We start from the raw sequence: 54,542 nt of genomic DNA, 5'->3' as shown, positions 1-54,542 counted from the left end.
CCAGCAGCCCGTCGACCAGCGCCGCCACCTCCGCGGCCGACACCTGCGGGCCGGGCTCGTTGACCACGGTGGAGGCACCGGTGGAGCTGTCCACGATCACGGTGCTGATCCGGGTCTCCCCGTCGACCCCGACGTGCCGGTCCTCGATGCCGAGCTCCCGGCAGCCCGCCGAGATCTGCGTCCCGACCGGGCCGCCGACGAAGCCGTGCAGCGCCGCCCGGCCGCCGAGCCGGGTCACGCCGCGGGCCACGATCATCCCCTTGCCGCCCGGCCGGCTGACCACCTCGGTGGCCCGGTTGACCTCACCGACCGCCAGCCGCGGGACCACCTGTAGCCGGTCCTGCGCGGGGTTGGGGCCGACGACGTGGACCGTCGGGCCTGCAGCTGCTCGCACCCGTCCTCCTCCTGTACCGAGCGGTCCTCCCGGTCGGTCCCCGGAGGCTAGAGGGGGTGACTGCTACTTTCGCCGCCGGGCCGGGGCCTCCCGGCTCCGGGGGAGACCGGAACCGAGGAGCACACCGTGGCCCGCGCAGCACTGACCGACGTCCTGTCCCCGGCGCAGCGGGCGCGCACCGGGGTCGGCGCCTTCAACGTCATCCAGATCGAGCACGCCGAGGCGATCGTGGCCGGCGCCGAGGCCGCCGGCCGGCCCACGGTGCTCCAGCTCAGCGAGAACGCCGTCCGGTACCACGGCGCGCTGGCCCCGGTCGGCCGCGCAATGCTGGAGATCGCCGACGCCGCCGCGGTGCCCGTGGTGGTGCACCTGGACCACGCCACCGACGTGGCGCTGGTCGACTCGGCGCTGGCGCTCGGCTTCACCTCGGTGATGTTCGACGGCTCGACCCTGCCGGTCGAGGAGAACCTCGCCGCCACCCGCGGCGTCGTGGAGCGGGCGCACGCCCTCGGCGTCTCCGTCGAGGCCGAGATCGGCGAGATCGGCGGCAAGGACGGCGTGCACGCACCAGGGGTTCGCACCCGGCCGGAGGACGCCGCCGAGTTCGTGGCGGCCACCGGGATCGACGCGGTCGCGGTGGCGGTCGGGAGCTCGCACGCGATGACGACGCGGACCGCCCGGCTGGACCTGGACCTGATCACGGCGATCCGCGACGCCGTCCCGGTGCCGCTGGTGCTGCACGGCTCCTCCGGCGTCCCGGACGACCACCTGCGCGAGGCGGTCGGCTCCGGGATGACGAAGATCAACATCTCCACCCACCTGAACGGCACGTTCACCGGCCAGGTCCGGGAGGTGCTCGCCGCGGACCCCGCCCTGGTCGACCCCCGGAAGTACCTGGGCGCGGCCCGGGCGGCGACCGCGCGGGAGGTCGAGCGGCTGGTCCGGCTGCTCGCCGCCTGACCCGCCCGCCCGGTCGCCCGGCCTCAGCCGGCGAGCGTCCGCCGCAGCGCCGCGGCCAGCACCGGGGCCAGCGGCAGCTGCGGGAGCAGGGTGGCCTGGTAGGCGTGGTAGACGTCCGGCTTGCCCGACCACACCGGCGGGGTGTCCCCGACCGGCAGCTCGTGCACCCAGCTGCCCTGCTCCCGGTCGATGAACCGGGCGGCCGCCTCGTCCCAGAAGGTCCGGTACCAGCGCTCGTACTCCGGCTCCCCGGTGCGCCGGACGAGCACCGCGGCCGCGCCGATGGCCTCGGTGAGCACCCAGTGCAGCCGGGAGGCGACGACCGGCCGGTCCTCCCAGTCCAGGGTGTAGACGAAGCCGGGCTGCCCGTCCGGCGCCCAGCCCACCTGCACCGCGGCGTCGAACAGGCTGCGGGCGTCGGGCAGCAGCCAGTCGGGGGCGTCGCCGCCGAGGGCCGCCTCCAGGTGCAGCAGCAGGCGTGACCACTCCAGCCAGTGGCCCGGGGTGGACCCGTAGGGCCGGAACTTGTCGTTCTTGCGGTCGGCGTTGTAGTCGGGGAGTGCCCGCCACTCCGGGTCGAAGTGCTCGGGGAGCCGCCAGCCGTTGTCCCGGGTGGCCCGGTGGACGAGGTGCTCGGCGATGCTCAGCGCCCGGGTGAGCCAGCGGTCGTCGCCGGTGACCGCGGCCGCGGTGAGGAACGCCTCGACCGTGTGCATGTTGCTGTTGGCGCCGCGGTAGGCCTCCAGCTCGGTCCAGGTCCGGTCCCAGCTCTCCACCGAGCGGCCCTCGTCCTCGGACCAGAAGTGCCGCTCGACGACGTCGAGCGCCTCCCGCAGCAGCTCCGCGGCGCCCGGCCGCCCGGCGGCGGTGGCGCTGGCGGCGGCGAGGACGACGAAGGCGTGGTCGTAGGCGGACTTGTCCGTGGCGGCCGGCGCCCCCTCGGCGGTCAGCGACGAGAACCAGCCGCCGTGCTCGGCGTCCCGGAAGGGGCCGGTCAGCGCGGCCAGCCCGGAGTCGACGAGCAACCCGGCGCCCGGGTGGCCGCGGAGGTGGGCCAGGGCGAAGACGTGCGTCATCCGGGCGGTGATCCAGAGCTGAGGCGGCTGTCCGGGGTCGGGGCGGCCGTCGTCGTCCAGCCAGGCGAAGCCGGTGAGGGAGCCGGAGCCCGTGCCGGAGCCCGCGCCGGAGCCCGCGCCGGAGCCAGCGGCGAAGGCGAGCAGCCGCTCGCCCTCGGCGTCCAGCCAGGCCCGGTGCGCGGGCAGTGCGGTCCAGGATCCCGACTCCGTGGAGTCACCGGTCGACGTCATGGAGTCCTCCTCAGGGTGGCCGTACGCGCCGGCCGGAGCGGTCAGGGGACGGACACTAGCCGCCGCTCCAGAGCTGTGTCTCAGCTGTGTCACGGACTCTTGACATCGTTGACACGCGGCTGTTGCATGACGCACGTCACCCGATGGCCGGTCCAGGAAGCGCGGAGGTGTGTCCCGTGCCCCATCCCCGCAGCGACCTCCCGCCGCTCGCCGCCGGCCTCGTGGCGCCGTCCGGCAGGTCCCGCGGTGCCTGAGCGCGTGACGCTGCGTGACGTCGCCCGCGTGGCCGCCGTCAGCCCGAAGACCGTCTCCCGGGTCGTCAACGGCGACGCCCACGTCACGCCGGGCACCCGCGCCCGGGTCCAGCAGGCCGTCCAGGACCTCGGCTTCCAGCCCAACCTGGTGGCCCGGTCGCTGCGGGTGGGCCGGGCTGACGTGTTCGGGCTGGTCGTGGAGAGCCTCGCCGACCCGTTCTTCGCCCGGCTCACCAGCGCCGTCGAGCACGCGGCCCACGAGCGGGGGATGGCGGTGATGGTCTCCAGCGTCGGCAACCGCTCACCGGAGCGGGAGTCGGTGATCGTGGAGAGCCTCCTGGTGCGGCAGGTCGCCGGTCTCATCGTGTCGCCGATGGCGCAGAGCCACGCCTACCTGGCGTCGGCCCTGCGGCGGACCCCGATCGTCTTCGTCGACCGGCTCCCCGAGGGCCTGCGCAGCGACGCCGTCCTGGTCGACGACCTGGCCGCCGGCGAGGCGGCCACCCGCCACCTGCTCGACCACGGCCACAGCCGGGTGGCGTTCCTCGGCTCCGAGCTCCGCAACCCGACCACCCGGCTGCGGCTGGCCGGCTACCGCCGGGCGCTGGCCGAGCGCGGACTGACCGTCGACGAGTCGCTGGTGGCGGTGGGCGCCGGGTCGGCGACCCAGGCGCGGGAGGCCGCGCAGCGGCTCCTCGCCGCCCCGGGCCCGCCCACCGCGATCTTCTCGTCCAACATGCGCTGCTCGCTGGGGCTGGTGCCGCTGCTGCACGCCACCGGCCGGACCGACGTGGCCGTCGTCAGCTTCGACGACTTCCCGATGGCCGACTCGCTGGTGCCCGCGGTCACCGTCCTCGACCACGACCCCGAGGTCATCGGCCGCGCCGCCGCCGAGCGGCTGTTCGCCCGGCTGGAGGACCTCGACGCCCCGGCGGAGACGGTCGTGGTGCCGGTCGGGCTGGTGCCCCGCGGCTCCGGCGAGCTGCGCCCGCCCGGCGGCGTCCCGGCGGAGGAGACCGACCAGCACACCCGGCAGCACCCGGACCAGCATTCGGACCACCACCCGGACCAGCAGCAGCGACGGGACACCGACGACCACGGCACGCAGCGAGACAGGGAGCGCGGCATGGACCGGCACGGAGCCAGGCGGAACGGGGCGTCCACCAGGACGCCCGCACAGGGACCAGGGAGCCGGCGGTGACGGCCGCCCTGGAGGCCCGCGGACTGCGGCGGGAGTTCGGGCACGTGCGTGCCCTGGACGGCGCGGACTTCGACGTCAACCCCGGCGAGGTGGTGGCGCTGATCGGCGACAACGGCGCCGGGAAGAGCACGCTGGTCAAGGCGCTGTCGGGGTCGCTCGCCGTCGACTCGGGGGAGCTGCTCAGCGACGGGAAGCCGGTCACCATCGACAACCCCTCGACCGCGCGGGCGCTGGGCATCGAGACCGTCTACCAGGACCTCGCGCTCGCCCCGCACCTCGACCCGGTGCAGAACATGTACCTCGGCCGCGAGGTGATGCGGTCCGGTCTGATGGGCCGGCTGGGCTTCATGGACCACGCCGAGATGAAGGCGCACACCCGCTCGGCGTTCGCCGACCTCGGGGCGACCGTCCGGGACTTCTCCGCACCGGTCGGGTCGATGTCCGGCGGCCAGCGGCAGCAGATCGCGGTCGCGCGCGCCGCCGCGTGGGCCAGCCGGGTGATCTTCCTGGACGAGCCCACCGCGGCCCTCGGCGTCGTGCAGACCCGCAACGTGCTGGACCTGATCCGGCGGGTGCGGGACCGCGGCATCGCGGTGGTGTTCATCAGCCACTCGATGCCGCACGTGATCGAGGTGGCCGACCGCATCCAGGTGCTGCGGCTGGGCCGGCGGGTGGCGACCTACGAGGCCGAGAAGACGTCGATGGAGGAACTGGTGGGAGCCATGACCGGCGCGATCAGCCAGAGCGCGGCATGAGCACCGCGACCGGGCAGCAGCAGGCGGCCGGACCCGCGCCGGCCGACGAGGAGCAGCCGAAGACCCCGCTGCAGCGGCTGCTGGGCGCCCAGGCGTTCCAGATCCTCGGCGTGCTGCTGATCCTCATCGTGCTGTTCAGCATCGCGGAGACCGACGCGTTCCTGACGGTGAACAACTTCCGCAACATCGTCGTCAACGTCTCGATCCTGGCCATCATCGGCGTGGCGATGACCTTCGTGATCATCACCGGCGGCATCGACCTGTCCGTGGGCAGCGTGCTGGTGTTCAGCGGGGTGGTGGCGGCCAAGACCATGGAGGCGCTCGGTGGCGAGGGCGTCGGCGTGGCGCTCGTCGGTGCCCTCGTCGCCTGCGTCGCCGGCGTCCTCTGGGGGCTGTTCAACGGCGTCCTCATCGCCAAGGCCAAGGTGCCGCCGCTGATCGTCACCCTCGGGACGCTGGGCATGGCCCTGGGCGGGGCGCAGATCATCACCGGCGGGATCGACGTCCGCGGCGCCCCCACGGTGCTGACCGACACCATCGGCTTCGGGCGGCTGTTCGGGCAGATCCCGTACCTGTCCCTGATCTCGCTGGTGGTCGTGGTGGTCGGTGCGGTGCTGCTGCACCGCACCCGGTTTGGCCGCTACACCTACGCCGTCGGCTCCAACGACGAGGCGGCCCGGCGGACCGGCGTCAAGGTCGACCGCCAGCTCATCCTCATCTACACGCTGGCCGGCTTCTGTGCCGGGCTGGCCGGGATCCTGAACCTGGCGTTCTTCGCCTCGACCACGATCGCCGGCCAGTCGAACACCGCGCTCAACGTCATCGCCGGCGTCGTCATCGGCGGCACCAGCCTCTTCGGCGGCATCGGCACCATCGCCGGCACCGTCGTCGGCCTGTTCATCCCGGCCGTGCTGCAGAACGGATTCGTGATCATGGGTGTCCAGCCGTTCTGGCAGCAGGTCGTCGTCGGCGCCTTCCTCATCGCCGCCGTGTACGTCGACCAGGTCCGCCGCGCCGCGGCGGCCCGGGGAGCGAGCAGTCGCCGTTCCCTCACCTCACGCCTCACCCGCCCAGCAGGGGCCCGTCGAAAGGAAGCACAGTGAACAGAAGGACCACAGCGAAGATCTCCGCCGTCTCGGCGTTGGTGCTCGGCCTCGCCGCATGCGGCGGGGACGACGCCGGCGGCGGGAGCGGCGGGGGCGGCGGCGGGGGCGGGGGCGACGAGGCCTACGAGGTCGCGTTCATCCAGGGCGTGGCCGGCGACGAGTTCTACATCACCATGGAGTGCGGGATCCAGGAGGCGGCCGAGGAGCTCGGCGTCACGGTCACCACCCAGGGCGCCCAGCAGTTCGACCCCGCGCTGCAGACCCCCATCGTCGACAGCGTCGTGGCCAGCGCCCCCGACGGCCTGCTCATCGCGCCGACCGACGTGAGCGCCATGGTGCGCCCGCTCAAGGCCGCCGCGGACGCGGGCATCACCATCGGCCTGGTGGACACCACCCTGGAGGACCCGTCCATGGCGGTCACCCAGGTCGCCTCGGACAACGAGGGCGGCGGCGCCGCGGCCTTCGAGGCCATCAAGGAGGCCAACCCCGAGGGCGGCACCGTGCTCGTCGTCGGCCACGAGCCGGGCATCAGCACCAACGAGGCGCGGATCAAGGGCTTCCTCGACGCCCTCGGCGAGGACCCGGCCTTCACCGCCCTGCCGACGCAGTACGCGCAGAACGACCCCGCCGAGGGCGCCCGGATCGTCACCTCGACCCTCCAGGCCACCCCGGACCTGATCGGCATCTTCGGCACCAACCTCTTCGCCGCCGAGGGTGCCGCCACCGGGCTGCGCCAGGCCGGTGCCGAGGCCAACGTGACCGTCGTCGGCTTCGACGCGGGCCCGGCCCAGGTCGAGGCGCTGGAGGCCGGCACCGTCCAGGCGCTCGTCGCCCAGCAGCCGGCCGAGATCGGCCGTCAGGGGCTCGAGCAGGTCGTCGCGTCGCTGAACGGCGAGGAGCCCGAGGCGGAGATCCAGACCGGGTTCACGATCATCACCAAGGAGAACCTCGCCGACAACCAGGACGCGGTCTACCGCTCCAGCTGCTGATCGAGGCTGTCCACGGCGCCCCGTCCCTCTCCCGAGGGGCGGGGCGTCGTGCGTCCGGGCGGAGGGCGGTCAGCCGGCCGGGGGCGTCTCCGGCTCGTCCAGGTGCACGACCAGGTCGGCGCGGGACCGGGACGTCTCGACCGTCCGGCCGTTGCGGCCGTCGACGGTGCGCACCCAGTCCTCGGCGGCCCGCGGCTCGTGGCCGAAGGACAGCCGGCGCCGCAGCAGGCGCTGCTCGCGCACCTCGGGCGGGACGTCGAGGTACCAGACCTCGTCCAGGCAGCCGCGCACGTCGCCCCAGCCGTGCTCGGTCAGCAGCAGGTAGTTCCCCTCGGTGAGCACGAGGGGGGTCTCCGGGTGCACCGGGACGGCGCTGCCGATCGGCTCCTCCAGCGCGCGGTCGAACACCGGGCCGTAGACCGGCCCGGCGGACGGCGTCCGCAGCCGGGTGAGCAGCGCGACGTAGCCGTCGACGTCGAAGGTGTCCGGCGCGCCCTTGCGGTGCCGGCGGTCCAGCCTGGCCAGCTCCCGGTCGGCGAAGTGGAAGCCGTCCATCCCCACCAGGGCCACCCGGTCGCCGAGGGCGTCGGCCAGGGCCGCGCAGACGGTCGACTTGCCGGCCCCGGGCGCCCCGGTGACGCCGAGCAGGCGGCGGGTGCCGCGCTCCGCCAGCGCCGCGGCGCGGTCGACCAGCTGCTGCAGCGTCTCCCGGACGACGGGGGGCGAGCCGGTGCCGGGCGGGGCGGGCTGGTGCACGGGGGCGTCCTCTCGGGCCGGCGCGTCGGCACGCGCACGCGCCGACCGTAGCCTCCCATGTCACCGATGACATGGACGGCCTGGTGTGGTTGCATCGCCGGAGGACCCGCCACTCGCGGCAGGGGCCGGACCCCGAGGAGACGCGCTGACCATGACGGACTTCAACGGCCGCACCGTGCTGGTCACCGGCGCCACTGGGGGCATCGGCGGGGCCACCGTCCGCCACCTGGTGGCGGCCGGCGCCGACGTGGTCGCCAGCGGCCGGAAGGCCGAGGCCCTCGAGGTGCTCGCCGGGGCGACCGGCTGCCGCACGCTGGCGTTCGACCTGACGTCGGAGGACAGCGTCCGCGGTGCGCTGGAGGGCCTGGACCTCTACGGCGTGGTCAACTGCGGCGGGTTCGGCGGGGAGATCGCCACCCCGATGGAGACCGACATCGAGGTCTTCGACAAGGTCATCAGCATCAACGCCCGGGGCGCGCTGCTGGTGACCAAGTACGCCTCGGCCACGATGGTCCGGCTGGGCCGGGGCGGGGCGATCGTCAACGTGTCCAGCCAGGCGAGCCTGGTGGCGCTGTCCGGCCACATCTCCTACGGCTCGTCGAAGGCGGCGCTGGACAACATCACCCGCGTCTCGGCCCTCGAGCTCGGCAAGTACGGGATCCGGGTCAACAGCGTCAACCCGACTGTCGTGATGACGCCGATGTCGGCCTGGTACTGGGGTCGCCCGGACATCGAGGGCCCCTTCCTCGACCAGATGCCGCTGGGCCGCTGGGCCACCGAGGACGAGATCGCCGCGCCGATCGTGTTCCTGCTCAGCGACGCCGCGTCGATGATCTCCGGGGTGTCGCTGCCCATCGACGGCGGCTACACCGCCCGCTGAGCCCGGTCCGCCGGCGGCAGCCGTGAGCACGATGCGGGACGTCGCCGCCCGCGCCCGGGTGAGCGCCAAGACGGTCTCCCGGGTGTTCAACGACGACCCGCACGTGCTGCCCGAGACCAGGGCGCGCGTGGCGGAGGCGCTGCGGGAGCTGGACTACGTGCCCAACCCGCTGGCGCGCACCTTCCGCGCCGGCCGGGCGCCGGTCCTCGGGGTGGCGGTGCCCGACCTCGCCGACCCGTTCTTCGCCGTCCTCGCCACGGCGGTGGAGCAGGTCGCGGCGCGTGCCGACATGGCCGTGGTGGTGACCAGCCTCGGGTACGACGCCCAGCGGGAGACCGGTGCGCTGGAGTCGCTGCTGCGCCGCTCGCTGAGCGGGCTGGTCCTCGCCCCGACCGGGCAGGACCACCGGCACCTGCGGTCCTGGGCGGCGCGGCTCCCGGTGGTGTTCGTGGACCGACCCCCGCAGGGGCTGGCGGCGGACGCCTTCACCGGCGACGACCGCGAGGGCGCCCGGGCGGCCGTCTCCCACCTGGTCTCGCGCGGCCACCGCCGGATCGCCTTCGTCGGCGACAGCCCGCGGATGTCCACGACCGCCGAGCGGCTGGCCGGCTACCGGTCGGCGCTGGCGGACGCCGGCCTGGAGCAGGACGACGACCTGGTCGCCTTCGGTGCCGCGGACGCCGCCGGCGCGGAGCGGGTGACCGGCCGGCTCGCCGCGGCCGGCCCGCCGCCGACGGCGTTGTTCAGCGCCGACGCGCGCACGACCATAACGCTCGTCCCGGCGCTGGCCGGGCGCCGCTGGGCGGTCGTCGGCTTCGGTGACTTCCCGATGGCCCACATGCTCTCGCCCGCCCTGACCGTCGTCGACCAGGACCCCGCCGCCCTGGGGCGGCTGGCCGCCGAGCGGGTGCTCGAGCGGCTGGCGGCACCCGGGCGCCGCTTCCGGCGACGGACCGTCGTCCCCGTCCGGCTGGTGGAGCGGCGGTCGTGCTGGCCGCCGGACCGGTCCTCGACGCTGTTCCCGTGCTCCGCCCCGGACCGCCGCCCGCCCCCGCTCGACGAGGAGCCCACCCCGTGACCGCCATCCCGCTGCACGCCGGCACCCTGGCCACCCTGCCCGAGGCGATGCGGCGCCCGCCCTACGACCGCGCCGCGGTCAGCAGCGGCGTCGTCCACCTGGGTGTCGGCGGTTTCCACCGCTCGCACCAGGCGGTCTACTTCGACCGGCTGCTCGCCCGCGGGCACACCTCCTGGGGCATCACCGGTGTCGGGGTCCTGCCGGTCGACCGCGCCCTCAACGAGGCGCTGCGCGCGCAGGACGGGCTGTACACCCTGGTGCTCAAGCACCCGGACGGGTCGCTGGAGCCCGGCGTCGTCGGGTCGCTGCTGGAGCACCTGATGCTGGTCGACGACCCCGAGGCGGTGGTGGCGGCCATGGCGGCGCCGGCCACCCGGCTGGTCACCCTGACCATCACCGAGGGGGGCTACAGCACCGACAAGGCCACCGGCCGCTTCCGGCTGGACGAGGCGCTGCGCGCCGACCTGGTCAGCCCCGAGGTCCGCACCGCGTTCGGCCTGCTCACCGCCTCGCTGCGCAGGCGACGCGACGCCGGGACACCCCCGTTCACCGTCGTCTCCTGCGACAACGTGGAGAACAACGGCGCGCTCACCCGGCAGACCCTGCTGGAGTTCGCCCGGCTCCAGGACGAGCACACCGGCGGCGACCTGGCCGGCTGGATCGAGGCGACCGTGGCCTTCCCCAGCTCCATGGTCGACCGGATCACCCCGGCCACCACCGACGAGGACCGGCGACGGCTGGCGGCGCAGACCGGCGTCCAGGACCGGTGGCCGGTTGTGGCCGAGCCGTACCTGCAGTGGGTGCTGGAGGACCACTTCAGCGACGCCCGCCCGCCGCTGGAGGAGGTGGGCGTCCAGCTGGTGGACGACGTCCGCCCGTACGAGCTGATGAAGCTGCGGCTGCTCAACGCCAGCCACCAGGTGATGTCCTACCTGGGGTACCTCGCCGGGTACCGCCGGGTCGACGAGGTGATGGCCGACGGCCTGTTCACCGAGCTGGTCGAGCGGTACATGCGCACCGAGGCCACGCCCACGCTGCCGCCGGTGCCGGGCACGGACCTCGACGCCTACCGGCGCGTCCTGCTGGAACGCTTCGCCAACCCGGCGGTCAGCGACACGCTGGCCCGCAACTGCGCCGAGGGCTCCGAACGCATCGCCACCTTCGTGCTGCCCGTGGTCCGCGAGCAGCTGCGCCGCGGCGGCCCGTGCGACCTCGCTGTCCTCGCGGTGGCCGCCTGGGCCCGCTACGCCGCCGGGACGGACGAGGACGGCGCCCCGATCGAGGTCGTCGACGCCCGGCTGGACCGGCTCGCGCCGCTGCTGCGCCACCGGGACGAGGACCCGCTCGCCGTCCTGTCGGTCCCCGAGGTCTTCGGCGACCTCGCCGGGGACGAGCGGTTCCGGGCCTCCTTCCTGCGGGCCACCGGGCTGCTCGAGGAGCTCGGGGCCCGCGGGGCGGTGGCCCGGCTGCTCGGGTCCTGACGGGCACGGCCCGGCTGCCCGGGTCCCGACTCGCACGGCCCGGCGGGCGGTCGCCGGAGGCCGTGGCCGGGATCTCGGTTGGGCAGCCCCGCGCACGGGCAGGGTCGGCACGCCGGTGAGCAGAGCCGGCCGTACCGCACCAGGAGTCGCGCCCCGTGGGGGGCGCGGCCCGGCAGCGGGGGCCGAGGAGACCGATGTCGATCACCGAGCAGTTCACCGAGGCCGTCGAGGCCGCCGCCGACGAGCTGCCCGGCCTGGAGCTGCTGCCCGAGCGCCTGGCCCGGGCCTGCACGCAGGTCCTGCCCGTCGACGGCGCGGGCATCAGCCTGTTCTTCGCCCCCGACCGCCGGCTCCCGCTCGGGGCCAGCGACCCGACGTCGGCCGTGGCCGAGCGGCTCCAGTTCACGGTGGGGGAGGGGCCGTGCCTGTCCTCGCACGCCGAGGGGCAGGTGGTCGTGGCCGACGAGCACGACATCCGGACCCGGTGGCCGGTCTTCCACGACGACCTGGTGAGCCGGACCCCCATCCGGAGCGTGGTCTCGCTGCCGCTGGCCGACGAGTTCAGCGACCTGGGCGTGCTGGACCTCTACCTGGTGCCACCCCACGACCCCGGCCGGCTGGACCTAGCGCTCGGACGGGCCGTGGCCGGTCAGGTGACCGCGGCCCTCCGCGCGACGAACGGCCGGACCTCCGCGGACGCGGACGGCCCGGCCTGGCTGGACGCGCCGGCCGCCGGGCGGCGGTCCCTGGTCTGGCAGGCCATCGGCTTCGTCAACACCGGCCTGGGGGTCACCAGCCCCGACGCCCTGGCGATGCTGCGGGCGCACGCCTACGGCGAGGGCCTGACCCTCGACGACCTCGCCGCCCGGGTGGTGGACCGCGACGTGCCGGTGGAGCGGTTGTCCGTCGTCGCCGACACGGCCAGCTGAGGGCGGGGTCGCTCAGCCGCCCCCGGGCCCGGTGCGCGCACCGTCCCCAGGCGGCGCGTCGACGATGTCGAGGACGGTGTCCAGCCCGGTGATCTGCAGCGGGCGGACGACGGCCCGGGCGGTGCCGGGGACGACGTGCACCAGGCGCCCGGCCCGGCGCGCCGCCTGGTGGGTGGCGACGAGCGCGGTCAGGCCGGCGGAGTCGAGGAACGTGACCTCCCGCAGGTCCAGCACGACGTCGGCGGTGCCGGGGCGGGAGAGCACGTCGAGCAGCAGGTCCCCGAGCCGGGGAGCGGTGCCGGCGTCGACGTCGCCGCGGACGGTGACGACCCAGCCCGCCGGTGCGGCCGTGGCCTGGACGTCGAAGGTCGTGGGGTCGTCGAGCTGACGGGCTTCCGTCATCGGGCCTCCGCACTGGTCGGCGGGAGTCAGCCGCTGCCTCGACCGTCCAGCAGATGAGTTTACGTCGTAAAGCGCCTGAGGTGACGGTCGAGCCTCCCGCCTCCTTCCCGTGACCTGCCGCGCTGCGGGGTGGCCCGCGGACGTGAGCCGGCGATGGGGACCGGTGCGGTGGACCGGACGGCGGGGGAGCGCCAGACTGGCCCCGGCTCGTCGTCCGGGCTCGGACGGAGGTCGCGATGTCCCGGTCGGCGCAGGCCGAGGGGCCGCCCGCCGGCGGCCTGGTGATGGGCACGCCGCAGGCGCGGTGGGTGCTGCTCACCACCGTCCTGGGCTCCGGGATGGCGATGCTGGACGCCACCGTGGTCAACGTGGCGCTGGAGCGGATCGGCGCCGACCTCGGCGCCGGGTTCTCCGGGCTGCAGTGGACCGTCAACGCCTACACGCTCACCCTGGCGTCGCTGATCCTGGTGGGCGGCTCGCTCAGCGACCGGTTCGGCCGGCGCCGGGTGTTCGTCGTCGGGGTGTGCTGGTTCGCCTCGGCGTCGCTGCTCTGCGGGCTGGCGCCCGACGTCGGGACGCTCATCGTGGCCCGGGCCCTGCAGGGCGTCGGGGGAGCGCTGCTGACCCCGGGCAGCCTGGCCATCATCTCGGCGTCCTTCTCCGGTGCCGACCGGGCCGCGGCCGTCGGCGCCTGGTCGGGGCTGGGCGGGGTGGCCGGGGCGGCCGGGCCGTTCCTGGGCGGCTGGCTGGTCGAGTGGAACTGGCGCGCGGTGTTCCTGGTCAACCTGCCGCTGGCCGCGCTGGTCATCGCGGTGGCTGCCCGGCACGTGCCCGAGTCGCGCGACCCGGACGCCGCGCCGGGTCTGGACTGGGCCGGGACGGTGCTCGTCGCGCTCGGCCTGGGGACGCTGACCTACGCGCTGACCGCGGCCGGAGACCCCGCGGGCGGAGCCGGCGCGTGGGCCTGGGCGGGCGTCGGTGCGGTCGCCCTGGTGGCGTTCGCCGGAGTGCAGCGCCGGTCCCGGCACCCGCTGGTCCCGCCCGTCCTCTTCCGGTCGGCCCAGTTCACCGCGGCGAACGCGGTGACCTTCCTGGTGTACGCCGCGCTCGGCGTGCTGTTCGTGCTGCTCGTGCTGCAGCTGCAGGTGGTCGCCGGGTTCAGCCCGCTGCTCGCCGGCACCGCGCTGCTGCCGGTCACCGGGTTCATGCTGCTGTTCTCCGCCCGGGCCGGGGCGCTGGCCCAGCGGTTCGGGCCCCGGCCGTTCCTGGTCGGCGGACCGACCCTGGCGGCCGGCGGCGTGCTGGTCATGACCGGGATCGGGCCCGGCGCGTCCTACCTGACCGACGTCCTCCCGGCCGTGGCCCTGTTCGGCGCCGGCCTGACGCTGCTGGTGGCGCCGCTGACGGCCGCCGTGCTGGACGCCGCGCCCGGCGGGTCCGCCGGCGTCGCCTCCGGGGTGAACAACGCGGTCGCACGGGCCGCCGGGCTGCTCGCGCTGGCCGTCGTCCCGGTGGTGGCCGGGATCGGCGGCGACGACTACACCGACCCACCCGCGTTCGCGGCCGGCTTCCGGACGGCGATGGTCATCTGCGCGGCGCTGCTCGTCACCGGTGCGGTGGTGGCCGCCGTCCTGGTCCGCCGCCCGCTCGGCGAGGAGGTGGAGCCGGCTCCCGACCTCGACGCCGTCCCCGCCGGGGCCGCGCACCCAGGGGGGCGGCTGCGGGTGGAGGAGTGCCCGTACTGCGGGGTGGCCGACCCGCCGGTGCACCCGCGCAGCTGACGGTCGCGGGGCCGGGTCAGGACGTCGGGCCGGCCGGCGGGGGACCGCCGGGGCCACCGGCCGGGGCACCGTCGCCGGAGAGCTGCCCGCCGGTCCGGGGAGTCGCGGTGTCGACGCCGACGGCGAGCGTGACGGTGTAGCCGCCGCGCACGTCACCGGTCACGGTGGCGAGCTGGCTCGCGCCGCTGTCGTCGCCGAAGACGTCGTCGCTGTCCAGGCTCAGTCGCGCCAGGTTGCCGACCGACGTCTCGTAGCCGGGCTCGGCGTACACCGTGTCGCACACCGCCTGCGGCAGGGCGACCTGCGACGTGGCGATGGCGGTGGAGGCGTCGGCGATGCCGGCCTGGTCCGGGTAGACCTCGAAGTGGACGTGCGGCCAGCGGCCGGGATAGCAGGCCGGGACGACGCTGGTGAAGGCCACCCGACCCGACGCGTCGGCGACCTGCACCCCGCGCAGGTAGTTCTCCTCCTCGACACCCTCGGAGTAGAGCGAGTACCTGCCCTCCCGGTCGCAGTGCCAGACGTAGACGGCCACGCCCTCGAAGGGGCCCCCGCCGCCGGCGATGTCGCTGACCAGCAGCTCCAGCGTCATCGGCACGCCCTCGGCGGTGCCGGTGGCGCCGCCGAAGCTGGACCGGATGTCGCTGCGGACGATGCCGCTCAGCGCGAGCACGTCCGGTCCGTTGGAGCCGTCGCCGGGATAGGGACCGGCGGTCTCGTCGGGGATCTCCCCGGACGTGGTCGTCGTGGAGCCGGCTGCCGACGAGCCGGCCGCCGTCCCGCTGCCCGATCCGCTGCCGCAGGCCGCCAGTCCCACGCCGGCCACGCCCAGGCCGAGGAGGCGGAGCACCTGCCGGCGGTCCACCAGGGTGGCGAGGTCGAACCCGAGGCCCTGGTCGACGACCTCCTCTGCGGGCCGCACGAGGGGCCGGCCCAGGTAGGTCGGTCGGGTGTCAGGCTGCGGCTGGTGCGTCATGGGGTCCCCCGGTGCGTGCGACTGCGGTCAGCCGTCAGTCTCCGGGGACGATCCAGGCGCAGCCCGTGGTGTCGCTGAGCCCCCGCTGTGCGCGCCGGCGGCAGAGGGTTCCTTCCTCAGTCCTCGACGGTCCACACGGCGCTGTCCGCCGGCAGCGCGATGCTGCCCCCGGCGTGCCGGACCCGGGTGGTGGAGGCGAGGAGGACGGAGCCGGCGCCGCCGACGAGCACGGTCCCGGATCCCATGTTGACCACGCAGCGCACCGCCCCGGTCGCGGTCACGCAGCGCACGGTCAGCACGTCGCCGTCCGTGGTGACCGTCGCCGTGCCGGCCCCGAAGGCCGGGTGCGCGGCGCGGAGGGCCAGCGCCCGCCGGTAGAGGGTCAGCATCGAGCCGCCGTCCCGGGCCTGGCGGGACACCGCGTACTCCGACCAGTCGGCCGGGACCGGCAGCCAGGACGGGGCCGAGCCGTCGGGGGAGAAGCCGACCCCCGCCGAGTCGTTCCACGGCATCGGGACCCGGCAGCCGTCCCGGCCGGCCCGGGCGCCGCCGCTGCGGAAGAAGATCGGGTCGCGCTTGGCCTCGTCCGGGACGGCGGCCTGGGGCAGCCCCAGCTCGTCGCCGGCGTAGAGGTAGGCCGACCCCGGCAGGGCGAGCACGAGCAGCGCGGCCGCGCGGGCCCGGTCGGTGCCCACCGCACCGCCGCCGAACCGGGTGACCTGCCGCTCCTTGTCGTGGTTGCCCAGCACCCAGGACACCGGGGCGCCGACGCCGGTGAAGGCCTGCAGCGCGGACTGCACCGCGTCGGCGAAGGACGCCGTGTCCCACGGCGACTTGAGCAGCCGGAACGACAGCGACTGGTGCATCTCGTCGGGGCGGGAGTACAGCGCGACCTGCTCGAGGTCGGCCAGGCACACCTCGCCGACCAGCATGGTGTCCGGGTACTCGTCGCAGATCGCCCGCCAGCTGCGCCAGACGTCGTGCACCTCGGGCTGGTTCCAGGTCATCGCCTGCTCGGGGCCGTGCCCGAACAGGGTCGGGGAGTAGCTGCCCGGGTTGTCCCGCAGCCCGGCGTCCTTGTAGAGGCCGTACGCCACGTCGACGCGGAAGCCGCTCACGCCGCGGTCCAGCCAAAAGCGCAGCGTCCGCTCGAAGTCCGCGGCCACTGCGGGGTCCCGCCAGTTGAGGTCGGGCTGCTCGGGGGCGAACAGGTGCAGGTACCAGCGGCCGTCCGGGGTGCGCGACCAGGCCGGTCCGCCGAACAGGGACTGCCAGTTGTTCGGCGGCTCCTCCGACGGCGGGGCGAAGTGGTAGCGGGCGGCCTCGGGGCAGTCGGGGTCGGCGAGCGCGGCCTGGAACCAGCGGTGGCGGTCGGAGGTGTGGTTGGGGACGACGTCCAGGACGACGCGCAGGCCGAGCCGGCGGGCGTCGGCCACCAGCGCCTCGAGGTCGGCCACGTCGCCGTAGTCGGGGTCGACGGCGCGGTAGTCGACGACGTCGTAGCCGCCGTCGGCCCCGCCGGAGGGGTAGTGCGGGTTGATCCACAGCGCGTCGACGCCGAGCCAGGCGAGGTAGGGCAGCCGCGAGCGGAGCCCGGCCAGGTCACCGATGCCGTCGCCGTTGCTGTCGGCGAAGGAGCGCAGGTACACCTGGTAGACCACCGCCGACTGCCACCAGGGCGCCGGCCGTCCCCGGGCGCCGACCTGCTGGTCGGGAGCTGTCCGCGCAGTGGCGAGCCGACGTGCCATGGAACAAGGATCGGCACTCCGCCCGCGGCTGCGTGTGCTCCAGGTCACTGAACTCGCGGGCGTTTCCTGGCGGAAGGTGACAAGCCGACCGGCGCGCGGCCGTGCCGTCAGGCGCCGAGCACGATGCCGCGCGCCGCCAGGGCGACGCCCACCACGAGCACCAGCGCCGCGGTGAGCACCGGGGCGGCCAGCGCGACCCGGCCGAGCAATCGGCCGCTGGAGAGGCCGGCGGCCCGGCGGGCCAGCCGGCCGCGGAGCCGGACCAGCAGCAGGCCGACCGCGGTCAGCGTGCCGGCCATGCCCAGGCCGTAGGCGAGCACCAGGACGACGCCGAACGCGGTCCGCCCGAGGCCGATCGAGGCGAGCAGGACGATGAGCGCGGAGGGGCTGGGGACCAGCCCGCCGGCGATGCCCATGCCGATCAGCCCGCCACGCCCGGTGCCGGGGCCGTGCGAGTGTCCCCCCGGGCCGTGGTCGTGCCCGCCCGACCACCAGCCGCCGTGGCCGTGGCCGTGGCCGTGCCCGTCGTGGTCGTGGTCGTGGTCGTGGTCGTGCCCGTGCTCGTGGTGCTCGTGGGCGTGCCCGTGGTGGTCGTGCTCGTGGTCGTGCCCGTGCTCGTGGTGCCCGTGCCCGTGCCCGTGGTGGTCGTGGTGGTCGTGGTGGTCGTGGTGTTCGTGGTGGTAGTGCCTCCCGTGGTCGGCGTGCCCGTGGACGTGCGCCGCCGCGGCGAGCGCCGGTTCGGGCAGGGCCACGGTGGCGGGGACCCGCAGTGACCGTGCGGCCCGCCAGCGGGGGAGGGCGCCGCGGAGCATCACCGCGCCGATGCCCGCCACGATCAGGCCGCTGACCACGCCGAGCCAGCGGATCACCTGGTCCCCGGCCAGCGAGCTGGACACCGACACGGCCAGGCCCAGGACCAGCACGCCGGCGGTGTGCGTCGCCGTCACGGTGGCGCCGACGGTGACCGCGTCCCGGCTGCGGCCGCTGCGGCCGGCCAGGTAGGCGGCCATCACCGTCTTGCCGTGGCCGGGGAGCAGCGCGTGCCCGCAGCCGAGCAGCACCGCCAGCAGCACCGCCAAGGTGCCGACCAGGGGGGTGAGCTCCCGGTCGCCGATGAGGTCCTCGAGCCGGCGGTCCAGGGCGGCCAGAGCCGTGCTGAACGGGTCGCCGGGTGCGGCGGCCGCCGAGGTCGCCGCGCTCCCGGTGCCCTCGCCCGGTGTGGTGGACACGGTGAACGACCGGACGTCCAGCGGCGAGGCGAGCAGGTCGTCGGGGTAGGTGCGCAGCTGGTCGGTGACGCTGTCGGCGGGCACCGGGGAGTCGACGAGCCGGACCCCGATGCCGTCCGCGGTCATCTCCCGCCAGCCCACCCGGTCGGCGAGGTGGGAGTCCGAGACGGTGAGCTCGGCCGGCTCGGACAGGTCGGCGTCGGCCCGCAGGTCGCAGCCGAGCCGCAGCGTGGGCAGCCCCGCGGCGCCGGGCACGACGTCCATCGTCGTGCCGGCCACCTGCCAGCGCAGCGGCGCGCCGTCGACCGTGGCGACCAGGGCGTCAGCGACGTCGGCGCACCCGGCCGACGCGGCGGCGGTGAGCTGGTCGGCGTCCGGCGAGCCGTCGGGGGCGATGGTCTGCAGCGCCTGGGCCGCGGGGATCTCCGCCCGGTCGACGACCGCGGCGAGCTCGACGTGGTCCGGGAAGACCTGGACGGCGGCGGAGTGGTTGACCGTGAAGTTGCCCAGCGGATGGGCCTGCGCCGTCCCGGCCGGCACGGCGGCCCAGAGCGCGCCCGCCGTCAGGGCCACCGCAAGGGTGCGGGTCCGCCTCACCGACTGCCGCCCAGGGACTCCAGCAGCTCGACCGCGCGCGGGGCGTGCAGCGGGGAGAAGTACGGGTTGGCGTCCAGTGCCTCGGTGAGCGTGGCCCGGGCCTCGTCGGACCGGCCGACGGCGGCCTCGATGACGCCCCGGTGGTAGAGGAACAGCGCGTTCCGCCCGCCGAGGGCGGTGGCCGCCTGGGCGTGCGCCAGCGCCTCGGCGTCCCGGCCGGCGCTGTGCAGCGCCCAGCCCAGCGCGTCGTGCGAGTCGACGTTCTGCCGCCGGGCGAACTCCGCCTCGGCCGCCGCCACCGCCGTCCCCGGGTCGTCGTGATCGGCGGCGAACAGCGCCGTGGACAGGTCGTCGGACACCCCACCGGCGGCGAAGAGCTGCCGGACGGTGGCCACCAGGGCGAACTGCCCGGCGGCGTCGGCGTCCCGGCCGAGGGACTCCAGGTACTCGCCGAACTCGACGAGGTGCTCCGGGAGCGGCTGGGCGTCGACCACCGACCGGAACGCCTCGACCGCGGCGGCGGCCTCGCCGCGGGCGGCGAGCACCCGGGCCCGGCCGAGCAGCAGGGCCGGGTCGTCCGGGACCAGCGTCAGGCCGGCGGCGAACTGGTCCGCGGCCTCGTCCAGGTCGCCGGTGGCGAAGGCCAGCGCACCCAGGTAGGTCCGGCAGTAGGCGGCTCCGGCGGCGTCCGGCGCAGCCTCCAGGGCCTGCTCCAGCGCCGACCGGGCGTTGACCAGGTCGCCGTGCAGCTCCGCGTCGTAGGACGCCCGGGTGAAGGAGGCGGTGCCCGGCTGCAGGTCGAGCATCCGCTGGAGCGCGTCGGTGGCCCCGGCGTAGTCGCCCAGCTGGGTGCGGGCGTCGGTGAGCACGCCCCAGGTGGTCGCGTTGTACGGGTTGACCGCCACCGCCCGTCCGGCGAGGTCGGCGGCCGCGGCGAAGTCGTGCCGGGCGTTGGCCAGTGCGCCCTGACCGGTCAGTGCCGCGTCGTTGCCCTCCGGGCGCAGGGCGAGCGACTCGCGCAGCGCGCCGTCCGCCTTGTCGTAGAACGACGGGTCCGCGGTCACCCGGGCCTGCTCCACGTAGGCCTGGCCGAGGTGCGCCCAGGTCTCGTGATCTCCGGGCACGTCGGCCAGCCGCTGCTGCGCGGCCGCGATCGAGGCGGTCAGCGGGTCGACCCGCTCCTCCGACGCCACGGTCTGCTGCTGCCCGCGGGCCGCGGCGTCGACCGCCAGGGTGTGGAAGCCCGCCGCCGAGACGGTCAGGAAGAGGCCTCCGGCCAGCACCGCGCTCACCGCTGTCCGCCTGCGCACGGTCAGACGTTCGCCAGCGGACCGGCGGGCGCGGGCTGGCCGGAGGCGACCCGGTCGTCGCTCTCCTCCAGTGACCGCTCCATGTCCAGCGTGGCGCGGACGACCAGGTTGTCCCGGTAGGACCGCGCGGTGTCGTCGAACTCGCCGGTGCAGGTGATGAGCACCAGCTCCGAGTCGCCGACCGGTGCGTAGACCTGGTCGGCGGGGAAGGCGTTCTTCGGGTACTGCTGGCTCTCGGTGACGGTGAAGACGGCCACGGTGTTGTCGGCCCGGGTGACCAGCACCTCGTCGCCGGCGGCGAGGTCGCGCAGCTTGTAGAACACGGCCGGGCCGGTGTGGTCGTCCACGTGGCCGGCGATGAGCGCGGGCGGGCCCTGCGGGTCGCCGGGCCAGTTGCCGCCGGTGAACCAGCCGGCCTTGGAGAAGTCCACCGGGGTCTCCAGTGTGCCGTCACCGTTGAGGCCGAGGTCGACCAGCGACGAGCTCGCCCCGATGGCCGGGATGTCCACCTGCACCGGCTCGGCCCGGGTCAGCGACGTGACCACGTGGGGGACCGGCTGGCCGGAGGCGTCGGTGGGGACGGCGCCGACGGCGGTCGGCCGGGCGGTGGCGTCGGAGCCACCGAAGAAGAAGGAGCCGATCAGCATGCCGACCACGAGCGCGGCCACGGTGGGCAGCAGCCAGGCGGGGATGCGGCGGCGGGGGCGCAGGTCGTCGTCGTGCCCGTCGGCGTCGTGCTGGGCCGGCTCGGCGTCGAGGAACGGGGTGTCCTCGCCGGCGGGCCGGTCGGGGACGTGCTCGTCGGGGGAGTACCAGGGCTGTTCGGGGGTGCTGGCCACGGGGGCCTCCTTCGGTCTGCTGCCTCCCGTCCGCTCCCGCGGGAGCGGGGGCGGACGGCGGTGAGGGTTCGTCCGTGAGGGGAGGCCGTGGGTGTGGGGGCGGTGCCCCCACACCCACGGCCGGGGAGCGGGTCAGACCTCCGCGGTGGGGGTCGCCGTGCTGCGCTGCTGACGACCGCGGACCAGGGAGAACCCGCCGGCGCCCAGGAGCACCAGGGCGAGCGAGCCGGTCAGGGCCGGGACGACGGTGCCTGCCAGCCCACCCTCACCGGTCTCGACGCCGCCCACGGGGTAGCGGTTGGCGGCCGCCTGGCCGCCGGCCGCGGCGGCCGCGGGGGTGCCGGCGTTGCCGGCGGGGGCGGCAGCCGGCGGGACCGGCTGCGGGTTGCCGTCGCCGACCGAGGCGCCACCGTTGACGGCGGTCGTGTTGGGCAGGCCGACGTAGGGGAACGTGTTGCTGAACCCCGGGCCGTTCTGGTTCACGCCGTCGCCACCGGCCAGGGCGGCGACCCCGGCCGCGGCCCGGTCGGCGGGGATGTCGTTGACGTCGTAGACGCCCTCCAGCGCGAGGAGCTCGATGTCCAGGACGTCGTCACCGAGGCGACGGCCGTTCGGGAAACCCTGCACGTCGCCACCGACGACGCCCAGCCGGCTCGGCGAGGCGGTGACCGGGGTGGACATGTTCAGCCGCAGCATCTCCGACGGCTGGAACGTCGACGGGTCGGCGTCGGCGTTGTTGGCCTGGGAGTTGAGGTCCAGTGTGATCGGGTTGGCCGTCCCCGGGTCACCGTCGACGTCCACCGCGGTGGTGACGCCGGTGAGGAACACCTCGAAGACGTCGTACCGCGGCGTCGCCGGCGCCGGGATGCCGTAGATGACCTCGATCAGCCCGGGGACCTCGGGCTCGAGCACCCGGTCCACGACGGCGGGGATGCTGGCGTCGTCGGCCGGGGTGATGGCGTTGAACGCGTCCTTCAGGCCGGTCGGGATGACGACCTCGTTGACCAGCGGCTGGCCCAGCCGGGAGACCTGCTGGAGGGACCCGGAGCTGGTCACCGTGCCGTCGGCGTTGCGGGTGGTCATCGACGGCCGGGAGGTGGTGCTCCACACGCCGATGACCGGGTTGCCGGGCAGCGTGCTGTCGTCGAAGGCGTTGGCGTTGCCGTTCAGCGCCACCTCGGCCTTGGGGACCTGCAGCGCGATGGTGTTGGTGTTGTAGCCGGCCAAGGTGTCCTCACCGGTCTCGGACAGGTCGGCGCCGTAGAGCAGGTCGAACACCCGCAGGTCGACGAAGAACGGGTCGTCGGCCTGGGCGGCGAGGGACCTGCCGCCGCCGGGCAGCGCGGTGATGGCCTCGTTGCGCAGCGCCGCGTAGTCCGGCATGCCCTTGGGGCCGGTGAACGAGGGCGCCACCTTGGCGTCGGTCACGACCGGGACGAAGGGGGCACCGGCCAGGCTCACCGACAGGTCGTAGCTCTGGCGGAACAGCAGGTTGGCGTCGTCGAGGGAGGTGACCGGCCCGTTGTTGTAGAGGAAGGTGTCCGTCCCGCGCTGGTCGTCGGTGCTGAACTGCCAGCGGTAGACGATGTCGGCGACCGCGTCGCCGTCGTTGTCGATGTTGATGTCGTAGGCGGCGCCCTCGGCCCACGGGTAGAAGTTCGGGCCGCCGTTGGGCTCCTCGAACGGGGTCCAGTTGGCGATCAGCGTGACCGTGTCCTGGTCCTCGGGGCTGGTGAACGCGTAGACGTCGGTGTTGTCCACCGCCGGGTCGGCCGCGATGAGCGGCGCCTCCCGGTGGCTGGACGCCTGGGCCAGGCCGGGGAGGAGGCCGACGACGGCGGAACCGGCCAGCACCCCTCCGGCGGAGAGCAGGGCGACGGCACGGGTGCCACCGCTCTGCCGGGTCTTCTCGTGCTCGGTCATCTGCCGTCCCTTCGCTGCCGGCCCGTGGTCCGGGCGGCGTGTACCGACATGGATCGCAGACAGCCGGTAAGGGTCACCAGACGGTGGAGATGCTCGTCGGGGAGACGATGAGAGCTCCGTTGCTCTGCTGCGATGTGCACAAGGTAGGGACGGACGACGGGCGGCGGACGCCATTCCGGGGGTGTCCAACCAGATGGTCTTCGACCGTCTGATGTGGAACCTGTTCGTGCCGATCCGCAGCTCAGCGGCTTGTCAGGTCTACGCCGGGAATGGCGTGGCGCAGGCATACCGAATGGCGTCTCGCGTCACTCCGGACCGCTCCCGGCACGTGTGCACCATTCGCCCGGGCAGTCACACGGGCACCGTCCGCCCCGCGCGGCGTGTCGCCGATCCGGGCGGTGCTCCTGCTCGGGGCGGGCGACCGTCAGGCCCGGCCGTGGTCGTGCGCGAGGTCAGGACGGGGGAGTTCGGTCCCCGGCGTGCTCGGCGCGCGCCACCTCGAGCTCGGCCCGCGTCGGCGGGTCGGCGCCGGCCCGGGTGCAGGCCAGCGCGGCGACCAGGGCGGCGTCGTCGAGCAGGGCGGCCAGCTCTTCGTCGGGCAGGTCGAGCAGGGCGGCGCGGGTGAGCGTGCCGGTGGCCACCAGACCGGAGAAGAGGCCGGCGGCCAGGCTGTCGCCGGCGCCGACGGTGTCCACCACCGGCACCCGCGGCGGCCGGCGGCGCAGCAGCGGACGGGACGGGCGCGCGGCGCGCAGCGGCTCCCCACCGTCGGTGACCACCACCAGCGCCGGTCCGTCGGCGGCCCAGCGGTCGGCCGCCTCGTCGAGGTCGACGCCCGGCTCCAGCCAGGCCAGGTCCTCGGCGCTGACCTTGACGACGTCCGCCGTCCGCCGCAGGTCCTCCACCTGGGCCCGGACAGCGGCCTCGTCATCGATCAGCCCGGGGCGCACGTTGGGGTCGAAGCTGACCAGCGCGGTGCCGTCCCGGCGGAGCCGGCGGACCAGGTCGGCGATGTGCCGGGAACCCGGCGGGGTCCAGCTGGAGATGGAGCCGACGTGCACGATCCGGGTGTCCGCCGGCCAGGCGGCGGACAGCTCCTCGGGGGTCCACTGCCAGTCGGCCGCGCCGCGGGTGTGGAAGGAGTAGTCGGCCGAGCCGTCGGCGGCCAGCTCGACGACGGCCAGGCTGACCGGTTCCGGGGCGGGCAGCAGCGCGTCCGGCGAGACCCCGGACCGGACGGCGTGGTCGCGCAGCAGCCGGCCGAAGGGCCCGGGACCGACACGGGACATCAGGTGGACGACGTTGCCCAGCCGGGCAGCGGCGACCGCCACGTTGAGGGCGTTGCCGCCGGGGAAGGCGGCGTACTGCGGTGGCCCCCCGTCCCCGTCCGCGGCGGCGGACCGGGCGGGGATGAGGTCGATGACGAGCTCGCCGCAGACGGTGATCACCGTTCCACCGTAGCCAGCGGGCGCCGGTCAGTCCTGGGGCGGCAGGAGCCGGGGGGCGAAGACCTCCTCGATCGGCCGCGGACCGATGTACTGGCGGCACCGGCAGGCCACCCAGTCGTTCCCGGCCCAGCGGCCCTTCCGGTCGTAGGCCGGGCGGGCCACCTCGGCGTGGCAGGTGGCCGCCTTGGGGTCGTGCTGGCTGAGCGAGTGTCCGCAGCCGCAGACGGCGAGCGGCACGTCCGGGGGCTGTGCGCGCCGGGCCCGCCGGGCACCGAGCCGGCCGGCCAGGTACCCCGCCCCGAGCAGCACCCCGCCCACCAGCAGGCTCAACGGTTCCACCGGCACCCCCTCCGCGTCCCCGACGACGGTAGCGCGCCGGCCGGTCACGGCGGCGAGGATCCCCGGACGCCGCGGTGCCCCGCGCATGACGCGGGCCCCGGCCGAGCCGGACCTGCGGAGGCCTCGACCGAGACCCCGTGGGCCCCGGTCCGGCGGTGCATCCCGCGCGGCCGAGGTCGCGGCCCGTGGGACCGGTCGCGTCATGCCCGCCGTCCGGAGGTGTCTTCTCCAGTGCAAGCCCGCAGCGGCAGGTCGGCGCCGCGGGTCGAGAAGGACTCCCCAGGAGGCACCCGCCATGGCCAGCTACACGAAGAAGTCCATCGCCACCCTGTTCGCCGGCACCGTCCTCGCCGTCGGCATCGCCTCCCCGGCGAGCGCCCAGCCCGTCCAGGACGGGCTGATCAACGTCAACGTCGGCGACGTGACGATCCTCGAGGACGTCAACGTCGCGCTGGCCGCTCAGGTCGCGGCCAACATCTGCGGCGTCAGCGTGGGCCCGGTGGCCGTACTCGGCCGGGCGGTCGACCGCAGTGGCGCGACCCGCACTGTCTGCGAGAACAACGGCGCGCCGGTCACGTTCACCCAGAACTAGCCACAGACCCGGCGCAGATCCCCCGCTGCGCCGCCCCAGCCCCCGGCCGGTGAGCTCTGAACCCGCTCACCGACCGGGGGCCCTGGCGCGTCCCGACCCGGTCACCGCCCGTCGAGGAAGCCGCGTTGGGCCATGTCGAAGGTGGCCAGCACCTCCAGGAAGAACTCCGAGGCCGCGGTCGCGACCTGGCCCAGGTCCTCGGCCGGCGTCTCGCGGAGCGCCTCGAGCAGCACCTCGTGGTGGACCTGGGCGAGCTCCAGGATGCTCAGGCCCTCGGTCACCGCGGCCCGGCCCAGCTCGTACCCGCGGGCCAGGGCGGCCTCCTCCCGACGGGGCAGGTACCGGAGGAACGCCACCCGGTAGTTCCGCCGCAGGCCCTCGAGCCCGGTCATCCCAGCGGGACGCGCCCGTCCGCCACCACGCCCCGGCGGGTGACGTGGTGGTCGAGGTACTCCAGCCCCTCCTCCAGGTCCAGGGCGGTGACCAGCGTGCCGGTCGACATCCCCAGCGACACCATGGCGAAGGCGACGTCCGGCTGGATCCCCACGATGATGGTCAGCGCTCCGCGCAGCCGGGCCACCTCCCCGATCGTGCGCAGGGTGCGGGCGCCGAACGAGTCCAGGACGTCGAGCGCCGCGACGTCGATGATCACCCCGCGGGACCGGTGCTGGCCAATCTGCTCGATGAGGTCCTCGCGGAACCGGACCATCTGGGTGTCGTCGAGGGCCGTGTGGATCGAGGCGATCAGGTAGGGCCCCTGTCGCAGGATCGAGACGAGCTTCGGCCCGCCGTTCACGGCCCGGCCAGCCCGTTCTGCCGGGTCACCGCGTAGCCGAGCAGCCGCTCGGCCTCCTCGAGCCCGCCCTGCAGGTCGCCGATGGTGTCCATCTTGCTGAGGTCCACGCCGATGGTGACCAGGGTCTGCGCGATGAGCGGCGACAGCCCGGTGATGATGACGCTGGCCCCCATGAGGCGGGAGGCGTCTACGGTCTGGACCAGGTGGTTGGCCACGGACTCGTCGACGTCCGGGACCCCGGTGATGTCGATGACCACGACCTTCGCCCGGTGGGTGCGGATGCCGGTCAGCAGCTGCTCGGTCAGCTGGCGGGCGCGCTCGCTGTCCAGGACGCCGATCATCGGCAGGATCAGCAGTCGTTCCCGGACCGGCAGCACCGGCGTGGACAGTTCCCGGATGGAGTCCTGCTGCTGCCGGATGACCCGTTCCCGCTCGTCGACGAAGCTCACCGCGACGGTGTTGGCGATGCGGTTGGCGGCCGGTTCGTAGGCGTCCAGCACCCGGTTGAGCAGACCGAAGTCGCGCTGGTACTTCTCGAACAGCGACCGGGCGAGCACGTCGCGCAGCAGCAGCACGATCCCGACCACCTCGTGCGTCTCGACGCCGCGCGGGATGATCCGCTCGGACAGGTCACGGGCGTAGCGCTGGAGCGCCTCGACGCTGCCGGTCTCCAGGACCTCGACGTAGTTGTCGTAGACCGACGTCGTCTCCGCCGCCATCTCCTGCGAGGTCATCGTGTGCAGCAGGCCGGAGTCCTGGATGCGGCCGGCCCACTCCTGGCGCAGCTTCGTCCGGTGCTCCCGCAGGTGGGCGACCAGTTGGGGCAGCAGCTGGTCCTCGTCCGCGCGGTCGATCGCCGGGAAGTCCTCGGTGACCTGCCCCGCCCCGGTACTGCCCTGGTCCGTCCTCATCGCTCACCACACCATTTCGTCATCGTCACCGTCGTGCCCCGGCCTACCTCCGAGACCACCGCGAACTCGTCCATCAGCCGCCGGGCGCCGGGGAGCCCCAGCCCGAGCCCGGAGTAGGTGCTGTAGCCGTCCGTCAGGGCCTGCGCGACGTCGGCGATCCCCGGGCCGGTGTCCCGCGCGACGACGTGCACCCCGCGCCGGGGTCGGTCGACCAGGTCGATGATGACCTCGCCCGAGTCGGCGAAGCGCACGATGTTGCGCGCGATCTCCGAGACCGCGGTCGCGATCAGGGTGAGGTCGGTTCGGGAGAACCCGAGCCGGGAGGCGAGCTCCCGCGCGGCCTGGCGAGCGGCGACGATGTCGGCGTCGGACCGGATCGGGATGCACACCTCGTCGTCGCGGTGCTGGCCGCGCGCCATCAGCGGGCCGCTCAGCCGCGCGCACAGCTCGCACTCCAGCAGGTGCCGCCCGGCGTCGACCTCGCGCTGCCGACGCCGGTCGCCGCCGGACAGCGCCAGCAGCACCGGGCGGCACCGGTCGGTCGGCGGCTCCACCCGGTCGAGGGCCAGCAGGTACTCGACCCGCAGGCGGGCGCGCGTCCGGTTCAGCTGGGCGGCCACCGCCCCGGCGGTCGAGCCGAGCTCGCCGGCCAGCGAGCGGGTGTCCTGGCCGGTGACCTCGTGCGCGAGCAGCATCTGGCGCTCCTGCTCGGACAGGCGCTCGAGGGCACGGGCGACAGCGCTCTGCTCCTCGCGGGCGAGCAGGTCGGTGTCGGGGGCGTCGGGGAGCCGGAGGTCGGCCACCCGGTGCTGGTTGCGCCGGTGCCGGTCCTGCTCCCGCCACTGCGAGGCGACCACGTTCCGCGCGGTGACGATGGCGTACGGCTCGAGCATGCCCGGCTCCACCCGGGGAGCGGCGGTCAGCACGCGGGTCAGCGTCTCCTGGACCAGGTCCTCGGCCAGGGCCTCGTCGCCCACCCGGGCGGCGATGACCCGCCGGACCATCGGGATCAGCCTCGTGACGTCAGGCGGCGGCGCGGGGTCCTCGTCCCCGTACGCAGCCCGCACCACGCCCACCGGCCGGACGCTACGCCGGGGCGGCCCTCCCCGCGGCTCCCGAGCAGCCGGAGCCGACGGATCGACGCCGCTCCCGGTGGTCGACCGGTGTGTCGCGAGGCACACTGGAGCCATGGGGAGTTACGTCGTCGGGTTCGCCCGGCCAGACCGCCGGTCGTGGGCCCAACCGGTCGACCAGCCGGCCTCCTGGCACGCCGTCGAGGCGCACCGTCCGGCTGACGAGCTGGACGGGGAGGTGGAACTGGCCGTGTGCGGCGCCATCGTCCAGGTGTGGGGTTCGCTGCGCTGGGACCGGCTCGGTGCCGGGCGCACCGCCTGCGCCGACTGCCGCAAGGTCACCACGGCGTCGCTGCAGCGCGCCGGCTGAGACCGCGCTGCGGTCGGCGCCGGCCGGCTACGGCGTCGCTGCCGCCGTCCCCGGTGCCTCCGGCGGGTCGTAGGGCACGGTCACCTCGGCCGACGCCGGTCCGCTGCCGCAGTGGTTCTGCCGGCCCGTCGGCACGTACTCGACCGGGAGCACGTGGTGCGCGACCTCGCGCCCGCTCTCCGCGTCCGTCACCTGCACGTAGACCTCCTCCGGCCGGAGCACCGTCGAGATCGTGGTGAAGGGCACCGCGTCGTCGGTCACCGGGCCGCGGAGGAAACCGCACTCCGCCGAGGCCGGATAGCCGACCGTGACCAGCACGTCGCCGGTCGCCTCCCACTCCTCCGCCAGGCGCACCAGGATGTCGATCTCGAAGGCCCGCCCCGGGCACAGCCCGCGTTCGCCGCAGCCGCCCAGGGCCGTCACGCACGCCGCGGCCATGACTGCGCCGCGGTATCGGGTGAGCAACTCGGTCATCCGCGGTCTCCAGCGGTGCGGGCGACGGGAAGGGACCGTTGCCGCGGGCGGCGACGGGAGGCCGGCACGTGCCCGGCCACGCTAGCCCCGCCGACGCCGGCCCGGCGACCCCCGGACGCCGGGCCGGCACCGCATCCCCGCCTGCTCAGCAGGCGGAGCCGACCGGGGCGCCGGAGCACGTGTCGACGACGGAGGAGTCCAGGCCGCCGGGCGCGAGCGCCGGCGCGCTGGTGTCCCGGGCGAGCAGCACGGTGGTGGCGGTGACGGCCACCGCGACGAGCAGCAGGACGACGGAGAGGGTGAGGACGAGGGCCCGGTGGGTGGTTGCCCACGTGCGGCCGGTGGGGTGTGCGATCGCGGACATCGGGGGTCCTTCCCGGTCGCGACCGCGACCGATGCTGGGACGGGGCCGCCCCGGTCGGGTCGGCAGGACCAGCCTGCTGACGCCGGTGCCGGGCCGGTATTCGCCAACGGGCGTATTCCCCCGGGGCCCGTCCCGGGCCTAGCGTTCGGGCGCACGGTCGGTGCCGGGGGAGGCAGTCATGACGACCAGCGAGCTGCGCGCGGACGACGTCGACCGGCTGGTCCGGGTGATCGAGGACGCCCGGGACGACGACCCGGGCGAGGCGCTGCCGTGGGCGCTGCTCGAGGGGCTGCAGCGGCTCGTCCCGTGCGACGTCGAGGTCAACTACCAGCACCACGTCCCCCGGGCCCGGCACTGCTTGCTCATCCAGGGCGTCGAGCCCGGGGACGTCCACCTCGGTCTGGAGCGCCCCGAGCCGAGCCCGCCGGAGGAACCGTTCTGGCCGGTCTGGTGGGAGTCCATGTGCTCGTGGCCGCAGCTGACCGGGGACCTGCGCAGCGTGATCCACACCTGCGACTTCTACGCCACCGACCGGGACTGGCGGGCCGGCCCGCTCGCCGAGGTCATGGACCCGGTCCGGTGGACCATGATCATCTCGTTGCCGGCGGCTCCCGGCGAGGTCCGGCGGGTGGCCTTCATGCGCGGGTCCGGTCCGGCCTTCACCGAGCGCGACCGCCAGCTCGCCTCGCTGCTCCGGCCGCAGGTGCAGGAGATTTGGGCCGACGCCGAGCGCCGCCGGGCCTCGGTTCCCCGACTCACCGCACGGGAATGGGAGGTGCTGTCCCTGGCCGCGACCGGCGTCCCCTACGCGGTGATCGCCCGGCAGCTGTTCATCTCGGTGGGCACCGTGCGCAAGCACATGGAGCACGTCCGCGAGCGGCTGGGCGTGCACAGCGTCGCCGCCGCCGCGGCGATCGCCCTGCCGCACGCGCCCCCCGACGTCAGATCGACTGCGGCGGCTCCGGGGCCTGCGCCGTCCGGGCGGGGCGGCGCCCGGTGATCGCCGAGATGCCGGTGACCTCGCGGCCGACGATGAGCGCCTGCACGTGGTCGGTGCCCTCGAAGGTGTAGATCGCCTCGATGTCGGCGTGGTGCCGGGCCACGTGGTGCTCCAGCAGGATGCCGTCCCCGCCGAGCAGGTCGCGGGCGTCGGCCAGGATGGTCCGGGCCTTCTTGGCGTTGTTCATCTTCGCCAGCGAGGCCATGGCCGCGGTCATCCGCCCGGCGTCGGCCAGCTTGCTCAGCCGCCAGCTGAGCAGCTGCATGCTGGTGATCTCCGCGAGCATCCGGGCCAGCTTCTCCTGCACCAGCTGGTAGCCGGCGATCGGCTGGCCGAACTGCTCCCGCTGCAGGGTGTGCGCCAGCGCCAGCTCGTAGGCGGCCTGCGCCACGCCCAGCGCCCGCCAGGCGACGGTGTAGCGGGTCCGGTCCAGCACGAGCGAGACGTCCTTGAAGCCGGAGCAGTTGGCCAGCTTGTTCTCCGCCGGCACCCGCACCCCGTCGAGGGTGATCTCGGCCTGCCACACCGCGCGCAGCGCGGTCTTGCCGGTCATCACGCTGGCCGTCCACCCGATGCTGCCCTTGGGGACGACGTAGCCACCGACGGCGCCGTCCTCGTCGCGGGCCCAGATGAGCACCAGGTCGGCGATCGTGCCGTTGCCGATCCACTTCTTGGCGCCGGTGAGCACGTACTCGTCGCCGTCCCGCCGGGCCCGGGTCTCCAGCGCGACGGCGTCCGAGCCGTGCTGGGGCTCGGTCAGGCCGAAGGCGCCGATCGTCTCCATCCGGGCCATCGCCGGCAGCCAGCGCTCGCGCTGCTCCTCGCTGCCGAGCATGGCGATCGACTGCATGGCCAGGAAGCTGTGCACGCCGTAGAAGGTGCCCAGGCTGCCGTCGGCGCGCGCCCACTCGGCGGCGACCAGGCCGGCGGCGACCGCGCTCATCCCCGGGGACCCGTAGCCGACGACCGTCCCGCCGGCGATGTTCAGCTGAGCCATCTTGGGCAGCAGCTCGAAGGGGAACTCGGCGCGCTCCCAGTAGTCGTTGATGACCGGGGTGACCTCGCGGGCGCAGAAGTCCCGGACCCGGTCCCGCACCTCGATCTCGGCCGGGTCCAGCAGCTCTTCGAGGGCGTAGAAGTCGACGGGCGGGACGGCGGCGGAGGTGGCGGCGCTGCTCACCCGGCCGACGCTACCCGCGGGCGGGGACGGGGGCCGGGGGTTCAGCGGCGCTCCAGGACGCCGCGCAGCAGCGCCGCCTGCCCGGCGTGCTGCAGGTCGTCGGTGACGACGCTGACCAGCCGGACGCCGAGGGTGACCGGTGGGTCCCAGCGGGTGTCGACGACGCGGTCGAGGTCCTCCGCGGTGACCGTGCGCAGGAAGTCCGCCGTCCGACGGTGCACGTCGGCGTGGTAGCCGACGAGCAGGTCGGGGTCGGTCACCCGCACCGCGGCGACCTCCTCGCTGCTGGCGCCGTAGCCGGTGGCGGCGGGGTCGAGCGGCAGCGCGAAGCGGTCGGCCCAGCCGGCCGCCGTCCACGCCTGGGGCTGCCCGGCCACCTCCGCGATGTGGTCGTCCTGCACCCGGGTGAGGTGCCAGACCAGCCAGGCGACCGTGTTGGCTCCGGGGTCGACCCGCGCGGTCAGCAGCGCCGGGTCGATCCCCTCGAGCGCTCCCCGGACCACCTCCTCGACGTTGTCGAAGGCGGTCAGCAGCAGGTCCCGGCTCTCCATGCCGACGGCGCTACCCGCAGGTGACCGCGGGCCAATCGCCGCGACGCGGACCCTGGTCCACCCCGCGGGAGCTGAGGACACTGGACGCCATGGGGGAGCGCTCCGGCGGGCCGCCCAGGGGACCGCGGGGGCTCCGAGGAGGTGCGTCATGACCGGACCGGCTCCGCTGTACGAGGGCGAGGAACCGCGCGGGCCACGCGTCGTGGTGGGCATCGACGGCTCGCCGGGCGCCCGTGCCGCACTGCTGTTCGCGCTGCACGACGCGGTGCGGCGCGGGCTGCCGGTGGAGGCGGTGGGCGCCTACCGCCCGCCGGACTACTGGATGGACTTCTACGGGGTGAACCCCTACGGGCCGGACCAGGACCACGCGGCGGCACTGGAGCGGGCGCGGACCTTCGTCGCCAGCGTCGTGCCGGAGGGGCCGCAGCCCCCACCGCCGGTGACGGTGCGAGCCGAGCTGGGGTCCGCGGCCGACGCGCTCATCAAGGCGTCGCACCAGGCGGAGCTGCTGGTCGTCGGCAGCAAGGGCCACGGCGGGTTCACCAGCATGCTGCTGGGCTCAGTGACCATGCAGTGCGTGCTGCACGCGACGTGCCCGGTGACGGTCGTCCACTCGCCGGAGGCCCACCGGGAGCGGCTGCACCTGCGCCGGACCCGGCACGCCACGGCCGCGGCCGGCGGCCTGCCTCTCGTCTGAGCCCGCAGCAGCCAGCCTGCAGCACCGAGCCCGCAGCCGGCCCGCCGGCGGCGCGGCGGCGGTAGGTTGCGCCGACCGTCGTCCCGTCGAGGAGGCCCGTGATCTTCTTCCTCACCCGGCTGGCCCGCCTGGTGGGCAGCCGGCTGCTGGGCTGGCGGCTGCCGCTCGCCGTCCTGGTGTTCGTCTTCCTGACCAGCTGGCTGGCGATGTGGCTGGTCGAGCCGGCGGACAACGACATCGCCGCACCGGCCAACTACTGGTGGTACTTCGTCGTCACCTCCGCCACGGTCGGGTACGGCGACTTCTTCCCGGTGTCGGCGGGCGGTCACCTCGTCGGCACCTACGTCATCGTCGGTGGCATCGTCACGCTGACGCTGCTGTTCACGCGGCTGGCCGAGCGTCTGCAGACGGCCCGCGGCAAGCGCCTGAGAGGTGTGGTCGGACTGGACCTGGCAGATCACGTCGTCGTCCTGGGGTACACGCCGGGCCGGACCGAGCGGATCCTGGCCGAGCTGTCCGTCGAGCCGGGCGCCCGGATCGCGCTGTGCGCCTGGGACGACGTGCCCCAGAACCCGGTGCCCGAGCAGCCGGCGGTGTCCTTCGTCCGCGGCGACCTCGCGCACGTCGACGTGATGGCCCGGGCCGCGGTGGCCCGGGCCCGCACCGTCGTGATCGACGGTCGGGACGACAACGAGACGCTGGCCATCGCCGTCGCCGTCCAGCACGCCAACCCGGGCGTGCACACGGTCGCGGCGCTGCGCGACCTCGGTCGGCGGGAGAACCTGCGCTACGTCGACCCGGGGATCGCCTGCGTGCAGTGGCACATGCCCACGCTGATCACCGAGGAGGCGTCCGACCCCGGGCTCACCGAGGTCTACACCGACCTGATGAGCGCCGGCGGGCACGGCAACACCTACTCGCTGCGGCTGCCCGCAGGGCAACGGTTCGCCACCTTCGGCGCGTGCCAGGTGCACCTGGGGGAGACCTTCGGGGCGACGGCGCTGGCGGTGCGCGACGAGCAGGGCCTCACGGTCAGCCCTCCGTGGGACCGGCCGATCAGGGCCGGGACGACGGTGTACTACGTCGCCACCCGGCGGATCGCGTCAGAGGAGCTGGCCGCCGCCCGCTGACCCGGCCGCGGCCGTTCGATCGACCTCGTCGGGCGGACCGGTGAGGGCGAGCACGGTGCTCAGCATCCGGGCGGTCATCTCCACGACCGGCAGGCTGCGCGCCAGGCTGCGGGGCTGGGCGCGGGTGGACACCCCGCAGAGGGTGCCGAAGACCGAGCCGTCCCGGTTGACCACGGGCACCCCGACGTAGGCGGCCACCCGCTCGATCGGGCCCTGCAGCAGCTGGGCGTATTCGGGGGTGGCGGCGGTGACCGTCGACACGCGGGGGCCGTGGCCGCTGACCATCCGCCGGCACAGGCTGCGGTCCCAGGGCACGGACGTCCCGCTGGGCACCAGCTCAGCCGGATGGGCGGAGAGCACGACCTGCTGGTCGCCCACCACCTGGGTCATCAGCCACACCTCCATGCCGACGGTGCGGTGCAGGAAGGCGAGCGCGGCGCGGGTGGCCGCGGGCCAGTCGTCGAACGGGACGACATCACCCACGGCGATCGGAACCATGCCGTTCTATAAGTCCCCTGAGCTGCTCCGTCAATGGGTCGGTGCGCCCCGTGACCCAACCGTCTCCTCCGCCCGTGGGTCAGGACCTCAGCCAGCGCTGCAGGACCTGGTGCTCGCGCTCGAGGACGATCACCGCCAGCTCGCGGACCCCCGCCTCGGCCTGCCGGCCGACCAGGGGCGCGTCGACCGACGCCTCACCGGTCATCGTCGAGCGCGTCCCTCCGTCGGCGGCCACCAGCCGGCGTTCCCCGGTCACGCCGGCGCTCCGGCCGAAGATGGTCGTGGAGACGTCGACCTGGGCCCGGTGCCCGGCGTGCCCGTCCGGCGTCCAGGTCTGCCGGTCGACGATGGTCACCTCGGCTCCGACGAACCGGGCGAAGACCGGGGGGATGCCGGCCGTCGGGGACAGCAGGCGCACGGTCGTCTCGCGCCCGCCCGCGGTCTGGGTGATCCGCACGTCCTGGACGATGGCGCCGAGGGCGGTGGCGCGTTCCCGCAGGAACGCCTCGTCGGTGAGGACGTCGAGCACCGCGTCCGGGCCGGCTGCGTAGGTCGCGCTGTGGTCGATGGGCACGGCTCATCCTCGGTCGCCGGAGCAGGAGCCGCGCGGCGGCCGAACCTGTCGGTACCCGCCGCTACCGTTCTCCCCGTGCCCGAGTTGACCGTCGACGAGCTCGCCCTGCTGGACTTCGAGGACCAGTGGTGGCGCCAGCCGGCCGCCAAGGAGAACGAGATCCGCGGCCAGTTCGGCCTGGCGCCGACCCGCTACTACCAGCGGCTGAACACCCTGGTGGACCGGCCGGAGGCGGAGGCGGCCCGCCCGGCGCTGGTGCGTCGCCTGCGGCGGCTGCGCGCGGCGCGTACCCGGCGCTGACCGGAGCGGCTCCACCAGCCCTGGGCTGGACCGGCGGAGCCTGGTCACTCCGGGTTCCCGGGCTGCCCGCAGCACCTGGCGACCACTCTGCGCTCCCCGGCCTGAGCGGGCCACCCGAGCCGCCCGTCACCGCGGGTCGAAGTACGTCACCTCGTCGGGGTCGGCGGTGAACGGGTTGGCCCACTCCGACGGTGCCGAGGTGATCGGCTGGGCGTCGGTGACGACCGTGAACGGCGACCCGGGGTAGACCGCGAGCACCCGGGACGTCGAGGTCAGGGTGTGGGTGCGCTCGATGAGCTCGCCGCGGCGCAGCTGCCGCGTGGTCCGCTCGCCGCGCAGCTCCTGCCCCACCTCGGCGACCCACCGGGCCCCGTCCTGGGTGAAGGCGATGGAGTGGACCCGCCGGTCCGGGGGTGCGGGCTCGCAGCCGGCAAACTCGGCGAAGGCGTCGTAGAGCCGGTCCGCCTGCTCGCCGTCGCTGGCCCGGGGGACGAAGAAGGCGACCATGCCGGGATGGTGCCCTGCACGTCCGACGACCCCGCCGTACGCGTGCGGGCGGGTACCGGGGCGCGTCTGGCAGGTTGTGAGAGCGAGACGGGGCGGTAGCTCAGCTGGTCAGAGCATGGAACTCATGATCCCTGGGTCGTGGGTTCGAGCCCCACCCGGCCCCACTGGTGTCCATGCAGGTCCTCGACTCGACGGCCCGGTCGCTGGGGCGTGGAGGCCAGTGAACGCGACGGACGACGTCCACCGGCCCGAGGCGTGGCTGCACCGACTGCCCGGCGTGCCCGACGTCGACGGCCGGCGAGGTGAGCACCAGGCAGGCGCGTCGGTGCGCCACGGTCCAGGCCGCGATCTCGGCACGCGACAGGCGCGGCACCGGGACCGGGACCGTGGCGGACGATCCGCGACGCCGGTGCAGCCCTCCACCGGCAGAAGACCCGTAGTTGCTCCGGAGTCCTACGGATGCGGAAGGCCTGCGTCCTGAGCCATGGTGCGGGGGTGGCCGAAGGCGTCGAGAACCGCTGGTCCCGCGAGACCGCTGGACTGCCGCGGGCACCCGCCCTGGAGGTCGCCGGCCTGCTGCCCGATGCGCCCCCGCACCGGGCGTTCCCTCCTGCTCCTCACTGGAGGTAGGACCATGTCCACTCACCGACCCACTGGCTCAGCTCCCGGCGACGCCGTGTTGCCCGACGGCGCCAGCGGACCCGCAGGAGGGCCCCGGGGGGTGAGCACGACGACCGCACCGGACGTTGAGGGCTGGATTCGTGCCGGGCTCGTGGGGCTCCCCCTCTACGGGGTGCTGACCCTGTGGGCCGCCCGCGAGCCGCAACCGAACCCCGACGAGGAGTACGAGGCCTGGTCCCGGTTCGTCACCGAGCCGGAGTACGTCCTCACGCATGTGCTCGGCAGCGGGCTCGGTCTCATCTTCGTCATCTTCGGGACCGTCGCCCTGGGGGCCCACCTGGTCCGCACGCGCGCTGCGCGGCTGGCTCTCTGGGCGATGGCCGTCGCGCTGTTCGGCCAGTGCCTCTTCCTGCTCTTCACAGGACTCTCCGCATTCGGGCCTCCGTTGGAGGGGCAGGCGTACCTGGCCGGGATGAACCTCGACAAGCTGCCCGCCAGCACGGCTGACAACGTCCAGGCGTTCGTCATGCTGGCCGCGATCCTTGTGGGCTTCATCGGGAACGTGCTCTTGGGCATCGCCATGTGGCGTTCCGGCACGCTCACCGTGTGGCCGGGCCTGCTGTGGATCCTCGCGGCGCTGCTGATGTACCCCTTCGGCATCATCCTCGGCGCCCTCACGACCCGTGCCACGCCCCCCACCGTCCTGATCGGCGCAGGGCTCGTCGCGGTCAGCGGCGCGTGGGTGGTCTGGCGCACGCGGAGGCAGCCGGCCACGGCCGACGCCTGAGTGCAGCGCACCGGGCTCATCGGCGGCGGGTACGGCGACGAGGACTGGATGAGCCGGGAGCGCTGCCGGCGGCGAACGGGGTCGAGCCCCCCGGCCCGGGTCACGGCGGTGGCGAGCACGGCAGTGGAGACGCGGTCCATCGGTGCCGAGACGATGAGTGCTCGATCCCGAAGCGCTCCGTGGGGCGGGGATGCAGGGGTCATGACGTCTGCTCGGGCCGTCACAGGCCGGCCGCGGTCGTCTCGCGGGGCGGCGGGCCCGGGACCGCCGGCAGGGCCGCGGCGGGCGCGGTTCGCCACGCACCGCGATCCAGCACGATCACCGCGACGGCCACGACGCTCCAAGCGACGAACCCCAGCCAGGCCATCGGCCGGGCGACCGGTGGTCCCGGGGTGCGGGTTTCGGGTGGACCGCCCCGGCGGGCCACCCGAGCCGCCCGTCACCGCGGGTCGAAGTACGTCACCTCGTCGGGGTCGGCGGTGAACGGGTTGGCCCACTCCGACGGTGCCGAGGTGATCGGCTGGGCGTCGGTGACGACCGTGAACGGCGACCCGGGGTAGACCGCGAGCACCCGGGACGTCGAGGTCAGGGTGTGGGTGCGCTCGATGAGCTCGCCGCGGCGCAGCTGCCGCGTGGTCCGCTCGCCGCGCAGCTCCTGCCCCACCTCGGCGACCCACCGGGCCCCGTCCTGGGTGAAGGCGATGGAGTGGACCCGCCGGTCCGGGGGTGCGGGCTCGCAGCCGGCGAACTCGGCGAAGGCGTCGTAGAGCCGGTCCGCCTGCTCGCCGTCGCTGGCCCGGGGGACGAAGAAGGCGACCATGCCGGGATGGTGCCCTGCACGTCCGACACCTCCGTCACCCCGGGCCGTCGGCGTCGACCGCATCTGCCGGGGCGGGGAGGACGTCGGCGCTGCCGGCAGGCGCCGCGCCGGTCGGCTCCTGCTCCGGCCCGTGGCGCGACCCGTTCTCCGCGGCCGGTGCGGTCACTACGCTCGGCCCGTGGCCGCCGTTCGGCGGAGGGGGTGGACATGACGTCGGCACCGGGCACCCAGACCGACCGTGAGCTCCTGCGCTCCAGTGGGACGCTGCTCCTGGGTGGGTTCCTCTTCACCACCGTGGTCACCGTCCTGTTCCATCCCGGTGGAAACGAGGACGTCCACGAGGACGTCTTCGCCCGCTACGCGGCGAGCGCCGCGTGGGAGTGGGTGCACTTCGCCCAGTTCGTCGGCGTGCTCGCCGCTCTGGGCGGGCTGCTCGTCCTGCATCTGGTGTTGCGGCGGCTGGCCCCGCGGCTGTCGGCCTTCGCCGCCGGGGCGACGGTGGCCACCGCCGCGGTGTGGGCGGTGCTGCAGGCCGTCGACGGGGTGACGCTGAAGCAGGCCGTGGACGCCTGGGTCGCCGCCGACGGATCCGAAGAGACCGTCCGTCTCGGCGACGCCGAGGTGGTGCGCTGGACGGAGTGGGGCCTGCAGAGCTACTTCCGCGTGACGCTGGGCGTGGCCCTGCTGCTCTTCGGGGCGACGATGCTGACGACTCGCGCCGTGGTCGCCTGGGTCGGCTGGGTGGCCGCGCTGGCCGGGCTCATCTCGGTCGCGGTCGGGGTCGATGTGGCCTACAGCGGCCTGGAGAGCCCCTTCCAGGGGCTGGCCGTGCCGGCCTTCCAGCTGCTGGTGCTCGTCCTCGGGGTCGGCGTCCTGCTCTCGGCGCGCAGAGAACGGGCATCCGTCGTCGCCTGACCGCCGACCAGCCGCGACGCCGGCGAGGAACGTCCCGGAGCGGACGTCGCGTGAGGCGGGTCGCGGCGCCGGCTCGGCACGTCGGACGACGTGCCCGCTGTCTCCGGACTCGATGGCGGCATCGGCGGCACCCATCGATCTGCGCCGTGCCCACCTGTGGGTGCCGTGGGGCCCGACCGGCCCGTCCACAGGGCCGAACCGGAGGTCGGACCCGGTGGGGCGGCTGTCGGGGGTTCGTGCCCTGCGCAGGTGGGGGAAGTCACCTGGTCCCGCCAGAACCGCAGGAGGAACCGTGAGGGACGTCAGGCGCGCTCGATGAGCACCCGGCGCCAGCTCGAGACAGCGACCAGGAGCATCCACACCAGAGCCAGCGCACCGCTGACCGTCGTGGCGAGCATCGTCGCGGCCGAGAAGCCGCTCAGGGCCAGCGTGACGCCGTTGACGGCGGCCGCCCCCGCAGCGAGGACGGCCAGGGCGCCCAGCCCTCGGCTGCCGGCGGGCGCGGTCAGCAGGCCGAACCCGAACGCGAGGAAGGCCGCGGCCAGCAGCAGGGCGAAGAGCGCGTCCAGCCCGATCTCGACCTGCCGCACCGCCAGCGCCGCCGCGAACAGAGCCGGGCGGTCCTCGTCAGCGCCCGACCACAGGTCGACGGCGGCCTTGAGCGCGACCCCGTCGACCGCCTGCAGGACGGCGGCGGTCGCCAGCCCGGCCGTGCCGAACACCGCGGTCACCCGCGCCCAGGCCGATCCCCGCGTGCCGTCGACCGCCCGGGCCAGCAGGACGATCACCAGGACGAGGCCGGCGACGCCACCCAGTTGCAGCAGGTGGACAGTCACCCACAGGCCTCGGCTGGCGTCGGCGTACTCGGCGAAGGCCGCAGCCGGTATGCCCGCGTCGGCGTGCGCAGGGTGGAGCAGGGTCCCGCCCGTCAGCAGCGTGGCGCCGGCCAAGCCGAGCGCGGTGACGAACCGGTAGGGCGGACGGGCAACGGGGGGATCCTCTCGAACCTCTTGGGGGGACGGCGCAAGGCTGGCACCAGGCATGACGGTTCTCCTCTCCGAGCGGTCTCCGACAGGTCGTGCACGCGGACGGCGTTGCGGTGCGGGGTGGCCCGGTCGTGGCGGCTGCTCAGCAGGAGCACCGGCGCGGAGGTCCGGGCGGCCCAGGGGGCCATCGCGCACAGGGCGGCGACCACGGGCCGCATGGCGTGTCGCCTCAGGAAGCGAGAGAGGGCGGACTCTCCGGGCCGGGGAGTACGGGTGCGGGACATGACGCCCCTCTGGAGCAGTCGGGGAAAGGCGGGACGGGGATGCGCGCACCGCGAGGAGTCGCCGGGATGGGGGCGGCCGGCGGCTCGGTCACCGCGGGGATGCCGGGGACTCCCGGTCCCGCAGCCCGGGCCGGACGTCCGTTTCGGACCACGTGAAGGCAGACCAGGCGATGTACGCGGTGGTCTTCGCCGCGATGACGGAGAAGAAGGCGTAGTAGCCGGTCACCTCAGATCCCAAGGGCAAGGTCGCCATCTGCACGAGAGTCATGAACGCGCCCGCTGCGATGTTCGCCCGGCGGTTCGCGCGGTGCCCCAGCAGCCGGGACAGCAGGACCATGGAGACCTTGATCTCCACGTAGATCGCGCTCGCGAGCAAGAATCCCTGCGTCATCTGCAGGCCACCGAGGTTGCCCGCGAGGTACTGCTCCAGCACGTCGGAGTCCTGGAAGCCGGTGACGTCGCAGTAGATGGTGTTCAGCGTCACGAAGATCCACAAGGTGGACAGCTTCGTCTGCATGCTCATGGTGTTCCTCCTGGGTGTGGCGAGGATGGGACGGTCGATGCACTGGGGGCTGGCCCGGTCGTCCTCGACTCGGCCTGGCGGACACCGCACGACGGTCTTGGACGAGCGGCCGCGGCTTGCTCAGCTCTCGCCGGCGCCACAGCGGTCCGGGCGCGCCTGGGCCCGAGCCCTCCCTTGGCGACCAGGTACAGGGTCAGCCAGAGGTCCGCCACGGGAGGTGGGGCGATGAGGGTGTGGATGAGTGCCGGCAGGTCGGGCCGGAGGAGCCGGATCAGCGCGTCGAGGACCAAGCTGATGGTGAGCAGGGTGCTGAGCACCCGGGGGATCCGGCTCGACCGGTAGGCCAGGTGGCCGAGGGGCAGCAGACACAGGCCGAAGGAGATCCCGGCGATCGTGTACCCGTGGTCGTGCATGCTGAGCAGGCGCTCGACGAGGCCGCCGGAGGGGTGAGCGTCCAGGGCGTGGTGGAGGGGATCGGATTCGCCGAGCACGGCGGCGAGGTAGAAGAGCGAGTTCACGAGGAGAAGCCCCGCGCTCACGGTGAGGACGACGACCGTCGCCTCTGTGGCGTGCCGATCGACGTGCCTGAGCAGCAGGTAGAGCGCGATCCCGACGGAGACGAACAGCGCGGCCATCGCGATGTCGGCGACGATGCTGACCTGGGACGTGGCCGGCTGGGCGTCCATGTGCTGTCCGGCGGACGTTGCGGCGCCCGGTAGGCGGACTCCGGCACGGGCAACGAGCTGGGCTACGCCGCCCAGGACGACCACGAGCAGGTACAGGGCGCCGGCTGCCCGGAGTGGGCCCTTGACCGCAACCAGGAGCCTTCGGTGATCGATCGCCATGGACGTCACGATGAGGGCGCAACTGCACGGGCACATCCGTCCGCGGGCTCGGGTCGGCCTGGTCGCGGGGACGGCTCGCGCCTCGTACTTTCGGCTGATCCGCCCCGGGACACTCCTCCCTGGGCTGTGGGCATGGCGGGAGATGCCTTCAGGCCTGTGGGCGAGCCTCGCCCTTCGCACCCGCCGGTCCGAGTGTGGCGGGACCGGGTGCTCGCCGCCGTGGTCGTGTCGTGGTCGGCCTCGGACCCGCGCGCTGTGCAGCCCGTCATCCGAGGAGAGGACGCAGCGTCCCTCCGAGGGGTGCACGCCGCTCTGTGACGCTGGGGGGCGGCAGACGGCGGCGGGAGCCTGTGCGGCGTCAGACGCGGCCGGTCTCGTGGGCCCACATGGCGACCTCGACGCGGTTCCGGGCGCCGAGCTTTCGCATGAGGCTGGCGAGGTGGGCCTTGACGGTGCTCGGGCTGATGTAGAGCTCGCTGGCGATCTCGTCGTTGGTGCGGCCTTGGGCCACCGGCACGAGGACTTCCTCCTCGCGGGCGGTGAGCGGTTCCATCGGCTGCACCGGTCGCGAGGTCTGTGCGTGGGCGAACGCTGCGAGCAGTCGGACGGTCACGCTGGGCGCGATCAGTGCGTTCCCGTCGGCGGCGGCGTGGATGGCCTGGGTCAGCAGGGCGGGGCCGGCGTCCTTGAGCAGGAACCCGCGGGCGCCGGCCTTGAGCGCCCCGTGGACGTACTCGTCGAGGTCGAAGGTGGTGATGACCACGATGGGCAGGGGGTCGGGAACGTCGGGGCCGGCGAGGCGTCGGGTGGCTTCGATGCCGTCCATCAGCGGCATCCGGATGTCGAACAGGCCGACGTCGGGGCGCAGCTGGAGCGCCAGGCGGACTGCCTCGCGCCCGTCGGCGGCCGCACCGATCACGTCGATGTCGGGTTGGGCGTCGAGCAGCATCGTCAGCCCGGTGCGCACGATGGGCTGGTCGTCGGCGATGAGGACCCTGATGCTCATCGTGGCGTCCCGGTTCTGGGCAGGACCGCCTCCACCCGCCAGCCGCGCTCGGCGGCGGGGCCCGCGGAGAAGGTGCCGCCCAGCAGGGAAGCGCGTTCCCGCATGCCCACCAGTCCGTAGCCAGCTGGGGCGCGGCCGCCAGCGGCGGCGCCGTCGTCGTCGATGGTCAGCCGTACCCGGTCGGCGTCGCCTGTGACGGCGACGGTGACCTGGGTCGCGTGGCGGGCGTGCCGTCGGGCGTTGGTGACGGACTCTTGGGCCAGGCGGTAGATCGCGGCCCCGACCGCCGGGCTGAGGTCGTCGAACTGGCCAGAGAGCGTCACCTCGACGCAGGGACGCGTCGGGCCATCGGTGGCGAGCTGCTCGACCTCGGCCACGCCGGGCTGCGGCGCGAACTCGGTGTCCTGTGTGGCGCGGAGCACGCCGACGATGGCGCGCAGCTCGGTGAGGGTGCGGGTCGCTGCGTCCTCGATGACGGCCAGGGCCTCGACGGCACGCTCGGGGTGGGAGGCCGCCATGGCACGTCCTGCCTGGGCCTGGATGGCGATGCCCGACACGTGATGGGCCACGGTGTCATGGAGTTCACGAGCGAGCTGCTCGCGTTCGCGGGCCTTGGCCTGGTCGATGTCGCGGATGCGGAACTTCGCGCGATAGCGGATTGCGGCGCCGAGCGCGGCGGCGAACAGGAAGAACGCGTACGACCCGACCGTCGCCCACAGGCTCATGAGGTCGGCGACGGTGGTGATGGGCTGCCAGAGCAGGATGACGCCGAGGCCGAGTGCGGCTTCCCGACCGGAGCCCCACCGGAACAGGGCGTAGGCCAGGATCAGCGCCGCGGACGTGCTGTTCAGCAGGCCGCCGTGCGACCCGGTGAGGATCCTGACGATGTCGACGATCGTCAACGTGCCGAAGGAGACCGCAACCGCGACGAGCGGGTGCGAGCGTCGCCACAGCAGGGGGCCGAGGAGCGCGAGCGTGTCGAGCAGCAGCAGCGGGCGCGGCGCCAGGTCATGGCGGAGCACCGCTTCCACGAGGGACCAGCCGGCCAGTGCTGTGACCAAGGCCCAGTCCCGCGGCCCCCGGTCCGGGGCATTCGTGGGTCGAGGTTCGACCCACAGCGCGTGGAGTGCGCTGGTGGCCATCCGATCAGCCTAGGCAGCCCGCGTGATCGGGGGATCGGCCGAAAGTACGACAGCTCGGCTGTGCCAACGGCCAGGTCGGATCAGGCTCCGGGGCTGATGTGCGCGCCGCCGGCAGCCGTGAAGGTGGGAGCACCCACCCGATCAAGCCACGGAGCATCGTGATGAGAACGCCTCGATCCCACACCGCACGAGAGAGTCTGCCGTCCCGCAGCGAGCTGGACGATCTGCGCATGCCCGTGCAGGCCAAGCTCGCAGCCGCATGGACCAGCATCATGTTCCTGTACATCTACGTCGACTACTTCCATCTGTACAAGCCCAGCGCCATCGACGCCATCCGGGCCGGCGTCGTCTATGAATTCGACATCGGCCCGGCCTTCCTCGCCATCGGGCTCACGATCGTGGCCATCCCGGCCCTGATGGTGATGCTCTCCATGACGCTTCCCGCCCGGGTGAACCGCGCCACGAACCTCGTCCTGGCAACGCTGTACATCCCCGTCTCGATGTACAACGCGCTAGGGGAGTCCTGGGACTGGGCCTTCTTCTACGGCCTCTCCATCGGACTCGAGCTGCTGCTCCTAGCCTTCATCCTGCGCTCAGCCTGGACCTGGCCCCGCCGCACCACATCACCGGCGACCAGGGCAACCAGCCTCGACAACGAGCCGCTCCGCGCGCCGCAGCAGGCCTGACCGCCCGCCCCGCGCCCGACCATCCTCCGCTCGCCCCACCCCATCCCTCCACAACGGGTCCCGGTCATGATGGAGGCACGCGAGCGTCTACGGCGCCCGCAAGGCCTGGCTGGCGCTCAACCGCAAAGGTGTTCCGGTGGCCCGGTGCACCGTCGAGCGATTGATGCGCCAGCTCGACCTGGAAGGTGTGCGCCGCGGTCGCCGGCACCGCACGACCATCGCCGATCCGGGTGCCCTAGGGGCAGCTGAGCTGGTGCAACGCCGGTTCTCCCCGGCCCGACCCGATGCCGTGTGGGTAGTCAGGTCGTAGCCGGGGCGCTTGTCGCCGCGCGGGGTGAAGGTGTCGGCCCGGGCGGCGTACCGGTCCCCCTCGAGGCCGCGCCCGGTGACCGCCCCGGCGACCTCGAGCACCTGCATCTCGGCTTCGGCGGCGGGCTCGATCGCGAGCGCCTCCACCGTGCCGTGCAGGTCCGGCGTGGCCGCAACGGGCCGGAGGACCGGATCCAGCGAGGCGACGGCGTAGGCGGCGGTGCTGGGCAGCTCGGCGGTGACCCGGCCCAGCTGGGTCGGGTCCTGCGGGCTGAGCACGATGCCCGGCGGGATACCGAAGGCGACGGTGGCGACGTCGGTATCGGCGGTCCGGACGACGGCGATCCACCAGCCGGGCCACTGGAAGCGCATGGGGTCGGCGATGGGAACCAGGCCGGAGTCCCGCCCGGCCAGCCAGGTGCGGAAGGCGCCGACGGCCGAGGACAGGTTGCCCGGAGGGAGCGGCAGCTCGGCGACCGGTACCTCGGTGACCGAGGCCAGGCAGGCGGCGAGACCGCGGGTCAACGCACTGACCCCGGGTGCGGTGGGCAGGTCGGTGTCATCCACAGGTTGCTCCCGACGGTGCGGCGGCGGTGCAGGGTGGCTGCGGTACCTGCGAGAGAGGCCAGGAGGACGGCGGTCCCCACTGCGGCGTGGTAGCCGCGGTCGCTGAGGGTGCCGGCCAGGGCGGTCCCGGCCGACCCGGCGGTGATCTTCAACGCCGCGACCCAGATGAAGATCTGGTTGCGGGCGGCGGCGGGGGCGTACTCGGTGCGGGCGGCCAGCGTGCTGGCGAAGAACAGCGCGTTGAGCAGTCCGGTGCCCAGGTAGGCGGCGACGAGCAGGCCGAGGGCGGGTGCGGTCAGGGCGGCCAGCAGCCCGGCTGCCACGGCGAGTGCGAGCCGTCCGGTCAGGGCGTCCGGGACGCCCCGCAACGGGCGCACGATGAGTAGCAGCGCCCCGAACAGGTTGCCCAGGCCGTAGCAGGTGACCAGGAGCGCGGCGGAGGGTGCGGTCAGCTCGAGCTCGGTCGCCGACCGGACGGCGGCCACCGGGAGGGCCGCGACGGCGAGGGCGACGGCGATGGTCAGCAGCAGCGTCCGCCGCAGCTGTACGGATCTCCAGATGGACACCAGCGTGGTGACCGGAGACGGCACCGGGGATCGGTGCCCGCCGGAGTCCGCCTCCGGGCATGGGAGCGCAAGCACCAGTCCTACGGCGGTGAGCGTGCACCCCGCCAGAACCGGCAGGGCCGTGGTGGGGCCGGCGACCGCTGCGCAGGTGGCGACCAGCGCCGGGCCGGAGCTGCCGCCGATGCCGTAGGTGGCCACGTCCCACCCCTGGGCGCGGCGTTGGGTGGCCTGGTCGGCGCGGATGAGCGACACCAGCTGACTGCTGATCCCGCCGGTGAGCAGCGGGCCGCAGGTTCCCGCACCGACCAGCAGCAAGGCGACCAGGGCCACGGGAGCCACCGGCAGCAGCAGGGTCGCGGCGGCCAGCAGAACGGCGTAGCCGGCGCAGGCGGCGGCGATCACCCGCCGTCCGTCCGGAGCCCGGTCCAGGGTGCCCGCGACGAACGGGCCCAGCAGGTGCGGCGCGGTCAGGCAGGCGGCGAGGGCACCGGCGCGAAAGCCGCTGCCGCCCGCGTGGGTGACCAACAGGACGACGCCGATCAGCGCACCGGCGTCCGACATGCGGGCCAGCACGGCGGCGGGCACGTAGCGCAGCAGCACCGAGTGCAGCGCCCGTGGTGGCGCGCCGGTGGTCGGCTCGGCGCTGAGAACCCCTGGACCGGTCGGGTGGATGCCGGTCGTCGGGTCCGCGCGGGTCATCCGGCCAGGTCCAGGTCGCGCAGGATGGCTCCCACATCTCGGCGGCCCTCGTCCGGCAGCGGCAGCAGCGGCAACGGCAGGTTCGGCCGGCCGATCAGCTCGAGGTGCTCGGCGATGGCCGCGGCCACGCGCAGGCTGCCGTAGCGACCGAACAGCGACCACAGCGGGGACAACCGCGCGGACACGGCCCGTGCCTGCTCGTGGTCGCCGCGGGCCGCGGCACGGACGATCTCCAGCGCGGGCTCGGGCAGCACGCCCCCGATCACCGAGAACCAGGCGTCGCAGCCGGCGGCCAGAGCCACCGCGGCCGAGGCGTCGCCGCTGATGCCGATGCCGTACCCCTCGGGCAGGACCGCGCGCAGCGCGTGGATGCGGGCCGCGGCCTCGCGGGGGTCCAGCGGGGTCGGCGGGATCTTCACCGCGGTCACCCCCGGCAGGCCGGCGATGCGGGCGTGCAGCTCGTCGCTGATGCGGACGTGGGTGGTGCCCGGGTTGTCGTAGACGATCACCGGCACCGACGCCGCGGCTGCGACGTCCCGATACAGGCCGTACACCTCCTCGTCGCTCAGGGCCTGGTAGGCCACCGGCGCCAGCAGCAGTCCGGCGGCGCCCGCCGCCTGCGCGTCCTCGACGTGGCCGAGGACGTCACGGGTGCGCAGTGCGCCGACACCGACGATGACCGGCACGTCCCCGGCCGCCTCGACGGCGATCCCGGCCAGGGTCCGGCGCTCGTCCCGGGCGAGGTAGGCGTAGCTGCCAGTGGAGCCCAACGCGCCGATGGAGTCCACTCCGGCCTCGGCCAGTCGTCGCACCATGCGGGCAAAGGCGTCCTGGTCGACTTCGTCCTCGGAGACGGGAGTCAGGGGGAAGGCGGACAGGCCGATGAACACGCGAGGACTCCCGATGGCAGACGGAGGTTGGACACCAATACTGTGCGGACGACGTTGGTCCCCCAAGGAGTCCAAACCTCACTGACGAGAGGGGTCCAAGTGGCGCGGAATGGTGAACTGCTCGTCCGGTTGGACCGCACCGCCGACCTGTCCCTGAGCGCGCAGATCACCGCTTCGGTGCGCGCCGCGGTGCTCGGTGGCGTCCTCGGCCCCGGCGAGGTCCTGCCCCCGACGCGGGAGCTCGCCGCCGATCTCGGGGTCTCCCGCGGTGTGGTGGTCGCCGCCTACGAGCAGCTGATCGGCGAGGGGTTCGCCACCGGACGTAGGGGCGGGGGCACCGTGGTTGCGGTCCGTCCCGACCTGACCGCAACCCGTCGGTCACGCGGGCGGGTCACCCCGGCGGATGCGCCGGCCCCTCGGGCAACGGTCGATCTGACCCCCGGCCGTCCGGCCACCCGGCTGCTGTCAGACGCGGAGTGGCGGTCGGCGTGGCGCCGGGCGGTCGCCGGCAGCCCGCCGACCGGCCCGCCCGATCCGCTGGGCGTGCCCGCCCTGCGGGAGGCCGTGGCCGTGCACCTGCACCGGGTCCGGGGCCTGGAGGTGACCGTCGACGACGTCCTGATCACCGCCGGGACCAGCGACGCCCTCACGCTGGCGGCCATCGCGCTCGGCAGCCCGGACCGGCGCCCGCTCGTCGTGGTCGAGGACCCCGGCTACGCCATCGCCCGCCGGGTGCTGGCCGCCGCCGGCGCCCGCCTTCACCCACTGCCGGTGGACGCCGATGGTCCTCGCGTCGCCGACCTCGCCGCGCTCATCCCCGCGCCCGACGCGGTCCTGCTCACCCCGTCCCACCAGTACCCGCTGGGCGGGCGGATGCCCGTGCAGGAACGGGTGGACCTCCTGCACTGGGCCGCCGACCACGGCGTGGTGGTTCTCGAGGACGACTACGACAGCGAGTTCCGCCACCGGCGCCGGCCGCTCCCGGCGATGGCGTCGCTGCCCTCTCGCGCCGACGTCGTGCTCATCGGGAGCTGGTCGAAGACGCTGACTCCGTGGCTGCGCTGCGGCTGGATGGTCGCCCGCGGCCCGGTCGGGGAGCGCCTGCGAAGGACCCGCGTCGCCCTGGACACCCCCGTGTCCGGCGTGCAGCAGACCGCGCTGGTCCATTTCCTGGCCGGTGGCGGCCTGGCCCGACACACCGCGCGGGTACATCGCGACTACGGCCACCGGCGCAAGCTCGTGGCCCAGGCCCTGGGCAACCGACCCGACGTCACCCTGGGCGCGCTCGACGGCGGGCTGCACGTCGTGGTCCATCTGCCCTCCACCATCGACTCGGCGGAGCTGGTGCGCGAGGCCGCACAGCGCGGGGTGCTTGTCGCCGACCTGGCCGACTACTACGCGCGCCGCCCACCGTCATCCGGTGTGGTCTTCGGCTACGGCGCCCCCAGCGACCTGGAACTGCGTTCGGCCCTCGCCGTCCTCCAGGAACTGCTGGACACCGCTCGCGCCGGCCACCTGTAAGGCCTCCTGCACACCGGCCGTCTGCGATGGCCCACCTCCGGGATGGGCAGCCGCATCGAGGACTACGACACGCACGCCCCGAACCGGGCACCAGTCGCCGATCCGGGGCACCGGGTCTCCTCGCAGCCGCCGGGACTGCGACGGCCACGCTGGACGAGGTCCCCGCCGACACTGCCCCCTTGCCGAAGACGTGGTCGAGCGGCGACGCCAGGTCGTTCGACGACGACCTCGGCGCGCTTGCCGACCGCATGCACGCGGCCCACCAGGCGTCAGCCACGAGACGTCACGGTAGGTAGTGTCGGCACCGTGTGGGCCGGAGCCCGTCGTCACGATCGGCGATCACGTACTGGCCCCCTGACCTGCACGTATATCGGTGGGGCGGGTGGGGCTCGAACCCACGACCCAGGGATTATGAGTCCCATGCTCTGACCAGCTGAGCTACCGCCCCGTGCGGCTCAGCCTGCCATGTCCCCCGACGACGGTCTCGCCGTCCCCACGCACGAGTCGCACGGCAGGGCAGGGTGTGCACCGACCTGTTCTCCCACCCGCAGGTCGCACGCTGGGACGGGGTGGTGCTGCGCAGGCTGCAGGAACGATGTCGTCTTTGCGGGAGCTCACTGCTCTGCAGACGGGGGGAGCAGCGTCGTCGTCGTCCTGCCAGGTCACCACCTCCAAGTCCTCGCCCGGCTCCTCCGGGCAGCGATCCTGCCGGGAAACGGCGGGTCAGTGACTCCTCCTGGACAGAAGGTGCTCGCCATGACCGCCGATCACGTCCGCGACCTCTTCCGACGCTTCGCCGAGGCGATGAACTCCCGGGAGCTGGAGCAGCTCGACGACATCCTGACCGATGACTTCACGCGGCACTGCGAAGTGACACCCGACCTCGTCATCGACAGCCGGGAGGACTTCAACGAGTTCCTGCTGACGTTCGCGCTCGCCTCCCCGGACAACGTGCAGACCTCGAGCAGGTCGTCGAGGGCGACGAGGTCGGGTTCTGGGCGACCTACGAGGGCACCCAGGAGGAAGACTTCGGGCCCCCGGCGAGCGGCAGGAAGGCCACCTCCACGTTCGCCGGCGTCGCCCGACTCCGCGAGGACCGGATCGCCGAGTTGTGGTCGACCTGGGACGACATGATGATCCTCGGCCAGCTCGGACACCTGCCCGCGCCGGAGCCGGTCGGCTGAGCCGGCCGCACCGGGGGGCCCTGAGGACGTCAGCTCACCCGGAAGGCCGGATAGCCGGCCGCGGCCTCTTCCTCGCACTTCAGCCGGTAGGTACCCACGCCGCCGATGTAGGACAGCAGGCGTCGGGGCTTGCCGGGCACGTTCGAGCCGAGGTACCAGGAGTTCGTCCTGGCCACGAGGGTGGCGCCGGCGATCTCGTCGTGGTGGGCGACCCAGGCGTCCTCTCCCTCCTTGGTCGGCTCGATCACCGACCTGCCCTGCTCGCGCAGGGTGCGGATGGTGTCGCTGATCCACTCGGTCTGCTGCTGCAGGCAGGTGGTCATGTTGCACAGCGCCGCGGAGGGGGCGAGCGGGACGGCGGTGGTGAGCATGTTCGGATACCCCTCCACCATCAGACCCATCGTCGTGCGGATGTCCCGGCTCCAGTCGTCGGCCAGGGCGCGGCCGCCGCGACCGCGGATGTCGATGCGGGTCAGGGCGCCGGTGCCGGCGTCGAACCCGGTGGCCATGACGATGACGTCGAGCTCGTGCACGCTCCCGTCGGCCAGCTCGACGCCCTCGGGGCGGATCCGCGCGATGGGGTTGTCCCGGACCCCGACCAGCTCGACGTTCTCCCGGTGGTAGACCTCGAGGTAGCCACGCTCCAGCGGGACCCGGTGGGTACCGAAGCCGTAGTCGGTGGGGACGAGGACGTCGATGAGCCGCGGGTCCCGGAGCCGGGCGCGCATCTTGTCCCGCACGAACTCCGAGACAGCCTCGCTGACCTCCTCGTCGAAGAAGATCTCCCCGAAGCCGGCCAGCCACAACTTGAGCGACCCGTCCTGGTAGATCTCCTCGAGGAGCTCGTGCCGCTGCTCGGGGGTGCACGCGGCCCAGGCGTGCTCGAAGTCGTACTCGAAGCCGGTGAACGTCCGCGGGATCGTCGACCGCAACTCCTCGAAGCGGCTCTTGTACCAGGCCTGCTCGGCCTCCCCGTACTTCGGGTTCTTCATCGGCAGGACGTACTGCGGCGTGCGGGCGAAGACGGTCAGGTGGCCGACCTGGTCGGCGATGGTCTGGATGACCTGGATGCCGGTGGCGCCGATGCCCACCACGCCGACCCGCTTGCCGGCCAGCTCGACGCCCTCCCTGGGCCACCGGGAGGTGTGGAACACGGTCCCACGGAAGGTGTCCTGCCCCTCGAACAGCTGCTCCATCGGGGCGGAGAGCATCCCCCCGCAGGTGATGAAGAACTGTGTGTCGATGGTGTCGCCGCGGTCGGTGCGGACGGTCCAGCGGCCGCGGTCCTCGTCGTAGTGCGCGCTCGTGATCATGGTGGAGAACTGGATGTCCCGACGGAGGTCGAGCCGGTCGGCGACGTAGTGCATCCACCGCTCGATCTCCGCCTGACCGGGGAACTTCTCGCTCCAGCTCCAGTCCTTGTACAGCTCCTCGGAGAAGAGGTACTGGTAGATGTAGCCCTCGCTGTCGAAGCGGGAACCGGGGTAGCGGTTCCAGAACCAGGTGCCGCCGACGTCGTCCCCGGCCTCGTAGCCACGGACCCGCAGGCCCTGCTCGCGCAGCTGGTGGAGCTGGTAGAGGCCGGCCACACCCGCGCCGAGGACCACCGCGTCGAGGGTGAGGACGCTGTCGGGCGCTGGGGACGGGGTCTCGACGGCTGACGTCATCGCGGGAGCACCTCTTCCGTGGGCTGTCTCACCGGGCGCTGCCATCCTGCGCGGTGTCCGGCCCCGCGGTGGTGTCCCAAATCCGGACACCGGCGGGCTCAGTCGCTGATGCCGTAGTGCCAGATCTTGCGGTAGAGCGTCGACCGCGCGAGCCCGAGCGCGCTGGCCGCCGCGACCTTGTTGCCGCCGGCGGAACGCAGCGCCGTGACGATGGCGTCACGTTCGGCCTCGTCGACGGGGCGGAGGGCGCTGCGCGGGACGCTCGAGCAGTACGTGGGCAGGTCCTGCGCCTGGATGCAGCCGACCGGCCGCAGCCGCAGCGCGGACGCCAGGGCCTCCCGCAGCTGCCGCACGTTGCCCGGCCAGCAGTAGCGGACGACCAGCCGCATCGCCTCGGCGTCGAGCCGCACCTCGCGGTGCGGAGCCAGCTCCGCCAGCAGGGCCGCGACGAGTGCGGGCACGTCCGCGGAGCGGTGGTGCAGCGGAGGGACCGACGTCGACGCCCGGAACAGCGCCAGCAGCGGGGCGTGCGGGGTCCCTGCCGTGCCGCACTGCGCCGTGGCGGCCACGTGCCCGGGCGGTCGCACGGCGCTCCCGAGCCGGGCGAGGAGCGCCTGCACCGTCCGCGGGGACAGCCGGTCGACGTCCCGCAGCACGTGCAGCACCGGCTCGGGCCGGGGCTGCAGCAGCCGGTCCGCCGCCTGCTGCGGAGCGCTCTCCAGCTCCGCTGCCCCGACCAGGACGACGGAACCGGCCGGGTACAGGGCGTCGTGCAGCTGGGACAGCAGGGTGGCCCGCCCCGTGCCGGGCTCGCCGAGGACGACGACCCCCTGCCCGGCCCGCAGCGCGTGCTCGACGGTGGCCGCGGCCGCCCGCCAGGCGGGGCTGGTGCTGGTGCCGGCCACGACGCGACCGCCCCGAGCCCGCGCGGTGTCCGGCGGGAGCTGCGCGGCCGGCGGCGGGCCGGGCGCGGTGGTGCCCGGCCCGCCGGGTTCCTGCACCACCCCGACCAGGACGACGACCCCGGCGACGTCATCGCCGACGGCCACCGCCGAACCGCGCACCCGGACCCGTGTCCCGGACGGCAGGTCCACCCGGTCGTCCAGGCGCGCGGACCTCGTCATCACGAACCGCACGTGGTCCTGGAGGGCGGCCAGGTCCAGCGGCCCGAGCAGCGTCTGCATGGCCGCGTTGCCCAGCACCATCCGCTGCCCGACAGCGAGGACCGCGCCACGGTTGCGCGCGTCGACCCGCGAGTAGTGCTCGAACAGCGCCTGCTGGACGTGGTCCCGGTCCATGATCAGGTTCCGCTCGATGCGCGCGGCCGCTGCGCGGACGAGGGAGTGCATGAGTGGCGTCGAGTCCTGGCTGCGGCAGCTGATGTCCAGGACGCCGTCGATCCGCCCGGTGAACGGGTCCCGGATCGGCGCACCGGCACAGGCGAAGGTCTGCAACGACTCGACGAAGTGCTCGGCGCCGACGATGTGCACCGACTCGCCGAACTCCAGGACCGTGCCGACCCCGTTGGTCCCGACCGTGCCCTCCGCGTAGCCGAAGCCCTGTGCGAAGCAGACGCGGTCGAAGACCCGGCCCATCCGCGCGTCGGTGTCCCGGCGGACCAGGAGGCGGGCGCGGTCGTCGGTCAGCGCGACGCACATCGGGGCGTCGGCGATCTCCTCGGCGAGCTGCTCGATCACCGGCTGCGCGCAGCGGACGAGCCGGGAGCCCAGGTCGAGGTCGGCGAAGTACTCGTGCGAGAGCTCGCCGGGGTCCACGCCGGAGGAGGCACTGCGCCGCCAGGACGCCGCCACGTGGCCGGGGACGCCGCGGAGGCTCGGCGCGTCGTCCAGGAGGTGTGCCCGGGCACTGGTGAGGAGGAGCCCGCGGTCGGCGCGATCGGGCATGACAGCACCCCCTGTGTCCCACCTCACATCGTCGCGCGGCGGTCAAGGGCCGGACGCCGAGGAGGCAGGCGCATCGCGCTCGCGAGACGGCGCCCCGGCGTCAGGAGCGCCGGGTCAGGATGCTCTCCGCCTGCGCGGCCATGCCGCGCACGACGGCGCCGGCGTCCTCGATCGCGTGGACCAGTCCGACCGCCTCGCCGACGATCACGTTGGTCCTCGACCAGCTCGTCCTCGTGCCCGTGCCAGCGGGCCACGAAGTCGTCGGCTCGACGTAGGGGCCGGCGTCCCCGAAGGACAGGAACAGGGCGGCGGGCGCATGGGCCAGCGCGAGGTCGACGTGGCGGGCGTCGATGCTCCAGGTGATGAAGCCGCACCCGACGTCGATGCTGCCGAACCGGTCGACTGCCGCGTCGACGGCGGCCCGGACGCCGGCCGGGTCGGTGACGTCGAGGGCGACGGCCGAGCAGGTCGTCGTGCTCGCCAGGGCGCGGGTGACCCGCCGGGCGTCGCGGGCGGTGCCGACGACCCGGTGGCCGGCGTCGAGGGCGGCGCGGGCCTGTTCCCGCAGTGGGACGGCCTCGCCGGCGACACCGTGGCCCTGCTGCGGGACCGCGGGCTCCCCCGGGGTGTAGGCAGCCGAGGGCTCCGGCGACGGACCAGCACGGACCTGACGCCGCTGGGTCCGCCCGCCGGGCTCTCACACGCCGACCGTGGTCGCCTCGCGGGGCGGCCGCCCCGGCACCTCCGGCAGGGCCCCGGCGGGCGCGGCCCGCCACGCACCGCGGTCCAGCACGATCACCGAGACGGCCACGACGCTCCAGGCGACGAACCCCAGCCACGCCATCCGCCGGGCGTCCGCGCCCTCGAAGCCGAGGTTCTCGATGGTGAAGGTCCCCTGCATGACGTGCATCAGCAGGGTCA

55 protein-coding genes, 2 tRNA genes and 2 pseudogenes (2 of these 59 only partly in view) are annotated in these 54,542 nt (G+C 74.1%); 23 read left to right on the top strand and 36 right to left on the bottom strand.

Annotated features, from left to right (window positions below; genetic code table 11):
- Nucleotides 1–394, bottom strand: partial view of a 1-phosphofructokinase family hexose kinase gene (locus tag ACWIX6_RS16055; protein ID WP_448613433.1) — the 5' end (the start) only. The gene continues 578 nt to the left of window position 1, outside the view; 394 of the gene's 972 nt are visible here — the first part of the coding sequence; its start codon is at nucleotides 392–394; its stop codon lies beyond the left edge, outside the window.
- 126 nt (nucleotides 395–520) lie between these two features.
- On the opposite strand from ACWIX6_RS16055, the gene ACWIX6_RS16050 reads away from it, so the two are divergent.
- Nucleotides 521–1,354, top strand: a complete 834-nt coding sequence (locus ACWIX6_RS16050) for a class II fructose-bisphosphate aldolase (protein WP_448613432.1) — start codon at nucleotides 521–523, stop codon at nucleotides 1,352–1,354.
- A gap of 23 nt (nucleotides 1,355–1,377) precedes the next feature.
- Here ACWIX6_RS16050 and ACWIX6_RS16045 read toward each other — a convergent pair whose 3' ends face one another.
- A complete protein-coding gene (locus ACWIX6_RS16045) occupies nucleotides 1,378–2,661 on the bottom strand; it encodes an AGE family epimerase/isomerase (RefSeq protein WP_448613431.1) in 1,284 nt (427 codons plus the stop codon).
- Nucleotides 2,662–2,907: 246 nt separating this feature from the next.
- Between ACWIX6_RS16045 and ACWIX6_RS16040 the strand changes: the two genes are divergently transcribed.
- Genes ACWIX6_RS16040 through ACWIX6_RS16025 form a run of 4 tightly spaced genes read left to right on the top strand, consistent with a single transcriptional unit; the run spans nucleotide 2,908 to nucleotide 6,966 of the window.
- Entirely contained in the window at nucleotides 2,908–4,116 is a 1,209-nt protein-coding gene (locus tag ACWIX6_RS16040) for a LacI family DNA-binding transcriptional regulator (RefSeq protein WP_448613430.1), read from the top strand.
- On the top strand, nucleotides 4,113–4,871 hold the full coding sequence (locus ACWIX6_RS16035; protein ID WP_448613429.1) for an ATP-binding cassette domain-containing protein: 759 nt from the start codon (nucleotides 4,113–4,115) through the stop codon (nucleotides 4,869–4,871). Before ACWIX6_RS16040 ends, ACWIX6_RS16035 begins: the two co-directional genes overlap by 4 nt.
- Nucleotides 4,868–5,974 carry an ABC transporter permease gene (locus ACWIX6_RS16030; RefSeq protein ID WP_448613428.1) on the top strand — a complete coding sequence of 369 codons (1,107 nt, stop codon included), beginning with the start codon at nucleotides 4,868–4,870 and terminating at the stop codon, nucleotides 5,972–5,974. The genes ACWIX6_RS16035 and ACWIX6_RS16030 overlap by 4 nt, the downstream gene beginning before the upstream one ends.
- Entirely contained in the window at nucleotides 5,971–6,966 is a 996-nt protein-coding gene (locus tag ACWIX6_RS16025; protein ID WP_448613427.1) for an ABC transporter substrate-binding protein, read from the top strand. Before ACWIX6_RS16030 ends, ACWIX6_RS16025 begins: the two co-directional genes overlap by 4 nt.
- Nucleotides 6,967–7,035: 69 nt before the next feature.
- Here ACWIX6_RS16025 and ACWIX6_RS16020 read toward each other — a convergent pair whose 3' ends face one another.
- Nucleotides 7,036–7,722: a nucleoside/nucleotide kinase family protein gene (locus ACWIX6_RS16020; RefSeq protein WP_448613426.1), complete on the bottom strand. Its 687-nt coding sequence runs from the start codon at nucleotides 7,720–7,722 to the stop codon at nucleotides 7,036–7,038.
- Nucleotides 7,723–7,873: 151 nt separating this feature from the next.
- Here ACWIX6_RS16020 and ACWIX6_RS16015 point away from each other — a divergent pair, with 151 nt between their 5' ends.
- From ACWIX6_RS16015 to ACWIX6_RS16000, 4 genes are all read left to right on the top strand, one after another.
- Nucleotides 7,874–8,602: an SDR family oxidoreductase gene (locus tag ACWIX6_RS16015; RefSeq protein WP_448613425.1), complete on the top strand. Its 729-nt coding sequence runs from the start codon at nucleotides 7,874–7,876 to the stop codon at nucleotides 8,600–8,602.
- Nucleotides 8,603–8,633: 31 nt separating this feature from the next.
- Complete coding sequence (locus ACWIX6_RS16010) at nucleotides 8,634–9,680, top strand: LacI family DNA-binding transcriptional regulator (RefSeq protein ID WP_448617003.1); 1,047 nt, start codon at nucleotides 8,634–8,636, stop codon at nucleotides 9,678–9,680.
- Complete coding sequence (locus tag ACWIX6_RS16005) at nucleotides 9,677–11,161, top strand: mannitol dehydrogenase family protein (protein WP_448613424.1); 1,485 nt, start codon at nucleotides 9,677–9,679, stop codon at nucleotides 11,159–11,161. The genes ACWIX6_RS16010 and ACWIX6_RS16005 overlap by 4 nt, the downstream gene beginning before the upstream one ends.
- 194 nt (nucleotides 11,162–11,355) lie before the next feature.
- On the top strand, nucleotides 11,356–12,090 hold the full coding sequence (locus ACWIX6_RS16000) for a GAF and ANTAR domain-containing protein (RefSeq protein ID WP_448613423.1): 735 nt from the start codon (nucleotides 11,356–11,358) through the stop codon (nucleotides 12,088–12,090).
- A gap of 12 nt (nucleotides 12,091–12,102) precedes the next feature.
- Here the strand turns inward: ACWIX6_RS16000 and ACWIX6_RS15995 are convergent, their stop codons facing one another.
- A complete protein-coding gene (locus ACWIX6_RS15995; RefSeq protein ID WP_448613422.1) occupies nucleotides 12,103–12,492 on the bottom strand; it encodes an STAS domain-containing protein in 390 nt (129 codons plus the stop codon).
- A 236-nt stretch (nucleotides 12,493–12,728) separates the two neighbouring features.
- Here ACWIX6_RS15995 and ACWIX6_RS15990 point away from each other — a divergent pair, with 236 nt between their 5' ends.
- Entirely contained in the window at nucleotides 12,729–14,273 is a 1,545-nt protein-coding gene (locus ACWIX6_RS15990) for an MFS transporter (RefSeq protein WP_448613421.1), read from the top strand.
- A 16-nt stretch (nucleotides 14,274–14,289) separates the two neighbouring features.
- Here ACWIX6_RS15990 and ACWIX6_RS15985 read toward each other — a convergent pair whose 3' ends face one another.
- From ACWIX6_RS15985 to ACWIX6_RS15950, 8 genes are all read right to left on the bottom strand, one after another.
- Nucleotides 14,290–15,249 (bottom strand): dioxygenase family protein, encoded by a 960-nt coding sequence (locus ACWIX6_RS15985; protein WP_448613420.1) that lies wholly within the window; start codon nucleotides 15,247–15,249, stop codon nucleotides 14,290–14,292.
- A gap of 116 nt (nucleotides 15,250–15,365) precedes the next feature.
- Nucleotides 15,366–16,997: a glycoside hydrolase family 13 protein gene (locus tag ACWIX6_RS15980; protein ID WP_448613419.1), complete on the bottom strand. Its 1,632-nt coding sequence runs from the start codon at nucleotides 16,995–16,997 to the stop codon at nucleotides 15,366–15,368.
- Between the two features lie 107 nt (nucleotides 16,998–17,104).
- Nucleotides 17,105–18,799 carry a hypothetical protein gene (locus ACWIX6_RS15975; RefSeq protein ID WP_448613418.1) on the bottom strand — a complete coding sequence of 565 codons (1,695 nt, stop codon included), beginning with the start codon at nucleotides 18,797–18,799 and terminating at the stop codon, nucleotides 17,105–17,107.
- A gap of 20 nt (nucleotides 18,800–18,819) precedes the next feature.
- Nucleotides 18,820–20,133, bottom strand: coding sequence for a tetratricopeptide repeat protein (locus tag ACWIX6_RS15970; protein WP_448613417.1), 1,314 nt, complete (start codon nucleotides 20,131–20,133; stop codon nucleotides 18,820–18,822).
- A gap of 2 nt (nucleotides 20,134–20,135) precedes the next feature.
- Nucleotides 20,136–20,972 carry a class F sortase gene (locus ACWIX6_RS15965; RefSeq protein WP_448613416.1) on the bottom strand — a complete coding sequence of 279 codons (837 nt, stop codon included), beginning with the start codon at nucleotides 20,970–20,972 and terminating at the stop codon, nucleotides 20,136–20,138.
- 132 nt (nucleotides 20,973–21,104) lie between these two features.
- The gene (locus tag ACWIX6_RS15960; RefSeq protein WP_448613415.1) at nucleotides 21,105–22,895 is read right to left on the bottom strand and encodes a DUF4331 domain-containing protein; all 1,791 of its coding nucleotides are present in this window, start codon (nucleotides 22,893–22,895) and stop codon (nucleotides 21,105–21,107) included.
- Nucleotides 22,896–23,347: 452 nt separating this feature from the next.
- On the bottom strand, nucleotides 23,348–24,343 hold the full coding sequence (locus ACWIX6_RS15955) for a PfkB family carbohydrate kinase (protein WP_448613414.1): 996 nt from the start codon (nucleotides 24,341–24,343) through the stop codon (nucleotides 23,348–23,350).
- 27 nt (nucleotides 24,344–24,370) lie between these two features.
- Complete coding sequence (locus tag ACWIX6_RS15950; protein ID WP_448613413.1) at nucleotides 24,371–24,730, bottom strand: hypothetical protein; 360 nt, start codon at nucleotides 24,728–24,730, stop codon at nucleotides 24,371–24,373.
- 247 nt (nucleotides 24,731–24,977) lie between these two features.
- Between ACWIX6_RS15950 and ACWIX6_RS15945 the strand changes: the two genes are divergently transcribed.
- Nucleotides 24,978–25,274: a hypothetical protein gene (locus ACWIX6_RS15945; RefSeq protein ID WP_448613412.1), complete on the top strand. Its 297-nt coding sequence runs from the start codon at nucleotides 24,978–24,980 to the stop codon at nucleotides 25,272–25,274.
- 101 nt (nucleotides 25,275–25,375) lie between these two features.
- Here the strand turns inward: ACWIX6_RS15945 and ACWIX6_RS15940 are convergent, their stop codons facing one another.
- The 4 genes from ACWIX6_RS15940 to ACWIX6_RS15925 are packed head-to-tail and all read right to left on the bottom strand — an operon-like array spanning nucleotide 25,376 to nucleotide 28,057.
- Nucleotides 25,376–25,666, bottom strand: a complete 291-nt coding sequence (locus tag ACWIX6_RS15940) for a phosphatase RsbU N-terminal domain-containing protein (RefSeq protein ID WP_448613411.1) — start codon at nucleotides 25,664–25,666, stop codon at nucleotides 25,376–25,378.
- Complete coding sequence (locus tag ACWIX6_RS15935) at nucleotides 25,663–26,070, bottom strand: STAS domain-containing protein (protein WP_448613410.1); 408 nt, start codon at nucleotides 26,068–26,070, stop codon at nucleotides 25,663–25,665. The genes ACWIX6_RS15940 and ACWIX6_RS15935 overlap by 4 nt, the downstream gene beginning before the upstream one ends.
- Nucleotides 26,067–26,981 carry an STAS domain-containing protein gene (locus ACWIX6_RS15930; RefSeq protein WP_448613409.1) on the bottom strand — a complete coding sequence of 305 codons (915 nt, stop codon included), beginning with the start codon at nucleotides 26,979–26,981 and terminating at the stop codon, nucleotides 26,067–26,069. Before ACWIX6_RS15930 ends, ACWIX6_RS15935 begins: the two co-directional genes overlap by 4 nt.
- On the bottom strand, nucleotides 26,978–28,057 hold the full coding sequence (locus ACWIX6_RS15925) for a sigma-70 family RNA polymerase sigma factor (RefSeq protein ID WP_448613408.1): 1,080 nt from the start codon (nucleotides 28,055–28,057) through the stop codon (nucleotides 26,978–26,980). Before ACWIX6_RS15925 ends, ACWIX6_RS15930 begins: the two co-directional genes overlap by 4 nt.
- A 112-nt stretch (nucleotides 28,058–28,169) precedes the next feature.
- Here ACWIX6_RS15925 and ACWIX6_RS15920 point away from each other — a divergent pair, with 112 nt between their 5' ends.
- Nucleotides 28,170–28,424 carry a hypothetical protein gene (locus ACWIX6_RS15920; protein ID WP_448613407.1) on the top strand — a complete coding sequence of 85 codons (255 nt, stop codon included), beginning with the start codon at nucleotides 28,170–28,172 and terminating at the stop codon, nucleotides 28,422–28,424.
- Between the two features lie 27 nt (nucleotides 28,425–28,451).
- Here ACWIX6_RS15920 and ACWIX6_RS15915 read toward each other — a convergent pair whose 3' ends face one another.
- Entirely contained in the window at nucleotides 28,452–28,898 is a 447-nt protein-coding gene (locus tag ACWIX6_RS15915) for a hypothetical protein (RefSeq protein ID WP_448613406.1), read from the bottom strand.
- A 145-nt stretch (nucleotides 28,899–29,043) separates the two neighbouring features.
- Entirely contained in the window at nucleotides 29,044–29,262 is a 219-nt protein-coding gene (locus ACWIX6_RS15910) for a hypothetical protein (RefSeq protein WP_448613405.1), read from the bottom strand.
- A 178-nt stretch (nucleotides 29,263–29,440) separates the two neighbouring features.
- On the opposite strand from ACWIX6_RS15910, the gene ACWIX6_RS15905 reads away from it, so the two are divergent.
- Nucleotides 29,441–30,262 (top strand): helix-turn-helix transcriptional regulator, encoded by an 822-nt coding sequence (locus ACWIX6_RS15905; RefSeq protein WP_448613404.1) that lies wholly within the window; start codon nucleotides 29,441–29,443, stop codon nucleotides 30,260–30,262.
- Here the strand turns inward: ACWIX6_RS15905 and ACWIX6_RS15900 are convergent.
- Together ACWIX6_RS15900 and ACWIX6_RS15895 are read right to left on the bottom strand one after the other, a co-directional pair.
- Nucleotides 30,204–31,442 (bottom strand): acyl-CoA dehydrogenase family protein, encoded by a 1,239-nt coding sequence (locus ACWIX6_RS15900; RefSeq protein WP_448613403.1) that lies wholly within the window; start codon nucleotides 31,440–31,442, stop codon nucleotides 30,204–30,206. The two genes, ACWIX6_RS15905 and ACWIX6_RS15900, sit on opposite strands and share 59 nt — an antisense overlap.
- 41 nt (nucleotides 31,443–31,483) lie before the next feature.
- The gene (locus tag ACWIX6_RS15895) at nucleotides 31,484–31,993 is read right to left on the bottom strand and encodes a mycothiol transferase (RefSeq protein ID WP_448613402.1); all 510 of its coding nucleotides are present in this window, start codon (nucleotides 31,991–31,993) and stop codon (nucleotides 31,484–31,486) included.
- 148 nt (nucleotides 31,994–32,141) lie between these two features.
- On the opposite strand from ACWIX6_RS15895, the gene ACWIX6_RS15890 reads away from it, so the two are divergent.
- Together ACWIX6_RS15890 and ACWIX6_RS15885 are read left to right on the top strand one after the other, a co-directional pair.
- Nucleotides 32,142–32,690 (top strand): universal stress protein, encoded by a 549-nt coding sequence (locus ACWIX6_RS15890; RefSeq protein WP_448613401.1) that lies wholly within the window; start codon nucleotides 32,142–32,144, stop codon nucleotides 32,688–32,690.
- A 98-nt stretch (nucleotides 32,691–32,788) separates the two neighbouring features.
- Nucleotides 32,789–33,820 (top strand): potassium channel family protein, encoded by a 1,032-nt coding sequence (locus tag ACWIX6_RS15885; protein WP_448613400.1) that lies wholly within the window; start codon nucleotides 32,789–32,791, stop codon nucleotides 33,818–33,820.
- Here the strand turns inward: ACWIX6_RS15885 and ACWIX6_RS15880 are convergent.
- A complete protein-coding gene (locus ACWIX6_RS15880; protein WP_448613399.1) occupies nucleotides 33,794–34,303 on the bottom strand; it encodes a GAF domain-containing protein in 510 nt (169 codons plus the stop codon). The genes ACWIX6_RS15885 and ACWIX6_RS15880 overlap by 27 nt on opposite strands.
- Nucleotides 34,304–34,397: 94 nt before the next feature.
- Nucleotides 34,398–34,892: a DUF2505 domain-containing protein gene (locus ACWIX6_RS15875; RefSeq protein ID WP_448613398.1), complete on the bottom strand. Its 495-nt coding sequence runs from the start codon at nucleotides 34,890–34,892 to the stop codon at nucleotides 34,398–34,400.
- Between the two features lie 75 nt (nucleotides 34,893–34,967).
- Here ACWIX6_RS15875 and ACWIX6_RS15870 point away from each other — a divergent pair, with 75 nt between their 5' ends.
- Nucleotides 34,968–35,192, top strand: a complete 225-nt coding sequence (locus tag ACWIX6_RS15870) for a DUF3263 domain-containing protein (RefSeq protein WP_448613397.1) — start codon at nucleotides 34,968–34,970, stop codon at nucleotides 35,190–35,192.
- A gap of 126 nt (nucleotides 35,193–35,318) precedes the next feature.
- Here ACWIX6_RS15870 and ACWIX6_RS15865 read toward each other — a convergent pair whose 3' ends face one another.
- On the bottom strand, nucleotides 35,319–35,699 hold the full coding sequence (locus tag ACWIX6_RS15865) for a hypothetical protein (RefSeq protein ID WP_448613395.1): 381 nt from the start codon (nucleotides 35,697–35,699) through the stop codon (nucleotides 35,319–35,321).
- An 89-nt stretch (nucleotides 35,700–35,788) separates the two neighbouring features.
- Here ACWIX6_RS15865 and ACWIX6_RS15860 point away from each other — a divergent pair.
- Nucleotides 35,789–35,863, top strand: a tRNA-Ile gene (locus ACWIX6_RS15860).
- Nucleotides 35,864–36,420: 557 nt separating this feature from the next.
- Nucleotides 36,421–37,107, top strand: a complete 687-nt coding sequence (locus tag ACWIX6_RS15855; RefSeq protein ID WP_448613396.1) for a hypothetical protein — start codon at nucleotides 36,421–36,423, stop codon at nucleotides 37,105–37,107.
- Between the two features lie 439 nt (nucleotides 37,108–37,546).
- On the opposite strand, the gene ACWIX6_RS15850 is transcribed toward ACWIX6_RS15855, so the two are convergent.
- Nucleotides 37,547–37,927: a hypothetical protein gene (locus ACWIX6_RS15850; RefSeq protein ID WP_448613395.1), complete on the bottom strand. Its 381-nt coding sequence runs from the start codon at nucleotides 37,925–37,927 to the stop codon at nucleotides 37,547–37,549.
- A 207-nt stretch (nucleotides 37,928–38,134) separates the two neighbouring features.
- Here ACWIX6_RS15850 and ACWIX6_RS15845 point away from each other — a divergent pair, with 207 nt between their 5' ends.
- A complete protein-coding gene (locus ACWIX6_RS15845; RefSeq protein ID WP_448613394.1) occupies nucleotides 38,135–38,842 on the top strand; it encodes a hypothetical protein in 708 nt (235 codons plus the stop codon).
- A gap of 302 nt (nucleotides 38,843–39,144) precedes the next feature.
- Here ACWIX6_RS15845 and ACWIX6_RS15840 read toward each other — a convergent pair whose 3' ends face one another.
- The 5 genes from ACWIX6_RS15840 to ACWIX6_RS15820 form a co-directional block, all read right to left on the bottom strand.
- Nucleotides 39,145–39,792, bottom strand: a complete 648-nt coding sequence (locus ACWIX6_RS15840) for a hypothetical protein (RefSeq protein WP_448613393.1) — start codon at nucleotides 39,790–39,792, stop codon at nucleotides 39,145–39,147.
- A gap of 408 nt (nucleotides 39,793–40,200) precedes the next feature.
- Nucleotides 40,201–40,635: a DUF6326 family protein gene (locus ACWIX6_RS15835; RefSeq protein WP_448613392.1), complete on the bottom strand. Its 435-nt coding sequence runs from the start codon at nucleotides 40,633–40,635 to the stop codon at nucleotides 40,201–40,203.
- Nucleotides 40,632–41,480: a DUF4386 domain-containing protein gene (locus ACWIX6_RS15830; protein ID WP_448613391.1), complete on the bottom strand. Its 849-nt coding sequence runs from the start codon at nucleotides 41,478–41,480 to the stop codon at nucleotides 40,632–40,634. The genes ACWIX6_RS15835 and ACWIX6_RS15830 overlap by 4 nt, the downstream gene beginning before the upstream one ends.
- Nucleotides 41,481–41,838: 358 nt before the next feature.
- Complete coding sequence (locus ACWIX6_RS15825; RefSeq protein ID WP_448613390.1) at nucleotides 41,839–42,486, bottom strand: response regulator; 648 nt, start codon at nucleotides 42,484–42,486, stop codon at nucleotides 41,839–41,841.
- Nucleotides 42,483–43,628 carry a sensor histidine kinase gene (locus ACWIX6_RS15820; RefSeq protein ID WP_448613389.1) on the bottom strand — a complete coding sequence of 382 codons (1,146 nt, stop codon included), beginning with the start codon at nucleotides 43,626–43,628 and terminating at the stop codon, nucleotides 42,483–42,485. The genes ACWIX6_RS15825 and ACWIX6_RS15820 overlap by 4 nt, the downstream gene beginning before the upstream one ends.
- A 230-nt stretch (nucleotides 43,629–43,858) precedes the next feature.
- On the opposite strand from ACWIX6_RS15820, the gene ACWIX6_RS15815 reads away from it, so the two are divergent.
- Entirely contained in the window at nucleotides 43,859–44,314 is a 456-nt protein-coding gene (locus ACWIX6_RS15815; RefSeq protein WP_448613388.1) for a DUF6326 family protein, read from the top strand.
- A gap of 85 nt (nucleotides 44,315–44,399) precedes the next feature.
- Nucleotides 44,400–44,612 (top strand): annotated as a pseudogene (locus tag ACWIX6_RS15810) (IS3 family transposase); the annotation flags it as partial.
- 532 nt (nucleotides 44,613–45,144) lie between these two features.
- Here ACWIX6_RS15810 and ACWIX6_RS15805 read toward each other — a convergent pair.
- Nucleotides 45,145–46,455, bottom strand: a complete 1,311-nt coding sequence (locus ACWIX6_RS15805) for a hypothetical protein (protein ID WP_448613387.1) — start codon at nucleotides 46,453–46,455, stop codon at nucleotides 45,145–45,147.
- Nucleotides 46,452–47,345, bottom strand: a complete 894-nt coding sequence (locus tag ACWIX6_RS15800) for a dihydrodipicolinate synthase family protein (protein ID WP_448613386.1) — start codon at nucleotides 47,343–47,345, stop codon at nucleotides 46,452–46,454. Before ACWIX6_RS15800 ends, ACWIX6_RS15805 begins: the two co-directional genes overlap by 4 nt.
- A 99-nt stretch (nucleotides 47,346–47,444) precedes the next feature.
- Here ACWIX6_RS15800 and pdxR point away from each other — a divergent pair, with 99 nt between their 5' ends.
- A complete protein-coding gene (pdxR, locus tag ACWIX6_RS15795) occupies nucleotides 47,445–48,866 on the top strand; it encodes a MocR-like pyridoxine biosynthesis transcription factor PdxR (RefSeq protein WP_448613385.1) in 1,422 nt (473 codons plus the stop codon).
- 374 nt (nucleotides 48,867–49,240) lie between these two features.
- On the opposite strand, the gene ACWIX6_RS15790 is transcribed toward pdxR, so the two are convergent.
- Nucleotides 49,241–49,314: transfer RNA gene (locus ACWIX6_RS15790), tRNA-Ile, on the bottom strand.
- 415 nt (nucleotides 49,315–49,729) lie between these two features.
- Between ACWIX6_RS15790 and ACWIX6_RS15785 the strand changes: the two genes are divergently transcribed.
- Nucleotides 49,730–50,050: an ester cyclase gene (locus ACWIX6_RS15785; RefSeq protein ID WP_448617002.1), complete on the top strand. Its 321-nt coding sequence runs from the start codon at nucleotides 49,730–49,732 to the stop codon at nucleotides 50,048–50,050.
- Between the two features lie 29 nt (nucleotides 50,051–50,079).
- On the opposite strand, the gene ACWIX6_RS15780 is transcribed toward ACWIX6_RS15785, so the two are convergent.
- The 4 genes and pseudogenes from ACWIX6_RS15780 to ACWIX6_RS15765 form a co-directional block, all read right to left on the bottom strand.
- Entirely contained in the window at nucleotides 50,080–51,717 is a 1,638-nt protein-coding gene (locus ACWIX6_RS15780) for a flavin-containing monooxygenase (protein ID WP_448613384.1), read from the bottom strand.
- A gap of 98 nt (nucleotides 51,718–51,815) precedes the next feature.
- Complete coding sequence (locus ACWIX6_RS15775; RefSeq protein ID WP_448613383.1) at nucleotides 51,816–53,621, bottom strand: sigma-54-dependent Fis family transcriptional regulator; 1,806 nt, start codon at nucleotides 53,619–53,621, stop codon at nucleotides 51,816–51,818.
- Nucleotides 53,622–53,988: 367 nt separating this feature from the next.
- Nucleotides 53,989–54,189, bottom strand: a pseudogene (locus ACWIX6_RS15770) (SDR family oxidoreductase); the annotation flags it as partial.
- Nucleotides 54,190–54,318: 129 nt separating this feature from the next.
- Nucleotides 54,319–54,542, bottom strand: partial view of a CPBP family glutamic-type intramembrane protease gene (locus ACWIX6_RS15765; protein WP_448613382.1) — the end only. 604 nt of this gene lie beyond the right edge of the window; only the last 224 of its 828 coding nucleotides appear in the window; the start codon falls outside the window, past its right edge; its stop codon occupies nucleotides 54,319–54,321.

It is taken from the genome of Modestobacter sp. URMC 112 (assembly GCF_053502575.1).
The sequence above is the reverse complement of the archived record's forward strand: the minus strand, read 5'-3'. Positions and strand labels throughout refer to the sequence as shown.

Bases quoted from the DNA above. Each gene is read 5' to 3' on its own strand.
- ACWIX6_RS16045 (WP_448613431.1), bottom strand. From the start codon at position 2,661: ATGACGTCGACCGGTGACTCCACGGAGTCGGGATCCTGGACCGCACTG.
- ACWIX6_RS16030 (WP_448613428.1), top strand. From the start codon at position 4,868: ATGAGCACCGCGACCGGGCAGCAGCAGGCGGCCGGACCCGCGCCGGCC.
- ACWIX6_RS16015 (WP_448613425.1), top strand. From the start codon at position 7,874: ATGACGGACTTCAACGGCCGCACCGTGCTGGTCACCGGCGCCACTGGG.
- ACWIX6_RS16010 (WP_448617003.1), top strand. From the start codon at position 8,634: ATGCGGGACGTCGCCGCCCGCGCCCGGGTGAGCGCCAAGACGGTCTCC.
- ACWIX6_RS16000 (WP_448613423.1), top strand. From the start codon at position 11,356: ATGTCGATCACCGAGCAGTTCACCGAGGCCGTCGAGGCCGCCGCCGAC.
- ACWIX6_RS15995 (WP_448613422.1), bottom strand. From the start codon at position 12,492: ATGACGGAAGCCCGTCAGCTCGACGACCCCACGACCTTCGACGTCCAG.
- ACWIX6_RS15990 (WP_448613421.1), top strand. From the start codon at position 12,729: ATGTCCCGGTCGGCGCAGGCCGAGGGGCCGCCCGCCGGCGGCCTGGTG.
- ACWIX6_RS15985 (WP_448613420.1), bottom strand. From the start codon at position 15,249: ATGACGCACCAGCCGCAGCCTGACACCCGACCGACCTACCTGGGCCGG.
- ACWIX6_RS15980 (WP_448613419.1), bottom strand. From the start codon at position 16,997: ATGGCACGTCGGCTCGCCACTGCGCGGACAGCTCCCGACCAGCAGGTC.
- ACWIX6_RS15960 (WP_448613415.1), bottom strand. From the start codon at position 22,895: ATGACCGAGCACGAGAAGACCCGGCAGAGCGGTGGCACCCGTGCCGTC.
- ACWIX6_RS15945 (WP_448613412.1), top strand. From the start codon at position 24,978: ATGGCCAGCTACACGAAGAAGTCCATCGCCACCCTGTTCGCCGGCACC.
- ACWIX6_RS15940 (WP_448613411.1), bottom strand. From the start codon at position 25,666: ATGACCGGGCTCGAGGGCCTGCGGCGGAACTACCGGGTGGCGTTCCTC.
- ACWIX6_RS15930 (WP_448613409.1), bottom strand. From the start codon at position 26,981: ATGAGGACGGACCAGGGCAGTACCGGGGCGGGGCAGGTCACCGAGGAC.
- ACWIX6_RS15920 (WP_448613407.1), top strand. From the start codon at position 28,170: ATGGGGAGTTACGTCGTCGGGTTCGCCCGGCCAGACCGCCGGTCGTGG.
- ACWIX6_RS15915 (WP_448613406.1), bottom strand. From the start codon at position 28,898: ATGACCGAGTTGCTCACCCGATACCGCGGCGCAGTCATGGCCGCGGCG.
- ACWIX6_RS15910 (WP_448613405.1), bottom strand. From the start codon at position 29,262: ATGTCCGCGATCGCACACCCCACCGGCCGCACGTGGGCAACCACCCAC.
- ACWIX6_RS15905 (WP_448613404.1), top strand. From the start codon at position 29,441: ATGACGACCAGCGAGCTGCGCGCGGACGACGTCGACCGGCTGGTCCGG.
- ACWIX6_RS15895 (WP_448613402.1), bottom strand. From the start codon at position 31,993: ATGGAGAGCCGGGACCTGCTGCTGACCGCCTTCGACAACGTCGAGGAG.
- ACWIX6_RS15890 (WP_448613401.1), top strand. From the start codon at position 32,142: ATGACCGGACCGGCTCCGCTGTACGAGGGCGAGGAACCGCGCGGGCCA.
- ACWIX6_RS15865 (WP_448613395.1), bottom strand. From the start codon at position 35,699: ATGGTCGCCTTCTTCGTCCCCCGGGCCAGCGACGGCGAGCAGGCGGAC.
- ACWIX6_RS15850 (WP_448613395.1), bottom strand. From the start codon at position 37,927: ATGGTCGCCTTCTTCGTCCCCCGGGCCAGCGACGGCGAGCAGGCGGAC.
- ACWIX6_RS15845 (WP_448613394.1), top strand. From the start codon at position 38,135: ATGACGTCGGCACCGGGCACCCAGACCGACCGTGAGCTCCTGCGCTCC.
- ACWIX6_RS15835 (WP_448613392.1), bottom strand. From the start codon at position 40,635: ATGAGCATGCAGACGAAGCTGTCCACCTTGTGGATCTTCGTGACGCTG.
- ACWIX6_RS15830 (WP_448613391.1), bottom strand. From the start codon at position 41,480: ATGGCGATCGATCACCGAAGGCTCCTGGTTGCGGTCAAGGGCCCACTC.
- ACWIX6_RS15825 (WP_448613390.1), bottom strand. From the start codon at position 42,486: ATGAGCATCAGGGTCCTCATCGCCGACGACCAGCCCATCGTGCGCACC.
- ACWIX6_RS15820 (WP_448613389.1), bottom strand. From the start codon at position 43,628: ATGGCCACCAGCGCACTCCACGCGCTGTGGGTCGAACCTCGACCCACG.
- ACWIX6_RS15815 (WP_448613388.1), top strand. From the start codon at position 43,859: ATGCCCGTGCAGGCCAAGCTCGCAGCCGCATGGACCAGCATCATGTTC.
- ACWIX6_RS15805 (WP_448613387.1), bottom strand. From the start codon at position 46,455: ATGACCCGCGCGGACCCGACGACCGGCATCCACCCGACCGGTCCAGGG.
- ACWIX6_RS15780 (WP_448613384.1), bottom strand. From the start codon at position 51,717: ATGACGTCAGCCGTCGAGACCCCGTCCCCAGCGCCCGACAGCGTCCTC.
- ACWIX6_RS15775 (WP_448613383.1), bottom strand. From the start codon at position 53,621: ATGCCCGATCGCGCCGACCGCGGGCTCCTCCTCACCAGTGCCCGGGCA.